Origin of the sequence: Thiocystis violacea (assembly GCF_016583575.1) — a bacterium.
Taxonomy (GTDB): Bacteria; Pseudomonadota; Gammaproteobacteria; order Chromatiales; family Chromatiaceae; genus Thiocystis; species Thiocystis violacea.
The window spans coordinates 56675-114345 of sequence record NZ_NRRG01000001.1; the positions used below are offsets into that span (position 1 = coordinate 56675).

A 57671-nucleotide genomic window follows, 5' to 3' on the forward strand; every position below is an offset into this window, starting at 1 on the left:
CACGGAAGCAGTCCTTGTTTCTGGCCCAACTGAAAGAACAGGACGGGAGTCGATATCAGGGGTCGGTCGATTTTGGCGCTTATGCCTTATCGCTGACGGAAGGCGATCGCGTCTATGGCGTCCTGTCGATCCTGGTGACACCGGGTCACCAGCCAGTCACGGGCGAAGCCGAATTCATGGCCGATGTCGCGCAAACCTTCACCAGCCTCATCCGCCGTCGCATGGCGGAAGAAATCCTGCGGATCAGCCAGTTGGAAATCCAGATGGCGCGCAACGAGGTCATCCGCCGACTTGGTGTTGCCGCCGAATTCCGCGACACCGAAACCGGCCTGCATATCCTGCGCATGAGTCAATATGCCGGGGCGATTGCCCGCGCCATGAACTGCGACGAGGCGCTGTGCGAATTGATCGAGCTGGCCGCGCCCATGCATGACGTCGGCAAGATCGGGATCCATGACAGCATCCTCCGTAAGCCCGGCAAGCTGACCGCCGAGGAATTCACCGTCATGCAAAACCATACCAGCATCGGCGGCAGGATCCTGGAAGGGGAGGATCCCTTGATTCGCCTGGCCCGTGAAATCGCCCTGACCCATCACGAAAAATGGGACGGCAGCGGCTATCCCAACGGCCTGCGCCGCGAGGCCATCCCCTTGTCCGGACGGGTATGCGCGGTCGCCGATGTGTTCGACGCCTTGACCATGAAACGCCCCTACAAGGAGGCTTGGCCCGTGGAGCAGGCCATGGCCTTGATCGAGGAGCAGCGCGGCCGTGCCTTTGACCCGCGCGTCGTCGCGGCGCTGCGGCAAACCCTGCCGGAGATCCTGGCGATCAAGGCCCGCTACCAGGACGACTCCATTGACCCCCGCGAGGTGAGCCTGATCCCGCGCCCCGGCGCGGCGGACGCTGCTTGGATCCCCTGGCGGGACGAGTATTCCATCGGGATCGCGATCATCGACGAGCATCACCGCTATCTGTTCGAGTGGACCAACCGCGTCTACCAGGCCGTCCATGAGCGGGCGGGGACAGTCGAGATCGCTAAGGCTCTGTTTGCCTTGGAGCAATACACCCGGATTCACTTCAAGGCCGAGGAGCGTCTGATGGCGGAGTGTGGCTACCTGGAATTGGCGCAGCACCAGCAAGCGCATCGCTCGTTCGAGACGGAGCTTGGCGAATTGCGCGAGGAGATCCGCCACAACCCTTTTCTGGCCGGGATGGAGATGCTGGACTATCTGCGCGACTGGCTCCTCGAACACATCCTAAAAACCGACAAACAGATCCTCGAAAAATCGCCCGGACTGGGATGATGCCTGGTTCCGAACCCTGCGCTCAGGGGTTGCTGTCGACCACGTTCACCGTCATCCCTGGCTGGGGCCGCCGACGTTGCGCTTCCACTAACCCCAACAGATGCACGGCCTGTTGGTGAAGATTCGCGATCACGGGGGGCGCGTTCGGGGCGGCGGCGAGGAACGAGAGGCTGGCGACGTGCCCGCGCAGATCGTGACTGATCAGACTGGCCGTGCGGTCGCGGTGCTGGCTCACGCGCGCCAACTCTTGCGTGCGTTCCGCGACCTGTTGCTCCAGACGCTCCAGGTCCATCCGGCGCCGCGCCTTCACCCGTTGGCGCGCCGCGTCGCGCTCGCGCCGAGCGAGAACGATCCGGTCGGCTAGTGCCAGATTGAGTAAGGCCATCGCCAGGAAGAGGCTAAGTGGATCGGCCAGCGTCAGGATGATGGGCGGAATTCCCGGCACGCCCAATGAGTACAAAATCATTGGCGAACGGCCGATGAGGCCCATCAGATAGGCGGACGCGAACAGACGGGTTGGCGGATAACGTCGCCAGACCCTGACGAGGGTCAGGATCACCGCCGCGGAGACGATCAGGCCGCTGACCTGGATCAGGGGGCTTAACCAATGCGGATTGGGCGCGAGGAGGCCGAGAAGGAATAACAGCCCACAGCCGCGCTCCAAGACGCGGTACAGGGGCAAGACGCGCGGCCAGTGGCTGGCAAGATCGAGGCACTGGCGGGTCGCGCGCAACAGGAACCAGAGCATGAGGCTGGAGGCGCCGAAGAGCAGGGTCGCGACCAGCCGCGTCGAGGGCGCATCGAAGAGGAACGTCCAATTCCCCCAAAGGATCAGCCTCTGGGCAAGGACGCTGGCGACCACCCCCGCCACCTCGCGGTAGACCGGGTCGCGCCGGATGCGCCAGAAAAACAGGTTCGAGACCAGGGCCAGCAGCATGACGCCCAGCCAGGTGCCGCGAAACCAACCTTCACCATAGACCGCGCTGGTGAAGGCCCTGTCGCCGTAGGCCATCAGCGGCAGGCGCCGCGAAAAATCCGTCTCGACACCGACCCACAGGATCTGTTCGCGGCGCGCGGGCGTTTCCAGGCGGAACACCGGACGCCCGAGGGCAATGGCGCGCTCGGCGCGCGGCGTGCTCAGGGTGATGCGTTCGGGCGGCGCGGCACCCGGTCTGTCGGACCGATAAAGCACCGCCGCGGCCAAGAGCGCTTCGCCCAGATCCAAAGACCAGATCGTCGGATGGTCGCTGTCGTTGCGCACCCTCAGCCGCAGCCAGACGCGATCGCGGGTCGGGCCGAACGCGAGGAAACCGCCGCCGGTCCAATCGACGAAGGTCGGGGTTTCCGCCGCCGGATCCGTCGGCGTCCAGCGATGGGTCGGGTCGCGGGCGACCTGCACAAAGGGGCCAAGCGCCACCTGTTCTAGGGTATCGACGCGCAGCACCGGCGCCGCCCGCGCCAGGGCCGTCCATCCCCAAAGCGCAACGATCAGTAGGGCCAGCGGGACACCGACGGCGAACCATGACGGCCAGCGCCCGTGCTGAAGCGGTTGGCGCTTGACGGGAGGCGAGACGGATCCGGGTCGGCCACGCGGAACATGGGGTACTATTTCATGCAACTGTGGCACCGACATGACAAACCCTCGCGATGATGGCGAATCTCCTCCGTCCACGGATTTTGCTGGTCGATGATGACCTGACGTTCCGGAATCTGGTCGAAACCTATCTGATCGACAACGGCTATCGCATCCGGACCGCGGGTAACGCGCATGAGATGCTCAGGCAAACCGACGCCTGCGATCTGATTCTGCTCGATCTGTCCTTGCCGGATGAAGACGGTATCGTGCTGTTGCGACGCTTTCGTCGTCAATGGCAGGTGCCGGTCCTGGTGGTGAGTGGGCGTGGTCACGAGGAGAACCGACTCGGCGCCTTGGAATTGGGCGCCGACGACTTTCTGACCAAGCCATTCAGTCCCCGTGAATTGCTGTTACGCATCGAGCATTGTCTGAATCGGGTCGCGCCCAAGGATCAGCCGGTGGAATGGACGTTCGGCGGCTGGCGGCTGAACGTGTCGAAGCGACAACTGCACAATCCCGCTGGCGAATCGGTCAAGCTGACGCGCGGCGAATTCGAAGTGCTGCTGGCCCTCTTGATGGCCAACGGCGCCGTGATGCCCCGCCAGCATCTGACGGATCGGCTGCCGACCCGTGCCGACCCGCATCCGAACACCCTGACGGTCCTGCTGTCGCGGCTGCGCCGCAAGCTGGACAGGGGCGAGACCGGCGAGTCCATTCTGGAAACTGTTCCTGGGATCGGCTACCGTCTGCGCATCCCCGCAAGCGCCTCCCCGAGCCATTCCGAGCGATGACCCGCCGGAGGCGTCTTCCTGTCTCAGTCCGATGATGAGGCACGGCGCCCACCGACGTGGAGTCCAACGCCGCCCATGCTTCGTTTATAACGTGTTTATGGACCGTTAATACCGCATCGGCCGCGCCCGGTTATTCTCCCCCGTCTGGCCGAAACGCTTCGATGACACCCGCGCGATCAACTCCACTCTGTCTGAGTTGGCCCGGAGCGGGCCGACGGGGTGAGGGATGGTGGGACCAACCTTCTCATTCTCCACGCGACATCAAACGACCATCATGACCAGGAAACTCATCCAGACATCGGTCGCCGTGAAGCTGACCGCAACGATTTTTGTCCTGATGGTACTCTTGCTGTCGGCCTTTGCCGTGGGGCTGAGCACCTACGCACGCACGATCCTGGAAGCGAAGAGTACCGAGCCGTCACAGGAGCAGACACGACTGGTCCTGGCCATGATCGAAAGCTACGCTTGAATCACCCAACTACCGAGGTTACGTCCAATGCAGACAAACTGGTTACGTCATGCGCTTGTGTTCTTCCTCTCCGCCGGTCTGGCCCTGTCGTTCTCCGCGAGGGCCGATGATGGACCTGACGCCGCCCAGGCGCTGGTGGCAAAGGTCGCGGCCTTCTATCAGGCGCAGGGCAAACCGGCAACCATCGAGGCGCTCAACCAGGCCGATGGCCCGTTCGTTCAGGGATCGCTCTATGCGTTTGCCTACGACCTGACCGGCACCATGATCGCCCATCCGAAAAATCCTAAACTGATCGGTAAGAACCTGATCGAGGTGCCCGACGCCGAAGGCAAATTCTTCCGCAAGGAGATCGTGGAGACCGCCAAGACAAAGGGTGAAGGCTGGGTCGACTACCTGTACAAGAATCCGACGACCAGTCAGCTCGAACCCAAGACCACCTACCTGAAACGGCTGGGCGACCTCGTCGTGTGCGCCGGCACCTATCGGAAGTAACCACATGCGATCCGCCACCTTCCGGCAACAACTCTGGTCCATGATCCTAGTGGTCTTGGTGCTGTTGCTCACCCTGGCCGTTTCCGGATGGTGGGGGATCCATCGCGTCAGTCAGAATCTGGATCACCTCTACGCCCAAAGCGTGAGGCCCGCCGAAGGTTTGCTCCGCACCTTGGATGGGATGCACCGCATCCGCGCCCAGGCTCTGCTAGCCGTCACCGAGGAGACGGAGGCCGCGGCGAGCGCGGCACTGGCCGAACTCCCCGCCCTGGATCAGGCCCTCGCCGCGCACTGGCAGCCCGTCAACACCCGCTTCGACGATCCCGATCTGCGCGCGGCGGGGAATCGCTTCGATCAGCATTGGGCCGCTTATCTCAAGGCGCGCGATCAGTCGGTCCTGATGATCGAGGTCGGCGACTTGAGTTCCGCCTTGCATAACATGAAATTCAACGCGGGAAAGCCATTCCAGCAGGCCGATGAGAGCCTCCAGGCCATCATTCGCCGCCAGGGGGATTTGGCCAAGTCCTACCAGCAAGCCGCGAATCGTATTCAACAGTGGTCCGAGCGCGGGCAGATCGCGCTTGGTTTCCTCGGTTTGACCCTCTTCGCCGTGATCGCCGTCGCATTGTTCCGAGGAACCATGCGTCAACTCGGCGGCGAGCCCGCGTTGGCCGCCCGCCTCGCCCGCCTGATCGCCGAGGGCAAGCTGGACAACGAGATCCCGTTGAAGACGGGCGACACGAGCAGCCTACTGGCCTCGATGAGGGACATGCAGCACCAGTTGCACGACCGTATCCATGCCGAACGGCGAAGCGCGGCCGAGAGCCTGCGGATTCAAAGCGCCCTCGACAAGGCGTCCACCAACATGATGGTGGCCGACGCGGCAGGTACCCTGATCTATCTGAACGAAGCCTTCGATCGGATGATGCGGGAGGCCGAGGCGGATATCCGCCAAGCCGTGCCAGGGTTCAGCGCCACGGGGCTGCTCGGGCGCGGCTTCGCCGACTTCCACCAGAATCCCGCGCACCAACAGGGTCTGCTGGAGGGACTGAAAGGCACCTACATCTCCCAGATGCGCGTTGGCGGTCGTACCTTCAAACTGATCGCCAATCCGGTCCTGGACGCGCAAGGCATCCGCCTGGGAACGGTCGTGGAGTGGATCGACCGCACCGCCGAGGTCGCCGCCGAAGCCGAACTGGATACCCTGCTGGAGGCCGTCGCCCATGGTGACTTCAGCCAGCGTCTGGGCATCGACGGCAAGGCCGGCTTCTTCCGCGACCTGGCCGAGGGCATGAACAACCTCACCGAGATCGTCTCCAAGGCACTCGATGATCTGGCCATCGTCCTGAAGGCGGTCGCCCAGGCGGATCTGACCAAGAAGATCGAGTCGCGCTACAAGGGGCGCTTCGCCGACCTGAAGAACGACACCAATGCCACCGTGGAGCAATTGGAGCGTCTGGTCGGGCGGATCACCGAGGCCACGGACGCCATCAACACCGCCGCCGCCGAGATCGCCGCCGGCAACACCGACCTCTCCGAGCGCACCGAGGAACAGGCCAGCAGTCTCGAGGAAACCGCGAGCTCCATGGAAGAGTTCAACGCCTCCATTCAGCAGAACGCCCAGAACGCCGGGAGCGCGCAACAGCTCGCCCGTCTCGCCAACGATCGAGCGGCCGCCGGTGGCGTGCTCGTCAGGCGTCTGGTCGAAACCATGGGCGGCATCCAGGAATCGAGCCAGCGGATCGCCGACATCATCGGCGTGATCGACAGCATCGCCTTTCAGACCAACATCCTCGCCCTCAACGCCGCGGTGGAAGCCGCTAGGGCGGGTGAACAGGGCCGCGGCTTCGCGGTGGTCGCCGCCGAGGTCCGCACCCTGGCCCAACGCAGCGCCCAAGCGGCCAAGGAGATCAAGGGCCTGATCGACGCCTCGGTCAGCACCGTGAACGAGGGCGCCGGGTTGGCCTCCGAGACTGGGGCCACCATGGAGGCGATCGTCAGCTCCTTCCAGCAGGTCGTGACCCTGGTGAGCGAGATCGCCGAGGCGAGCCGCGAACAAGGCGCGGGCATCGGGCAGGTCACCCAGGCGATCGCCCAGATGGACGACACCACGCAGCGCAATGCGGCCTTGGTGGAAGAGGCCGCGGCCGCGGCCGAGAGTCTGGAGGATCAGGCCCAAGCCTTGATTCAGACCGTTGCCGTCTTCAAGACGCATGGCCTCCATCAGGGGCACGACGCGCACGGGGGAGGGGCTGCCGACGACATCGATTTTGATGAATTCGTCTACGTCCACAAGCAATGGTCGAAGAAGCTACGTCGGGTCGTCGAGGGTCGCAGCGAGCCGCAGGATCCAACGGTCGTCTCCTGCGACGACAAATGCGGCTTAGGTGAATGGATCCATGGCGCGGGCCGCCGCTTCAAGACGGTCCCCGTCTATGAGGCACTGCGTACCAGACATGCGCAGTTCCACCAGTGTGCCGGCGATGTCCTGCGCCATGCGATCGTTGGCGAGCGCGAGCTGGCCGATCGAGCCTTGTCGGGGCGCTTTGTCCCGCTCTCCAACGAGACGATCGAACAAATCCGTCGGCTGGAGCAGCACTGCCTGCAAGGCGATTCGATGCCGCGAGTTCCGTTGCCGATGGTGAAGTGATCCCCGGATCGGCGCTTGCCAGGCCGTCGTGAAGCGCACTCGATGACGCGGTTCGCGTATCCAGATCATGGGGCTGTCCGCCAGTCGGCTCGAAAAGGTCCATTGAGGATCTGTTCCGTCGATCCTCAAACCTCACAATCACATTGAATGCGAGAAGGCGCCCGGCGACGGTGCGAGTACGCCACCTTCGCGGGCTCCAGGTCGTTTGTCTTTTCAGGGCCGGTAGGTTTTTTCCGCGTCCACGAAACCAGGCCAGGAATCGGTTTATGTCCCCTCTTTCCGCCAGTCGACTCTTTGGCGAACTCGCCAAGGATCCAGCCCTATTCGGTCGGGTTCTCGACGACGGAGAGCTCTCGATGGAGGCGTTCACCAAGATTCACGTCCACACCATTCGTGAGTATCAATTGCGCCAATATGGCGCCACCCTCGATTTTAGACGGGCCGTTGGGATGGCCGGGGAGCTTTGGCAATACATCCGACATCTGTACGCTGGAGAGGGACCGTTCATGTTTGGCGCTGATGAGAGAAACCGCGCACGGACGCCGAGCTCGATGGCGCTCGTCCATCTGATCTATGTCAGCACTGCGTCCAAGGCGCTGAGCAGGGAGGAACTGGAGCGGATTCTGGACTCATCCATCCGCCACAACGCCCTGCGGAACGTCACGGGGATGCTGCTCTATGCCAATGGCACCTTCATGCAGGCGCTGGAAGGCGAGGAAGCCGCCGTGGATGAAACCTACGCGCGCATCCTCCAGGATCCCCGCCATACCGCCATCGTTATGCTACACGACGGACCACTCGCCGCGCGTCGCTTTGACGACTGGAGCATGGGTTTTCGACAACTCGCGGCAGAGGACGCGCAAGCGCATCCGGAGTATGCCCCGTTCTTCCATGGTGGCTTTGATGCGCCGCTCATTCGCGCGCGGCCCGGACTGGCGCTCGCGATGCTGGTGAACCTGGGGTCGAGCACTCACCGCCAGGCGGCAGGATTGCGGTAAGCGGCTCGTCACGCAAGGGAAAGGGAGCATACCGCGCCCTCGGGGGTGACCTCTTGGGGGAATTAGCCCAAACGGGCGCCCATTCTCATGGGCGTCCGGGCCTGGCCGTGCCGTGACTCGGAAGCCATGCGCATGGCCGAGACGGGGTCATCCCTCATTGGACGGCTTCCGCCCGCGCATCATGGGGCGCGCGCCGAGCTTAGAAGACGTAGGAAGTCGGCGTGGGTTGCCGGCTCGATTCAGGCCATGAAAGGGTTGGCCCGGTCCTTCGGGTTCCTGCCGGATCAAGACCATCCCGGCCCCGTCGTGATCGCCACGAAGTCGGACAATCCAGGCGGCGGCGCGCCAGGAGACGCGACTCAGGTTCTCTGGGAGCTGATCACATCCTCCTCGGCTGGAAGCTGCCGGTCAGTCGCGGCTGACCGGACGGCGCGGACCTCGGTCGCGATGGTTGCTCGGCTGTCAAGAAGATCAGTTATGGACGCATCCGTCAGCCGAATCCTGAAGCAGAGACGCACCCGGCACCGTACCAATACCGATAGCCTCCAGCACGAAGGCTGGAGTCGTTGCGCTCCAGACCACGGTCGACCCAGCGGTCGATCGCCGCCGGTCTCAGGAGGCCGTATCCTCATCCGTTGGCGCCACATCAGTTGCCGGCGTTGGCACGGCCGGATCCGGGCTGTCCGTGTTTTCCGCGTGGTCTGGCGAGCCTGTCTTGCTCTGTCGCTTGGCCTCTTTCTTGGCCTTCTTGGCCAGATCGCGCTGGCGTTTCTCGAATGCGTAATTGGGTTTTGCCATCGGGTGCCTCTATCGGGGTGTTCTGGAATGCCCCGATTCTACGCCACTCCTCTCGGCATGCATCAGGCGCTGTCGCCGAACCGATCCAGTCCTGGCTCGGTCGATCGAAAATGACGCGGCAATTTGGCCCATCGTCGATGCGAGGCTCCGACACGCCTCATCTGGTCGACCCTCTCCGCGCAAGTTTCACCATCAGCAGCACCCAGGGCAGCCCATGCAGCAGGAGGTCGAAGATTTCGATCGGCCTGACCAGATCACCAGCCGACAGGAGCTTGAGCTTTTCCGAAATGTGCGGCTCGGGCAGGAAGGGCGCGAGGCCGAGGGTCAGGGCGATGATGACGAACATGGAGAGCGGCAGGCGATCGATCCAGGTGAGCATGAGGTCAGTCCAGTTGGCGGTGGGTGTCCAGGAGATCGGCGACCTCGATCAGGTCTTCGGGGAGATCGAGGTCGCGCAGGGTCGGCAGTTCGGTCCAGGTGAGACCGATCCGCCGCAGCGCGGCGCGCGTTTCGGTGAGGACGGCGGGGCTGCTCCAATGGATGCCGGCGAACGCTTCGGGCGCCGGACTGCGCAGCCCGATGAGGACGTAGCCGCCGTCCGCCGCCGGGCCGAGCACGGCGTCGCGGTCGTCCATAGCGGCGAAGGCGGCGCTCAGATAAGCCGCGTCATAGTCCGGGCAGTCGCTGCCGATCAGCACCGCCCGGTCGCCGAAGGCCAGCGCCTCGGCCAGGGCCGCCGCCATCCGCGTCCCGAGATCCCCCTCGGATTGACGATGCCAGGTGAAGCCATGGGCCTCGGCCAGTCGCGCGCACTCGCCGCCCTCGGCCGGCGCCCCGGCGCACCAGAGCTGGCGGTGGGCGCCGTGCGTCGCGGCGCCCGCCCGCAGGGCGATCCCGAGCAGCCGGCGATAGAGCCGCGCCGCGCCCTCCGCGCCCAGAGCCGGGATGAGGCGGGTCTTGACCTGACCCGCGACGGGCTCGCGGGCGAAGAGGATCAGGGTGCCGCCGGGCGTGGCCTCAGCCGTCATAGCGCCTTGCCAGTTGGGCCGGATCGGCGCCCAGGGCGTAGGCCAGACGCAGTCGCCACATGAGCAGGATGGTGCGCACCACGCCGCGCGACTCCCAGCGCCGGCTGGACGTCAGCAGCGGCGGACGGAGACAGGCCGGTCGGGCGAGGCGGCGCAGGCGCTTCGAGAGGGCGATGTCTTCCATCAGCGGGAGGTCCGGAAAGCCGCCGATCTGGGCAAAGATGTCGCGGGTGACGAAGATCCCCTGATCGCCGGTGGCGATGCCGGTGAGGCGCGAGCGCGCGTCCATGGCCCGCTCCACCAGCCGCAGCAACGGGTGACGCCCGGAGAGGCGCACGTCGAAGCGTCCCCAGCGGGCGCCGGCCTGGCAGGCGGCGAGCAGGGCTTCTGGCGCGCCGGGCGGGACGCGGCTGTCGGCGTGCAGGAACCAGAGGATCCCGCCGCTGGCGAACTGGGCGCCGGCGTTCATCTGGGCGGCACGCCCGCGTTGGGACTCCAGCATCCGGTCGACCCCGGACGCGGCCAGCGACCGGGTCGCGTCCGTGCTGCCGCCGTCGACCAGGATCACCTCATGCCCGGTCGAACGCAGCGGGGCGAGGTCGGTCAGAAGGGGGCCGATGTGTTCGGCCTCGTTCAGGGTCGGGATGACGATGGAGAGCCGCATGGGGCGCTTCAGGTTGTGCCAGTCAGCGCACCGCCGCAGCTCGACCCCTGGCCTGCGGTGCAGCCGTAGCAGTGATCGGCGACCGCGATGGGCGCGCCATCAAGGAGCAGATCCGGCAGGTCGCGCAGATGGGCGCGGCCGGCGTGGGCCGCCAGCGGCAGCCCGAGTTGCTGATTGAAGTCGCAGTCGTACAGCCAGCCCTGCCAGTCGACGCTGATCAGCTCCCGGCACATGACGGCGGTCAGGTTCTCCACGCGGTGCGCGGCGCGCAGCCGATCCAGATAGCCATGGAATTCGCCCGTCGACAACAGCGCGCTGCCGAAGCGCCCGATGGGGAGATTGGCCAGGGTCAGCAGCCGGTTGAAGCGGATACCGTAGTCGCTGAGCAGGATGCGCCGATAGTCCTCTTCCAGCGTCGCCTGCGGTGGCGGCAGTTCGGGGCCTTGGGGGTTGTAGACAAGATCGAGCAGGAGCCCGCTGTCCGGCACGCCATAGCCGAGCGCGTTCAGCCGCCGCAGTCCAGCCAGGCTGGCCTCGAAGACACCCTGGCCGCGCTGGGCGTCGACGTTGTCCGCCAGATAGCAGGGGAGCGAGGCGATCAGCGCGCAGCCCTGCGCGGCGAGGAAGTCGGCCAGATCCTCCTGTCCGGGCTCGGCCAGCACCGTGAGGTTGCAGCGGTCCAGCACCCGCAGCCCGAGATCACGGGCGTGACGCACTAGGTCGCGGAAGCCGGGGTTAAGCTCAGGGGCGCCGCCGGTCAGGTCCAGGGTCTGAAACACCAGGCGCTCCAGCGTGGTCATCACCAGCTCCAGCGTGGGACGGTCCATGATTTCCGTACGATTCGGCCCGGCGGCGACGTGGCAGTGCCGGCATTGCTGATTGCACAGCCGCCCGAAATTGACCTGCAAGGTCAGCGCTCGGCGCCGGGAGAGCGGTGGAAAGTCGCCCGGTCGCAGATGGGGCAAGGTGTCGAGCATGGCGGCGGGCCTCGTCGGCAACAGGGATGATCAAAGGGAATCGGGCGGGTCGTGGCGCGCCTACCCCTGGGCCGACGCCTTCCCTATACTGGTGACGCACCGCCAGACGCTCAACCCCCGGGTTGAATCACCGCCCGATGCGACCGACACCATGACCCATCCCGCCGGATCCGCGCCTGAACCCAAACAGGCCCTCTTCGAGCAACTCGCCATCGTCGCCCGCGCCCTGGGCAGCGGCGCGCGACTGGAGCTGCTGGATTTCCTCGCCCAGGGCGAGCGCAGCGTCGAGGACCTGGCGCGGGTGACCGGGCTGAGCGTCGCCAACACCTCAAAGCATCTGCAACAGCTCAAGGCCGCCGGTCTGGCGCAGGCGCGCCGCGACGGCAAGCATGTGCGCTATGGCCTGGCCGACGATTGCGTGCTGGACGCGGTCGCCGCGTTGCGGGTGCTCGCCGAAAGCCGCAGCGACGCGGTCGAGGCACTGCTCGCCAGTTATCTCAAGGAGCGCGACGCCCTGGAGCCGGTGCCGGCCGCGGAGCTGCTGGAGCGGGTGCGCGACGGACTGGCGACGGTGATCGACGTGCGTCCCGCCGAGGAATTCGCCCAGGGTCATGTCGCCGGGGCGCTCAGTGTCCCGCTCGATCGGCTTGAAGAGCGGCTGAGCGACCTCCCGCGCGAGCGCGAGATCGTCGCCTATTGTCGCGGCCCCTGGTGCGTTCTCTCCTTTGAAGCCGTCGCCCGCCTGCGCGCGGCCGGATTCAGCGCGCGGCGTCTGGAGGACGGGATGCCGGAGTGGCGTCAGGCCGGGCGGCCGATGTCCGAAGGAGACGCCGGCGGAACAATCGTATCGGACGAGCGGGATGCCGACTGAGGCTGGCTCCGGGCGTGGCTCGATCATCGGCGAGCATCCGCCGTCGGCCGCAGGCGCTCACTCGGTGACAAGGCTCGGCCGGGGAACAGCCAGCCGGCTGACCATCGGAGCGTATCCGGTATGATCTGGGCGCGAAAATACGAAATGAAGTGCGCGTTGTCATGACAATGTCCGGCGGATATCATCAAGGCTTCTCAACCGGAGACGCACATGCCGAACCCTCAAGCCCGAAGCACAAAGCTCGATCTGCGGCTCACGCCCGAGGCGAAGGCGCGGCTCAGTGCCGCAGCCCAGGAGCGCCACCAGTCGGTGAGCCAGTTTGTATTGAGCAGCGCACTGGAGCGTGCCGACGAGACCCTGGCCGATCGGCAGCACTTTGGGCTCGATGCCGAGCGCTGGAGCGCCTTCATGGCCGCGCTTGATCTGCCGCCGCGCGCGCTGCCGCGCCTTGAACGTCTCTTAAGTGAGCCGACGCCTTTCGATCCGCCCGACTCGGCATGACGGCCGGCTTCCGGATCGAGAAGCTCCGGCGCGACCATCCGCTCGACGGGTTCGCGAGCGGCCGTGAGACGCTTGATCGCTTCCTCCTGCGCTATGCCTTCACCAATCAGCAGGCCAACGCCTCGCAGACCTATCTCGGTCTGCATGACGAGGAGGTGATTGGCTTCTACACCCTGGTAGTGGGTGAGGTGGCGTATGACGATGCTCCGGAGCGACTGACCAAGGGGCTCGCCCGCCACCCCGTACCCATCATGCTGCTCGCCCGCCTGGCGGTCGCTACGACCTGGCAGCGTCGTGGAATCGGCGCGGGCCTGCTCAAAGACGCCATGCGCCGCACGCTCCAGGCCGCCGAGATTGGCGGTATCCGCGCCTTCGCGGTCCACGCCAAGGACGACGACGCCCGACGCTTCTACGCTCACTTCGGTTTTGTGCCCTCGCCGACCGATCCGCTTCACTTGTTCCTCCTAATCAAAGACCTGCGTCCGCTACTCCCTATCGCGCCTATCTGATTGGGTCCACGCTCGCGGGGAGCACGGGAGAAATAGGTGACTTACCAGGATATTTCCCTCAACGGCGATCTCCTCATCGCGCTGGAGTGCAAAGGCGGGCCTCGGAACGCTGAATCATCCCCGGCCACGTCAAGAAATGGCACCCCCCAGCGCCTTAAATGGCGGGACATGTGTCCGCTGAGCGTCGAATTCCCGCTGCCCCTCAGCGGGGAGTGAGCGGCCGGAATTGGCAGAGTCCTTCCGGATTGCCGCCAGAGCGGGGCGACAGCTCCTGGGACTCAAGAGACCCCATGACGTCTGTCCCGCCGGTCGGATCAGCGTCAGATTCCTTTGCGTCCGGCGCTGTTCGCCCGCGCGGCGCGCTGGCCGTTGTCGCCGCGGGAGGCTGTGACAACTTCAGCGCCGCGCCGATCAGCCCCTCGATGGCGGCCAGATTCTTGGTGTAGCCGGCCTCCAGTCCGTGCCGCTCGATCAAATAGGCTGGGCTATTCCAGACGACGTGAACCTTCCCGGCGTCATCCTCCCAGGCCAGCACCTTCAGGGGCAGATCCAGGCCGATGGTCGGGGCCGCCTGCATCAGCGACGTTCCAGCCTTGGGGTTGCCGAAGATCAACAGTCGGGTGGGGCGCAGCGTCAGCCCGGCGTCCTTGGCCCCGGCGCTGTGATCGATGCGGGCGAAGACGGTGACGCCTTTCTCGCGCAGGACGGCTTCCAGCCGGTCGAGCGTCTCGCCGACCGAGTAGGATTTCAATGAGTTGCCAGCCAAGTTGGTGCCTATGGGTATTCGCCCCGTCCCGCCTGTTTGTTTATCCGCCGCCGACTGGTTCCACCGCACCCGTTGGAAAACGTTCCAGACGAAGCGCGGGCCTAGTACGGCTCGGAACGCCATGATTCGGTAGGGACGGTCCGCGCGCGTCGGGTCGACCCCTGGTCGCGGGGTTCGGCTATCGCGCGATCCATGATCTTCGGTCTAGACTGCGAGCCTTTACTCAATCGGATCCGACCTTGAGCGCGAGTTCACCATCTCCCTTTCCCGATTTCTCCCGCGCCCGTGTCCTGGTCGCGGGGGATCTGATGCTCGATCGCTACTGGACCGGCGCGACGCGGCGCATCTCGCCGGAGGCTCCGGTGCCTGTCGTGCATGTGGAGTCGGTCGAGGATCGGCCCGGCGGGGCGGCGAACGTGGCGCTCAATCTGGCCGCGCTCGGCGCACGCACGATCCTGGTCGGCGTGACGGGGGCGGACGAGGCGGCGGATATCCTGGCCGCGCGCCTGGCCGAGCGGGGCATCGAGACGCGCCTGCACCGTCGCGCCGATCGCCCAACCATCACCAAGCTGCGGGTGATGAGCCATCATCAGCAACTCATCCGGCTCGATTTCGAGCAATCGCTCGCGCCGCTCGACGCCGATCCCCTGCCGGCCCTGGTCGAGGCTGGCCTCGCCGAGACGGATCTCTTGCTGCTCTCGGACTACGCCAAGGGCACCCTGGCCGATCCCCGACCTCTGATCGCGGCGGCGCGGGCGCTCGGCAAGCCGGTCCTGGTCGATCCCAAGGGGCGCGACTTCGCCCGCTATCGTGGCGCGACCATCCTGACCCCGAACCGTGCCGAGCTGGAGGAGATCGTCGGGGTTTGCGGGAACGAGGCCGTGCTGGTGGAGAAGGCCCAGCGGTTGCGCGCCGATCTCGGTCTGGAGGCCCTGCTGGTGACGCTCGGCGAGCGCGGCATGCTGTTGCTGCGCGCGGACGCGGCGGCCTTGCATCTGCCGACCCAGGCGCGCGAGGTGTTCGACGTGACCGGCGCGGGCGATACGGTCATCGCCACGCTGGCGGCGGCGCTGGGCGCGGGGACGCCGATCGACGAGTCCTGCGCCCTAGCCAATCGCGCCGCCGGTCTCGCGGTCGGCAAACTGGGCGCGGCGAGCGTGAGCGCGGCGGAATTGGCGCGCGCCCATCGAGGTGTCGAATGGCATGGCGTCCTGGACCGGGAGGGGCTGATCGCGGCGGCCGCCGCCGCCCGCGCGGCGGGCGAGCGGCTGGTCATGACCAATGGCTGCTTCGATATCCTTCACGAGGGCCATGTGAGCTATCTCCAGCAGGCTAGGCGCCTGGGCGATCGACTCATCGTGGCGGTCAACGACGACGATTCGGTGCGGCGGCTCAAGGGCGAGGGTCGGCCGATCAATGGGGTCGAACAGCGGATGGCGGTGCTGGCCGGGCTGGCCTCGGTCGATTGGGTCTGTCCCTTTGGAGAGGACACGCCGGAGTCGCTGATCTCTCGCGTGAAACCGGATGTGCTGGTCAAGGGCGGCGATTATCGGCCGGATGACATCGCCGGGGCCGATGGCGTGCGCGCCAACGGCGGCGAGGTGCGCGTGATCGATTTCCTGCCGGGACGCTCGACCAGTCGGATCATTGGGGCGATCCGCGATGTCTAGGCCGCGCGTTCGGCGGACTCGGGCGCGCGCGTGAACCTGGCGCTCTACAGCCTGCTGCTGCGACTTATCCTGCCGCTGGCGCTGGCGCGGCTATTCTGGCGCGGTCTCAAGACGCCGGCCTACCGTCGGCGCGTCGCCGAGCGGCTGGCCTGGGGCGCGCCCGCGCCGGTCGCCGACATCTGGCTCCATGCCGTCTCGGTCGGCGAGGCCCAGGCCGCCGAGCCGCTGATCCGGCGCTGGCTCAAGCGCGATCCCGCGCGGCGCATCCTGGTCACCACCACGACACCCACGGGGGCCGCCCGCGTGCGCGAACTCTTCGGCGCGAGCGTCGAGCATCGCTATACCCCCTTCGATCTGCCGGGCCTCCTGGAGCGCTTTCTCGACCAGATCCGACCCGCGCTGGTCGTCGTCATGGAGACCGAGATCTGGCCCAATACGCTGGCCGCCTGCGAACGGCGCGCGATCCCGGTGGTGCTGGCGAACGCGCGACTCTCGGAACGCTCGGCACGGGGCTATGCCCGGCTTCCCGGACTGACCCGCGAGACCCTGCGGCGCTTCGCCCTGATCGCCGCGCAGGCGGACGCCGACGCGCGGCGGTTCGTCGATCTCGGCGCGGATCCTGGGCGCGTGCGGGTCACCGGCAGTATCAAATTCGATCTGCGTCAGCCCGCCAGCCAGCTCGAAAAGGCCGAGGCGATCCGTCGGATCTGGGGGCCACAACGCCCGGTGTGGGTGGCCGCCAGCACGCACGAGGGTGAGGAGGTCCGGCTCCTCAAGGCCCATCGGCGCCTGCTGGAGCGAATGCCAGAAGCCCTGTTGGTGCTGGTGCCGCGCCATCCGGAGCGCTTCGACCGGGTCGCCTCGCTGGTCGTTCGCGAAGGCTTTTCGCTGACGCGCCGCACCGGGGAGACCGACGGCGATTCTGGGGCGTCGGTGTTTCTTGGCGACACCATGGGTGAGCTGCCGGCCTTTCTCGCGGCCGGCGACGCGGCCTTCATCGGCGGCAGCCTGGTGCCGACCGGTGGTCATAATCCGCTGGAGGCGGCCGCAGCGGGCGTGCCCGTGGCGGTGGGACCCTACACCTTCAACTTCGCGGCGATGACCGCGATGCTTCTGGACGAGGGCGCGGCGGCGCGGGTCGCCGACGCGGAGCAACTGGCGGAGCGGATGCTGACTTGGCTGGAAGACGCGACCCTGCGCGCCCGGATGGGCGCGCGGGGCCTGGCGGTCGTCGAACGGAATCGGGGAGCGCTGGATCGGCTGGTCGTCTTGATCGACGGGGTTCTCGATCCGGGGGGGCGGTTGGAACGGCTTATTTGAACAGCGACCAGACCGCGCGGAACTGTTCGTCGCTCGAGTCGCCGATCCACTCGAATCCGACCGACTCGGTGCAGACCACCTGGATGCCGCCGGTGCGCATGCGCTCCAGGACGCTCTCCTTGTAGGCGGTCTTGCGCGAGATGATGCCGTCGGCCGGCACGAACACCTGATAGCCCCAGCGTTGCAGCCCGGAGACGGTTTGGGCGATGCAGATATGCGCCTCCATGCCGACGACGATCAGTTGGCGCCGCTCCGGGTGGGAGGAAATGTTGCGCTCGAACCCAGGCGCGGTGCAGCAGGAAAAGGCGGTCTTTTCCGTCGGCTCATGCACCATCGGCATATTGGTGCGAATCGTCTCCAGGATGGGGCCGAGCCCCTTGGAGTTGTGCTGGGTGGCGATGACCGGGATATCGAGGATCTTGGCGGCCGCGATCAGACGATTGATGTTCTCGACGACCAGATCCAACTCGTCCGCGGGCATGGCGGCCGCGAGTCGTTCCTGGGCGTCGATGATGAGAAGTTGGGATAAGGCCCGCTGACATAGCGGCATCTGTGGCTGATTGGTGCTCATGAGTGCTTGTCCTCTGAATGTATTCGTTATTCGTCCCCGAGCGGGGTCGGAGGAGTGTGCACTATTAGCCCTGCGAAGAGCAAGGATTGAACAACTCAATGGTGCCTGACGGTCGGCGTCAATCGATCGCCCCTGGCCTGGCCGGCCTCAGAACTCGAATCCCGCCGGTTCGGGCGCGTTGCGCAATGGCGGCACATGGGTCTCGAACAGGGATTCGCGGCGATAGTCGTTCTGGCCGACCCGGGTGATCCGCACGCACTCCATGGCCGGCGCCGCGCCGAGGATGCAGAAGAGACGCCCGCCGATCGCCAGTTGTCCGCGCAGCATTGGCAGGGCGTCCTCGGTCGGCATGGAGCCCTTGATCGCGATGGCGTCGAAGGGGCCGTCGGCGATCGGCCCGGCCAGTCCATCGCCCTCGCGGACCTCGATGCGCTCGAGCTTGAGCGCCGCGAGGCGTTCGCGCGCCGCCGTCGCCTGAGCGGCATCGATCTCAAGGCTGATGACACGCCCGCCGAGTCGGCTCAGACAGGCCGTCACATAACCCGCGCCGGTCCCGATCTCCAGCACCCGGTCGCCGGGTTGGACGGCGAGCGCCTGCAACAGATGACCCACCACCTTGGGCGCGAGCATGAGGCCGCCGATGTCGTTCGGCGTCTCGATGTCGGCATAGGCCAGGCCGCGATAGGCGTCGGGCACGAAGGACTCGCGCGGGATCTCGCCCATCACCTCCAGGACGCGCTCGTCGAGCACACCCCATGGCCGGATCTGCTGCTGGATCATGTTGAAACGGGCCAACTCGGTGCTGTTGTCCATGAAGCGGGTGTCCCCCGGAGATTGTTGTTTGAAATGAAGCGGCTCGTGAGCCTACTCAGTTTGGGCGGTCAGGGCAACCGGACCTCGGCGCTCGGTCGACGCGACAAAGGTTGGGGTCCGCCGTCGGGATCGAGCCGGGGCGGGCGCCCTGCCTCAGGCTGACGCCTGGCTCCCGACGCCGGCTCACTCCACCACCTGGGCATAATTCTGGCCGCGCACGCCCTGGAGCAGCGAATCCACGTCATCGGTCGGGATGCCGAGCATTTCGAGCGCCTCCGCCCCCAGCCGCAGACTGCTTTCGATCGCCTCGGGATAGGCGCGGGTCGCGCCGGCGCGGATCAGACTGCCGCAGGCGTCCAGATCGCGGGCGCGGGCGATGACCGGGACGTGCGGATAGGCGTGGCGAATGTGCGAGACGGCACGCAGAGCGGTCGGTCCGTGGTCGATGGTCAGGATGACCAGCGAGGCGCTGCCGACCTGGGCCGCGGCCAGCAGTTCCATGTCGCCGATATCCCCGTAGTAGACGGCCCGGCCATCGCGCACCCCATGCTCGACATTGGTCGGATTGGTGTCGAAGGCGATGAAGGGGATCTGGTTGACCTCCAGCAAGGTGGCGATGGTATGACCCACGCGCCCGTAACCGGCGATCACGACCCGTTCCTTGGGCGCGATGCCCGTGGTCTCGAAGCCGAACGACTCGGGCGTGGTGACGCGCCGCTCGGCGCGGCGGGCCAGGTTGTCGCCGAGGCGTACCAACAGCGGGGTCAGCAGCATGCTGACCGAGATCACGCTCACGGCCAGCACGAAGGTGGCTCCGTCGATGACGCCCAACGCCTTGGCGAAGCCGAACAGCACGAACCCGAATTCGCCGTTCTGGGCGAGCAGGAAGGCGACCCGCGTCGCGACCCCACGCGGCAGCCCGAACATGAGCGCGATCAGAAAGAGCACGAGCAGCTTGATGCCGAGGATCACCACCACATGCTGGGCGAGCCGCAGTGGCTGTTCCACGATCGCCGGCAGATCGATCGACATGCCCACGGCGACGAAGAAGACGCTCATCAGCAGCCCCTTGAAGGGCTCGACGTGGGCCTGGATCTGGAAGCTGAAACGCGAGGTGGAGAGCAGCATCCCCATCATGAAGGCCCCCAGCGCCATGGACAGTCCGACCTTGTGCATGGCCCAGGCCGCCAGGAAGACCGACAGCATCACCACCAGCGCGAAGGCTTCGCGATTGTTCTGACGCAGCAGCCGCTCCAGCGCGAAAGGGACGACAAAGCGTCCGCAGAGGATCACCAGCCCCACCATGCCGATCAGGGTCAGGATCTGCTCGCCGATCGATATCTCCGGCGAGATGCCCCCTGGATCGGACAGTAGCGGGACCATCGCCAGCATGGGCACCACGGCCAGATCCTGCATCAGCAGGATGGCGAAGGCGGTGGTGCCGTGGCGGGTCGCCAGATCACCGCGTTCGTGCAGCAGTTGCATGACCAGCGCGGTGGACGAGAGGGCCATGGTGAAGCCAATCAGCAGCGCGGCCTGCCAAGACGGCTGATAGAAGGCGATATAGCCGCCGATGAGGACGCCGGAGAGCAGGATCTGCACCGTGCCCAGGCCGAAGACCTCGCGGCGCAGCGCCCACAGCCGCTTGGGTTGCATCTCCAGCCCGATCATGAACAGCAGCAGCACCACGCCCAGCTCGGTGAAGTTGCGCACGTCCTCGACATGCGCGGTCACGTAGGGTCCGGGCGAGTGCGGACCGACGATGATCCCCGCCACCAGGAGGCCGAGGATCGAGCCCAGGCCCAGATGCTTGAACAGGGCCACCGACAGGGCCGCCGCGGTCAGCAGGACGATGGCGGAGAGGATGAAGCTATGCAGTTCCATCCCGGAACTCTACCAAGATCCAGGCGGCCGTGGGCTCGATCGTCTCGGCCTGCTCAGCGACCGCTCGCTCGCTTCAGATACAGGCGCGGGCGATTTCCGATAATTCCACGCGCGCCCTCAACCGCCGCGAAAGCATGAAGGAGCCCATGAACTTGCGATGCAGGAACATGGTCTCGGGGGCGGGCGCGGTGCTGAACACGCCCGAGTGGAACATGTCGCGTCCCTGGTGGTAGACCCGCTCGAAGAGGTCGGACAGGCCGAAATCATAATGACCGGCCTGTCGCAGCGGCTCGGACGCCATCTGGAGCAGGTCCATCATGGCGTCGATGTGCTCGCCCGGATCGTTTTCGCCGACATAGCCGAGCGCGACCGAGGCGGCCCGCATCCCGGCGCGATCATTGGCGATCGCGCTACGGGCGAGCTGGCGGTATGACTCCACCAGGGCGGGGGCGACCGATTTGGTGGCGCCGAAATCCAGGAGCGCGATCCGACCGCTCGCGGCGTTGTAGAGATAGTTGCCGAAGTTCGGATCGGTCTGCACCAGACCGAACTCGAACAGCTCGCGCAGCGACAGACGCATCAGCAGCGTGGCCGCACGGTCACGCTCGGCGCGGCGGTATTCGGGTCCGGCCAGACGATCCAGCGGCACGCCGTCGGCGAAATCCATCGCCAGGATGTTGTGGGTGGTCAGATCCCGGTGGACGCCGGGGATGAGGAAGTCCGGATCCTCGCCGACCCAGGCGCGATAGGCGTCCAGCGCCTCGGCCTCGGCGGCGTAGTCGGCCTCACGATGGAGCTGACGCCGGGCCTCGTCCAGGAAGGGTCCGATGTCCAGGCCCTTCGGCGCCATGCCGAGCGAGCGCCCCAGGAAGGCCAGGTTGTCGATATCGCTGTCGATGCTTTCGCGTACGCCGGGGAACTGGATCTTGAGGGCGAGCCGGCGTCCGTCCCTGGTCTCGGCGCGATGGACCTGTCCGATGGAGGCCGAGGCGATGGGGGTGAACTCGAAGCGTTTGAACCGCTTATCCCAGTGCGCGCCGTACTCGGCCTCAAGGACGCGGGCGAGCTGGCTCATGGGCATGGATTGGGCGCGGTCGCGCAGCGCCCCCATGATCTCGGCGGCCTCGGGTGTGAAGATATCCGAGCCGTCCATGGACATGAGCTGACCCATCTTCATCACCGCGCCGCGCATGTGGGCGAGCCGGTCGGTGAAGCGGCGGGTATGTTCGGGTGACAACTGGATGCGCGCGGACTGGCCGGTCCCGCGCGCGCGGGCCAGATCGATCAAACCCTTCACGCCGATACCCGCGGCCAGGTCGCCGGTGGCGCGGCCGAGATGCCAAAGGCGGCTCAGGCGCTTGCTGGGGACGGCGCCGCCGAACGACGGGGGAGACTGAGGCATGGGGATTCCTTCCTAAAGATGAATGCGCGGAGTCCTGGCGGACGTGGCACGGAACTGGTGGCGGTAGACCGGGAGTGCGAGCCGGGAGTTCCGCGCGAGCCGAAGCCCTGAGTGGCTGGAACGTCTTCGCGGATAGGGAGCGGCCACTCATCGGTTAATAAAGAGATGGAGTATTTTAGTTGTGTCTGGGCATGCCTTCATTGATAATAACCGGTTATTCCGCGACTCCCTCTAGGCTGGCCGGTCGGCCTTCTCCACGGGCGCGACTCTTTCCTCTCCGAGAGGCCCCCATCATGGAAACCCCCGAAACGAGCGTCGGCTTCGACGCCCTCGGCCTTGCTCCCGTTATCGAGCAGGCCGTTCTTGAACTCGGCTACGAAACGCCGACGGCGATCCAGCTCCAGTGCATTCCTCACCTGCTCGCGGGTCGCGATCTGCTCGGCCAAGCCCAGACCGGAACCGGCAAGACCGCCGCCTTCGCCTTGCCGCTGCTCAGCCGCATCGACCCGGATCTGCGGCGCCCCCAGATCCTGGTGCTGACGCCGACCCGCGAACTGGCGCTCCAGGTCGCGGAGGCGTTTCAGGGCTATGCGAAGCATCTCAAGGGTTTCAACGTGCTGCCTATCTATGGTGGCCAGGCCTATGGGCTCCAGCTCGGCCAGCTCAAGCGCAATCCGCAGGTGATCGTGGGCACCCCGGGCCGGGTCATGGACCACATCCGCCGCGGTACCCTGTCGCTTGAGGGGATTCGCACCCTGGTCCTGGACGAGGCCGACGAGATGCTCAACATGGGCTTCGCGGAGGACATCGACTGGATCTTCGATCAGGCCCCGGCCGAGCGCCAGGTCGCGCTCTTCTCGGCCACCATGCCGAGCGGGATCCGACGCGTCGCCCAGGATCGGCTGGTCGATCCGGTCGAGGTCAAGATCGTCGGCGACTCGGAGACGGTCAATACCATCGATCAGCATCACTGCATCGTCACCCGTTTCCACAAGCTCGATGCGCTTACCCGCATCATGGAGCTGGAGCCGTTCGACGCCATGCTGATTTTCGTGCGTACCAAGAACGCGACCAGCGAACTGGCGGACAAGCTCAAGGCACATGGCTTCGCGGCCGAGCCCCTGAACGGCGACATGAATCAGGAGATGCGCGAGCGCACGATCGAGCGGCTCAAGAACGGTCAGCTCGACGTGCTGGTCGCGACCGACGTGGCGGCCCGCGGGCTCGACGTCGAGCGGATCAGCCATGTGGTCAACTATGACATTCCGACCGATCCCTCCGCCTACGTGCACCGCATCGGCCGCACCGGACGGGCGGGGCGCGCGGGCCGGGCGGTGTTGCTGGTCGAGCCGCGCGAGCGGGGGCTGCTCAAGGCCATCGAGCGGACCATCCGGCGGAACATCCCGGCGATGGAGCCGCCCTCCGCCGCCGCGCTGAGCGAGTCGCGCATCGACCGCTTCACCGAGGTGCTGCTCAAGACCCGGGCGGACGAGGATCTGGATTTCTTCTATCGCCTGCTGTCGCGCATCGCGCAGGAGCAGGAGCTGGAGATCATGGACATCGCCGCCGCGCTGGCCTATCTCAATCAGCGTGATCGGCCGCTGAACCTCAAGGATGATCCGCTGCGTCCGCCCCGGCGCGAACGCTTCGAGGAGCGGGGGGAGCGTCCCCAGCGCTCGCCGGACCGCGGGCCCGATCGGCGGCAGGAGGCGGGCCGCGACGATCGGCCGCGCCGCGAGGAGGCTCGGGATGGGCAACGGCCGCGTCGCGACGACGCCGATCTGGTCAGTTACCGGATCGAGGTCGGGCATCAGCACGGCGTGAGTCCGCGTGAGATCGTCGGCGCCATCGCCAATGAATCCGGTCTTGAGGGCCGCTATATCGGCCGCATCGATATCCAGAACGAGTACTCGCTCGTCGATCTTCCCAAGGGCATGCCGCGCGAGGTCTTCGAGCATCTCAAGCGGGTCTTCGTGTGCGGTCAGGCCCTGCGGATCTCGCCGGCCGAGGGCAAGGCCCCCACGCCCGCCTGGGAGGGTCGCGGCGATGCCGGGGGGGATCGCTCCGCTGCGTCGCGGGCTCCCGCGTCGGCTCCACGCGCGCCGGGTGCCTTCCGTCCCAAGGATCGCGATGGGGCCGGTCCGCGTCGTCCGAGCACCGGGAAGGGTCCGGGATCGGGCCGGAAGTCTCGCGACTAAGGTCTCGCGCCGCGCACCTCGGGGTGTTTGGCGCCATTCCTTTGTTGGATTCGCGACAAGCCGTCCCCTGGGGCGGCTTTTTTTCGCAGGCGACATCCCTTGGAGCACGCTCGCGCGTCGTCCGTTTGGCCGAGCTCATCGCTCGCCTGGGGTGTCTCCGCCTCTGGTCGCGCCGATGGCCGTCAGGGGAAAGCGGCGGGGGCGAGCCTGATCCGGTAAGTTGGCGGGTTTATTGCTTGAATGCATGACCGCCTGTTTGTTACTGGGAGTCACCCGAAGGTGTCAACACAACTCGAATCGCTTGCCGCGGACCTGGCCTCTGGCGTCCTAGTTCCCTATCTCGGACCCGGCGCCCTGACCGGCGCCGTCGATCCGCTGACCCAAGCCCCCATCCCGGCCGATAGCGACAGCCTCATCCTGGCCATGAACAACGGCAAGCCCATGTCGGCGCGTCTCATGTGGGAGTTCCCGAGGGCGGCCATGGACGTGGAGCTCAAGCGCGGACGTGGCGCGGTGCACCGTTTCCTGAACACGACCTACGCGGAGCGAACCTGGACCCGCTCGCCCCTGCACGCTTGGCTGGGCCGCGTTCGACCGCCCTATGTGATCGATATCAATCGCGATCTCCAGCTTCAGGATTCCTACGCGGATATTCCGCATACCCTGATTCGCGGCATCGCCCGCACGGGCGGCACCGATTACCGCTTCCGCCTCCATGCCTATGATGGCTCGGCCTATCGCGAGGTGGATCAGGCCGAGGTGGACACCAGCCTGCCCATCCTCTTCAAGCCGATGGGAAGCCCCCGGCCGGACGCGACCTATATCGCCTCGGACGCGGATTACGTCGATTATCTCACCGAACTCATGGGAGGGTTCGGCGTCCCCGCGTTCGTCAAGTCGTACCGGGTCGGCCGGCAATATGTCTTCATCGGCCTGAGGTTTCTGCGCGATACCGAGCGGATGGTGATGTCCGATATGATTTACGCCGCCGGAACCCCGGCCGGCTGGGCCTTGATCCCGGATCCCACCGACAAGGAACGACGGTTCTGCGACAGCAAGGGCGTCGAGATCATCGAGGCGGATATTCCGGACCTGTTGCGCGCCGCCGGTGCCAGCGACGGTTTGAGCGGGCTGCTTCCCCTGTATCATGAGGCAGGCTGTTAAACCGATGTCGAGGCCCGAGGAGGAGACGCATGGCGCTGATCGAGGATTTCGAGAGCCGTTTTCTCCTGGGCGTTGCGGCCATGGACCGCAATCACCGTGAATTCGTCGATCTGATCAATCGCATGGGGGAGGCCAGCCAGGCTACCTTCGTCTATCTCTATCCCGAAATGGTCCGGCACACCCATGCCCATTTCGCGGCCGAGGAGGTCATGATGGACCAGTCCAGGTTTTCCGCGACCTCCGAGCATCGCGGCGAGCACCAGCGTGTGCTGGGCGAGATGGACTGGTTCGGGCGTCATCTCCAGCGGGGTCGGATCCCGCTGGCGAGGGCCTATGTGGCCGAGCAGCTTCCCGGATGGTTCGCGCGACATGCGGTGACCATGGATAGCGCCCTGGCCGGGCATCTCAACCGGCCCGCGCCCAAACCCGCGCAAGCGACCCTGGATCCGTGCGAACCCGGAGGGGAGTGAGCGCCGATCGGCGCGCTCCACTCGCGTTCAGGATCGCCGTTGGAACCTGCCCATCACCGAGCGTACGCGGTGTCGCAGGCTCAGGCGCTCGTCGTTGGTGACGGTCTGCTGTCGTTGCACCGACCGCAGCGTTTCCTGGATCCGCTGGAGTTCCAGCTTGATGTCGAAGGCGTCGAGCCGCGACAGCTCCGCCGGACTGGGAACCGCGCGTCCGACGCTGTCCGGGGCTCGCTTGCGACGGGCGATTTGACGCGCCACCTGCGCGACCGGACCCATGTCGGGATCCTGGACCGCGATCCAGGCCGCGTGATGGGGGAGAAATTTGTTAAACCCCAGCGCCGCCAGATCCTGTTCGCTCCACTGACTGCGATGCGAGGCATAGGGGTTTTCCGCTACCTCCCTCGGCTCGACCCTCTTGGGCGTGGAGAGGATCGTGCGATGTCCGACCCGCTTGAGCTGCTGGACCAGCTCGATCGCGTCGTCGCGCTCCAGGTACTCGACCAGATCGATGGCCAGCACCAGCTCATAGGCGCCGTCGGGCAGTTCCGGCAAGATGGTCAGCGCCTCTCCGGGATGCATGGTGTCGTAGGCCCATTCGGGTACGTAGGGCGCGAGCCGGGGATTGGCCTCGATGCCATCAATGCGTGTTTGCCGGCCTGGCCGGGCGTGCGGATTCGGCTTGGCCATGTGGGAAGGATCCCCGTGGAGATCCAGGTAGATACGGCATAGGAGGCCGTATAGCCCCATTCCGCACCCCACATCCAATATGGATTGCGGTTGGAGATCCTTGATTTCGCCAAGGATCGATGAAATCTGCTCACTGTTGCTGAAGGGCATGTCGGTACGCGGGAGTGCCTTGGCGGGTTGGTTGCTGTCGCGGGGATGGACGGTTCGGCGCGAGGCCGCTCTGGGTCGATCACCCGTTCGCGCCGGTTCGGATGGCCCGGCGCGACCAGGGAAGACTCGTAGGATAATGGGCAAGGCGATGCGATGCGTACCTACGAGGTTTTTTCACAAGCTCTGAGTCGATTACCCATTCGCGCCGGTTCGAACGACGGCCCGGCGCGACCAGGGGAGCATGCGCTCCAGGGTATGGTCGCGGAGGTAGTACTGGTGCCAGAGGGCGGCGGCCACATGCAGAGCGATGAGTCCGTAGAGGAACAGTTCCATGGGCTCGCCGTGCAGGATATGCATGAGGTCGTTCAGCGCCGGGGCGTTCCCGAACGGAGACGGGATCTGAATGAGGCCGAAGAAATCCGCGGCCCGATCCTTGGAGGCGAGACGCAGAAAACCGAAGATCGGGATCAACAGGGTGGCGAGGTTGAGCAGGAGGTGAGCGCCCTTGCTGGCGAGCTGGATCAAGCGGGATCCGGCCACCGGATCCGGCGCGCCGACCAGGCGCGACCAGCCGATCCGCGCGATCGTGACCAGGAAGATCAGGATGCCGAGCGACACATGCAGATTGAGATACCCGGTGCGCAAATCCGAGGGCTTGGGCGCCCCGTCGCGCAGCCAGTCCGTGACCAGGAGCCCGATGATCAAGACCACGACGGTCCAGTGGAAGACCTGGGTGATCAGGTCGTAACGTTGCATGGATGGTGTCTGATTCATGGTATTGGCGGCCTGTCTTGGTTGGTTGGTGGAATCCGCATCTTCCCACGGGACGCGACAGAAATGATGCACGCGATCCTCCCTCTTCGACATGACCGCCATGGCGTGGGTCTGGCCCCTCTAGATTGAACCGATCGAGAGTCCGCTGATGCGCTCGACCCGCTGATCCAGTGCCTCGCGCACGACCTCTTCCCGACTGAAAAGCAGGCTGAAGACCTCCTTGGATCTGGTGATGCCGGTGTAGATCAGCTCGCGGGTCAGCACCGGATTGCGCGCGTCCGGCAGGATCAGGGCGGTGTGGGTGAACTCCGAGCCTTGCGATTTGTGCACCGTCATGGCGAAGACGGTCTCCACCGCTGGCAGACGGCTGGGCAGGATCCAGCGAATCGAGTCCGCGCCGTCTCCGGCCGGAAAAGCGACCCGTAGCAGACGCTCGACACACCCATCGGCGCGTCTTACCGGCAGCGCCAGGGTAATGCCGATGTCGCCGTTCATCAACTTCAGGGCCTGGTCGTTGCGGGTGACCAGGACCGGGCGGCCGGGGAACCAATGGCGCTCGCCAACCGCTCCAAGCGGTGCCGATGGGCCACGACTCAGAACCTCAAGGATCCGCCGGTTCAGCCCCTCGACGCCCCAAGCCCCCCGACGCAGCGGGGTCAATAACTGGAAGCCGCCCTGGGCCTGGATCACCGCGCGCGCCCAGGCGTCGAGCGCGGCGGGCTCGGCCAGGTCTCCGGGGTAGTCGTCACGCATCCGTTCCAGATAGCCGGAATAGCCCTCCAGCACCAGGCGATCGAGCGCCGGATCCCGCTCGCCACGCAACTGGATCTTGCGGATGACCCCGAGCGAGCGATCCGCCTTGCGGGTCTTGCGCTCGAACAGCTTCAGCATGGCCCCGAACCGATCCATCTCCCCTTGCCCGTCCAGCACCCCCTCGTTGACCAGCTCGGCGAGCGCCCCGATGCCGCCCTCGGCCTTGAAGCGATAGCTGTGACGCAGCATGGCGATGGCCTGATCGAGCGGGCGGCCGTGCGGATCCAGATAGTCCGCGTCGATGCGCGCGCCGGTCACCCGTCGCAGCCAGTCGCCGGTCTCGGCGCTGTAGTGGGCCGCGCGCGCGCGCTGACAGAGATCGCCCAGCACCGCGCCGGCCTCGACCGAGGCCAACTGGTCCTTGTCGCCGAGCAGGATCAGCCGCGCGTCCGGCCGCAGGGCATCGAGCAGGGCGGCCATCATCTCCACGTCCACCATCGACGCCTCGTCCACCACCAGGATATCGGCCGGCAGCGGGTTGCCGGCGTGGTGACGGAAATGGCGGCTGTCCGGGATGGGGCCGAGCAGACGGTGCAGGGTGCTGGCCTCGGTCGGGATCTCCGGGCGCATCCGCTCGCCTTCCGGGAGCCGCTCGAAGGGCAGACTGGCGACCCGGCCGGCGATGGATTCGTTCAGACGCGCCGCCGCCTTGCCGGTCGGCGCGGCCAGCCGGATGCGCAGGGCCGGTCCGCCCTGCCCCATCGACAAGCCTTGCAGCAGGGCGAGCAGACGCACCACGGTGGTGGTCTTGCCGGTGCCCGGTCCGCCGGTGATGATGGCGAAGGCGCTGCGCGCCGCCAGCGCGCAGGCGATCTTCTGCCAGGGATCCGCGCCGGCGGTCTCCTCGTCGAAGAGCAGGCGCAGCAGGTCGCGCATCGCCGCCTCGGGCAGCGCGACCGGCTGGCGCAGACGCACCTGGATGCCCTCGCGGATGCGTGTCTCATAGCGCCAGTAACGGCGAAGATAGAGCAGGGGGCGTTCGGACGTGCCTCCCAGAACCAGCGGCGCCGCATCGCCCGTCGACGCCTCCCGATGAAGAGTGACCGCCGCGAGATCGCCGCGCCGGTCGCTCACCGCCGGGCTGCGCGCCAAGCGCCCGACCCAATCGGCCAGGCTCAATCCGGACAACGCCTCCATCAACTCGGAGCCGGCGCCGGACGCGGTCTCCTCGCTCCAGCGCGTCAGCAGCCGGTCCGGATGCGCCAGTGCGCCCTGAAGATCGAGACAGACATGGCCGTGCCCGTTGCGCTCGCTGGTCAGGGCGACGGCGAGCAGTACCGCCGGGTCGTTTTCCGGTCCCTGGTCGCGTATGAAGCGGGCGAGGGCCAGATCCAGGGCGCGCAGGGCGCCGGCTTCGACCCAGCGATTCAGCCGCTCGAAAAGCTTGGTGACCTCGCTGTCCATCAGGCCCCTGCCTCCCCGACGGTCGGGGCGTCGCCCGCGAAGAGCCGATCCAGCGTCTCGATCAGGATCCGTGGCGGTTTGTCCATGAAGAGCCCCTGGCTGTCGGCGTAACCGCCGCGCAGAAAGACATAGATGGCCCCACCGACATGCGCCTCATAGTCGTAGCCGGGCAGGCGCGCCTTGAGCTGACGGTGCAGGGCGAGGAGATAGAGCACGTATTGCAGGTCGTAGCGCGCGTGCAGCACCGCCTCGCGCATCGCCTCCGGACCGTAGGCCGCGTCGTCCGCCCCGAGCCAGTTGGATTTCCAGTCCACCACGTAATAGCGCCCGGCGTGCTCGAACACCAGGTCGATGAAGCCCTTGAGCATGCCGTCGATCCGGCGTCCTCCGAGAGCCGGGCGCGCATGGCCCGCGAGGGCATGATGACGCACCAGCCGGTCCAGGGTCTCCAGGTCGACGCCGCGACCCTCCAGCCAGAATTCCATCTCGACCTGGAATCGGCGCGGCTCCAGATCGGTCAGCTTGAGGCTTGGGATGCCGCCGTCCGATTCCGGCAATCCGCCGAGCCGCCAGTCGCGCGTCAGCAGATCCGCCAGCCAGTCGTCGAGCGGATCGATCCACTCGGTCAGGCGGCGCAGATTGCAGCGCTGGCCCAGCATCTCGCGCCTGAGCCCGCGCGACTGCGCCGTGGCGGCGAAGCCCTGGCGCGTCTGACCGCGCGGATCCGTCGCGCGCTGGACCGCCGCCCATTCCAGGATCCCATGCAGAAAGGTGCCGTAACGGCTGCCCCTGGGAAAGCCATGCAGACGCCGGTCACGGATCGTGCGCGTGGACTCGGGGGCCGTCGCTCCGGCCGGCGTGAGCGCGGTTTCCTCCTGGGCCGTTTCCTGGCTGGCGGTCTCCGCCGAGTCCGAAGGCATCGGTGGCGGCTCCCCGACCTCCTCGTCCAGCGCGGTCAGGGGCATCGCGGCCTTGCTGAGGGCCGAGTAGCTGGTGATCCACCAGGGCGGGAAGCGGAGCGCGGGGGCAGTCCGCGCGGAATCCAGGGCCGCGGTCCGCTGGGCTGGCAAGGGGCGATCGTCCGGGGTCGGCGCGGCCTCGACGCGGATCGCCGGGGCCTGCGCCTGGAGACGCACAAGCGCCTCCCGGACAGCGGCCGGCCCGTCGAATGGCTCGCCGCCATTGAGCAGATGGCCGATGGCGGACTTCTCCAACTGAACCTTCTTGGCGTTGCCCTGCTTGAGCGGCGCGATGCCGAGCCAGAGTCCGTGGCGCGCCCGGGTCAGGGCGACATAGAGCAGCCGCATGTCCTCGCCGAGCCGCGCGTCGTCGGCGGCGTGCCAGGCGGTGTCGAATCCCTTCTTGCCGGCGATCTCCAGGAACCGGCCCTGCTCGCAGCGATAGGGCACCTGCCGGGTGTGTCCATCCACCTCGCGCCAGCCGCTGATGAAGGGCAACAGCACCAGCGGGTACTCAAGCCCCTTGGATTTGTGGATGGTGATGACCTGCACCAGCTCGGCGTCGCTCTCCAGCCGCAGGATGAACTCGTCGCCGGACTCGCCGATGTGTTCGGACAGGTGACGAATCAGGGCCTGCTCGCCATCGATGGCGGTCGCGGACTGTTGGAGCCACTCGGCCAGATGCAGCAGGTTGGTGAGGATCCGCTCGCCATGGTCGCGGCCCAGGAGACGCACCGGCAGGTCGGCGTCGCGCATCAGCCGCCGCAGCATCGCCAGCACGCCCTGGCGTTGCCAGATGAGCCGGTAATCGCGAAAACGCTCCACCTGGATCTCCCAGGCCAGTTCGTCGTTCAGCAGGGTCGCGAGTCCTTCCAGCGGGATGGCCAGGGTGTTGGTGCCGAGCGCCGCGCGCGCCAGCGACTCGTCGGTGGGCGCGGCGCAGGCGCGCAGCCAGTGCAGCAGGTCGCCGGCCTCCTGGGTCTTGAAGACGGACTCGCGGTCGGAGAGATAGACGCTGGGAACCCGTCGCGCGGTCAGGGCGTCGCGGATCGCGGTCGCCTCGGTGCCGCTGCGTACCAGGACGGCGATGTCCTTGGGTCGCAGTGGTCGCCAGGTTCCGGCCTCCCGGAATCCCGCGCGGTCCTCGCCCGCCTGCTCCAGCCAGCGCGCGATCTGGGTGGCGGCGGACTCCGCCATGCGCGCGCGATAGGCCGTGGCCGCGACCGGCTCCTCACCCTGATCCAGCGTCCAGAGGGTAACGGCGCTCGCCTCGCGTCCGTCCAGGATGAGTTGCTCCGGGCGTCCCTTGGCCTTGACCGGCAGAAAGGGGATGGGATTGTCGTCGCCGTTCTTGAAACGAAAGGCGCCGCGCGGGTACTGCTCGGCCTGCTCGAAGAGCTGGTTGCAGATGGTCACGACGGCCTCGGTCGAGCGGTAATTCCGACCGAGGCTGTAATGGCGTCCGAGGGTGGCCGCGCGGGCGTCGAGATAGGCGTGGATGTCCGCGCCGCGAAAGCTGTAGATGGCCTGCTTGGGGTCGCCGATCATCACCAGCCCGCAGTCCTCGCGCGAGGCCCGAACCTCGTAGATGCGATCGAAGATACGGTACTGGATGGGATCCGTGTCCTGGAACTCGTCGATCATGGCGACCGGAAACTGACGCCGGATGGTCGCGGCGAGACGGGCCGCCGGGTCGCCCGCCTCTGGCGCGAGCGCGGCCTCCAGTTGGCGCAGCAGATCGTCGAAGCCCATCTCGGCGCGTTGTGCCAGACGGCGTTCGATCTCGGCCCCGATCCAGTTCGCCGCGTGGGCCAGAAGCACGGCGGCGAACGCCGGCTCGGGGGCCTCGGGCGCGGATGGCCGCTCGCCGCTCGCCGCCTGCCAGACCGCGAGCGCCTGGAAGGCGGGATGCGCCATCTCGGTCTGGACCGGCGCGGCCTTCTTGAATTTGAAGGCGCCCTGGGCGAAGTTCCTCAGCTTGGACGGGGCCGGTTCGCCCTCGGACCAGCGCGCCAGCGACTCCAGCAGCCGATCGAATGTCTCCTCGCGGGTACTCTCGTAGGAGCCGCCCATGAGGTGCGGACGCAAGCCCCGCAGATAGGTCTCCAGCGCCGCCCGGTCCGCCCGCCAGCAATCACGGGCCAGGGACTCCAGCCGCGCCGACTCCCGGTCGATCGCGCTCGCCGCGTCCTCGGCGGCCTCTTTCGCCGCCAGCCAGGCGCAATGTCGCCGCAACGGCGCGTCCAGCGCGTCCTGGAGCAGCGGCTCGCCCTTGTAGGACAGCCCCAGATCGCGCCGCTTGAGCCAGTCGCCGAGCTTCGCTTGCAGGTCGGCCGGCGAGGCGACGACATCCAGCACCCCCGCCGCCAGCTCCGGCCCGAGCGGATAGAAGTGCAGACGCCAGTAGTCGCGCGTCACCTCGGCGACCAGATCCGACTGGTCCGCCGCCAGCGCGCGGTCGAAGAGCCCCCTGGTATCGAAGGCGTGCTCCTGGAGCATGCGGTTGCACCAGCCATGGATGGTCGCGATGACCGCCTCGTCCATCCAGTCGGCGGCCAGACGCAGCCGATGCGCGCAGCCGGGCCATTGATCGGCCGGATAGTCCGCGCGCAGGTCATGCAGCGGATCCTGGCCCGGCGCGCGGTCAGCGACGCTGGCGGGATCGGCCTGGAAATAGCCGGCGGCCTCGACCAGACGCTGGCGGATGCGGTCGCGCAGCTCCTGGGTAGCCGCGTCGGTGAAGGTCACCACCAGGATCTGGGGCGGCATCAGCGGGCGCGCGAAGGCGACCCCCGCGCCGCCATGACCCAGCACCAGCCGGACATAGAGCAGGGCCAGGGTGAAGGTCTTGCCGGTGCCGGCGCTGGCCTCGATGAGCCGGCTGCCCGAGAGGGGGAAGCGCAGCGGATCCAGTGTCTGACTCATGCCGCCCCCTCCATCTGGTCGCGGACCTGTCGGAACAGGGGTCGATAAAGCCGGTCGAGCAGGGACGCGAATCGCGGATCCGCGCTCAGTGCCTCATGGCTCGGCCAGAAACGCGGATAGCCGGGATGCTCGTCGCGTTCGCCCGCGCGCTCGAAACCGCCCTCGTAGGCACCCGTCGGGTTGCCCTTCCCGCCCGCCTCCAGCCGCAGCGTCGCGAAGGCGGTCTTGCAGGCCAGCGGCGAGAGCGCGCTCAAACCCTCGCGATACCCCGCCATGAGCTGGAGCAGGAGATCCCGCGCGACCCCGGCCTCCAGCGGCGCCAGCTCGAAGTCCGTATCCGGACCCAGGAGATGGGTGACGATCGGCCCGCCGAGCTGCGCGGCCAGATGGCCCGGCCAGTGGCGGACCAGATTGTGCCACTTGAGATCCTCGCCCTCGGACAGGCGGCTGGCCTGCAAGCGCAGGCGGATGCGCTGGCCCTCGGCGTCTTCTCGCAGATCGCTGAGCCCATCCTCCAGCAGCAGTCCCTCGATCTCCATCTGAACCTTGAACGGCGGGCAGGGGATGGGATGGGCCAGCAAGACCGCCCGATAGCGCTCCAGCGGTTCCTTGAGATTGGCGACCAGCGACCCCCGCCAGGTCAGATCGAAGGGCGGCATGGGCAGATCGCCGGCGCGCCCCAGCCGATCGCTCCCGTCCAGGAGCAGAGGTTCCGGCTCGATCCCCGCCGGGTCGAGCCGCAGGGCGGTTTCGACCCCGCGAATCAGCGCATTCTGCATCGCCCAGGTCTGAAGACCGTCGAAGCCGAAGGTCTCCTCGTCCTCCTCGGTCTCCTCGTCCGGCGTGAGGAAGAGCCCCAGTCGCCGGGTATAGAAGGTCCGGACCGGATGACGCAGAAAGCCGCCGAGATCATCCAGGCGGATCGGCCCATCCGGCGCGAAGCTCTCCAGCACCGGCGGCGACTCCGTCCTGACCGCCTCGCCATCGTGGACCGCCCGCCACTCGGCCGCGTAGGTGAACAGCCGCGCCCGGCGGCCAGGCTCGAAATAGGCACGGCCGAAGGGCTGGAGCGGGTGCTCCGTGGTCAGTGCATCGAGCAGCTTCGCATCCGACGCCCCCGCCAACCCCCACCCCGCCGCGATGTGATCGCGCAACTGCCCCACCAGCACCGAGGGCGGGCGCGGGCTGTTGTCGCGGATGCCGCGTCCGACCCAGGAGATCGCCAGCTTCTCGCGCGCCGAGAGCAGCGCCTCCAGGAAGAGATAGCGGTCATCCTCGCGGCGCGAGCGGTCGCCGGGTCGGTAGTCGCCGGCCATGAGGTCGAAGTCGGCCGGCACGCGGCGGCGCGGATAGTCGCCGTCGTTCATCCCCAGCAGCCAGATCTGGCGGAAGGGGATGGCCCGCATCGGCATCAGGGTGGCGAAGTTGACCGAGCCGGCCAGGAATCGTTGGGTCAGACTCGGTTGATCGAGCCGTGACAGGAGCGATTCGCGCAGGATATCGAGCGGCAGCGCCTCCGCGCCAAGCCCGCCCTGACGGCAATCGGCCTCCCATTGCTCCAGCGCCTGGAGCACCTGGGCGAGTGCCTGCCCGTCCGACTCGGTGACCTCGACGAAGGCATCGTCGAGCAGTTCCGCGATCAGGCTGGACCAGTCGGCGGGTGTGCGTGGTTCCCGCAGGGCCAGCCAGTAGCGCTCCAGGGTGTCGAGCAGCCGCGCCAGCGGACCGACCAGGGCAGCCTCCAGCCCGCCGATCTCGTCGTAAGGTTCGACGCCCCGCCAGGCCCCCTCGCCGCCGCTGGCGAAGCCGAGCAGCATGCGTCGCAGCCCAAAGCGCCAGGTGTTTTGCTCCAGCCCGGCCGGCAGCCCCAGGCTCTCGCGCTGCGCGGCGTCCAGCCCCCAGCGCACGTTCGCTCCGGCGATCCAGAGCCGCAGCCGGGGCAGGTCGGACTCCTCGATGTCGAAGCGCGCGCGCAGGGCCGGGATATCGAGCAGATCCAGCAGCTCGCTGACCGCGAAGCGCGAGCCGGGCAGGCCGAGCAGGGTCTCCAGTCCGATCAGGAGCGGGTTTCGGTGCCGCTGACCCTGGTCGGAGATATTGAAGGGGATGTGTCGCGGGTCGCGCGGATCCAGCCGGCCGAATACCGCCTGGATGTGCGGGGCGTAGACATCGATGTCCGGCACCATCACCAGCACCTCGCGCGGCTGGAGCGGTGTACCGGCCTCGGCCGATTGCGCGAAGGCGTCGAGCAACTGGTCGTGCAGGATCTCGATCTCGCGCTGCGGACCGTGGGCGACGATGAACTCCAGACTGCGGTCGCGGCTGGGGTCGATGAGCGACTGGAGCGCCTGGCGCTCGGGCAGCGGGCGCAGCTCCAGGATGTCGTCCTGCAACTGTTGCAGCAGGGTCGTGTCGCCGGGGGAATCGAAGAGGTCGATCGCGAGGCTCTGCGACTGGAAATGCCCCTCGTAGCGCTCGCGCTCATCGTGCTCGTCGAGCAGCCGGATGTAGTCCCGGCCCTGTTTGCCCCAGGCCGCCAGCAGCGGATGACCGTGCAGATGCAGCGCGGTCTCGTCCAGATCCTCCGGCACCTTGCGGTCCGGATTACGGCGATACGCGCTGCGGAACAGCTCGCGTCCCTCGACGATATCGCCCCAATAGTGCTGGCTGGGATTGAGCACGAAGAGCATCACCTGCGCGCGCCCGGCGATGGCCTCCAGCACCTCCAGCATCTGGCGCGGCAGGGAGGAGATGCCGAAGACGATGACGCGCCGGGGAAACTCGGCGTCCGCGTCGAGTCCGCCGATCTGGCTCAGGAAGGCGCGGTGGATGTCGGCGCGACTGGCGCGGGCGAGCGGCGCCTCCTCGGGACCGGCCTCGGCCGCGACGTCCTCCATGAGCGCGCGCCAGAGCAGCGGTTGCCAGGCTTGGGCGGCGGGCAGCGGCTCGCGCTGGTCGTTCGGACGGATGAGGACGTCCTCGCCCAGCCGCCAGGCGTCCAGCCAATCGGCCCGGTAGACCTGATACTGATCGAAGAGATCGGCCAGCCGCTCGGCCAGTTGAAAGCGACGGCGCTGCGCGTCCTCGCCCGCGAGGAAGCCCCGCAGGGGGTCCAGGGCCTCGCGCCAGGCCAGGCCCTCGTCGCTTTCAGCCGCCGGGGCGGGATCCATGGCCCGACCGAGCAGGCGATAAAGCCGCCAGGTCAAGGGAGCCTTGTCGAAGGGCGAGCTGTCCGGCAGATCCCCGAGAACATCGCGATAAACCCGCCAGATGAAGCGCCCCGGCAGACTGACCCGCAGCGCGGCGGCGATTCCGCAACCGCCGCCCGGATCCGCCTCCGGATTGGCCGCCAGGGCCAGCTTCAGCCACTGGGCGATCCCGTTGCTCTGCACCAGGATCTCCTCGTCCTCCAGCGGCGCCAGGGGATAACGGCGCATCCAGGCGACCATGAGTCCGCGCAGATCCTCCAGCCGATTGCCCTGGATCAGCATGAATCCGCTCGGCCAGTCGGCCCCTTTCTCGATCTCGGAATGGTCCATGACGATCTCCCGTTGCCTGCTTCGCCGTGATGTCCCTGGCCGAGGTGGCAGGGTCTTCAGTTCCCGGTTTTCAGAGCCTCGGGAGCCACCGTCTACCGAAGATCAGGGCCTTGGCGGCGACATAAACCGCGATGCCCGCCGCGTCGGCCATGACATCCAGCCAGGAGAACTGCCGAAACGGCAGCTCCCGTTGCACCAGCTCGATCAGCAGTCCATAGCCCAGGAGCATCCCCCACCGCGCCCATGCCTGTCGTGGCCCCGGCCAGCCCCCGTCCGCCAGCCAGGCCATGACCGCGAAGGCGAACAGGTGATTGAATTTGTCGTAGGAAAAGCCGACCGGCTCCGTGAGCGGGGCGAAGGCGAGATAGGCGACGGCCAGCACGCAGAACGCGAGCGCGATCCTGTAACTGAGTCGAACGGTGGCACTGGGCATGGGGCAGGGTCGTCCTGACGAGAAAAAGAGGGGCCGGGCATCGATTGCAATGCCGCGCCGGTGCCACGATTTTGGCCGATCAGCCATCCGAACGCCAATCCAGTGGAGAACGCCCAATGCAGGCCGACAGGAGATCCGGCATCGCCCAAACAGCGCCGCTACAGGTGCTCTACGACGGCGGCTGCCCACTGTGCCGACGCGAGATCGGACTCTATCGGCGATCGCGCCCGCGACGCCCCATCGACTGGATCGACATCGACGCGGACCGCCAGGCGCCCGAGCGTTTCGGACTCAGCCGCGAGGCGGCCATGGCGCGCTTTCACGTCATCGATGGGGATGAGATACGGACGGGCGCGGCGGCCTTCGTCCGGCTCTGGACGGCCCTGCCGGGATGGCGGCACCTGGCCCGGACGGTCCGGCTCACGGGCGTCGAGCCACTGATGGAGCGCGGCTACGTCTGGTTCGCGCGCAAACGCCTCGCCGAGCGTTGCGCGGATGGAGCCTGCCGTGTCCGCTAGTCGGGGCGCTTGCGTAGCCGCTGGTCGGAGCCTGAACTCGTGATAATGCCGGGGCGCTGGCATGGCCGAAGACGAGCCCCATGGCGGGCAGGATCGGCGGCCCCAGCCTGGCCGGGAGGTCGGATCCGCTCGGGCCTTTCGCGCCTCGTCCGACATCCCGAATGGCGTGGGCACGCTTTAGAGACCGTCCGTCCGAAGTCCTGTCGAGTGACCAGCCAAATCCTTCGAAAATGCGGGCTGGTTAACGCTTTTCTTGGTTTTGCATCCCTAATATGCCATGGACAAGTGCCTATGGTTCGTAACCGGGCTCGATTACTCCCCCAAATCGTGTTCCTCGTGCATGGTTTCGCGGACTAAAAAATCAGATCAGCAAGTGAGGGGAGTGCTTATGAACAGGCCCGCCAGGCTCGCCGCGACAAGATCCGTCGCCTTCTCCATGACGTTGGCCTCGGTGGTGGTCATCGCCGTCATGCTCGGTGCCTTCGCGATCGGACTCTCGCAGTTCAACAAGGAACTGATGGAACGCAAGGTCATTACCCAGATCCATCAGCAAATCGCCTTGGTCAAATCCATGCTGAAGAGTTTCGACGCGAGCCTGGGCGAGGAGTCGGGTCGTTTGATGGCGAATCTGGTCTCGCAATTCGACCCGCGCTTTTCACGGCGGGCCGAGGAGATGGTGCGGGCGCGCGATCAATCCACGCCGGCACTCTACAGCGGGGATAGACGGCTCAACCTCGACACCTCGGTCCTGGAGCGATTCACCGCCACGACGAGCGCGGCGGCCACCGTCTTCGTGCGCCAGGGAGAAGGATTCACGCGGATCGCCACCACGCTCAAGAACGAGCGTGGGGAAACGGCGCTCGGAACACCGCTGGCGCTTGATCATCCCGCGCTACCCAGGCTGTTGGCCGGCGAGGGTTATGCCGGGCTGGCCGTTCTGTTTGGTCGGGATTTCATGACCTCCTACCGTCCACTGCTGGATGCCGGCGGACAAGTCATCGGCGCCTTGTTCGTCGGGCTGGATGTCAGCGCGAACATCGTGCGCATCAAGGGCGAGATCACCTCTCTCAAGGTTGGGGATACGGGCTACTTCTATGCCTTGGACGCCAAGCCCGGCAAGAATTTCGGCCGACTCATGGCGCATCCCCTCCAGGAGGGCGGCAACGTCCTGGAGTCGATGGACGCGGATGGCAACGCCTTCATCAGGGAGATACTGGAGAAGCGACAGGGCGACATCCATTATCCCTGGGTCAACCGGGAGAGCGGAGAGACCCGGCCGCGCATGAAAATAGTCGCCTTCGACTACTTCCCAGAATGGGACTGGGTCATCGCCGGCGGTGCCTACGATGACGAGTTGAGCCGCGACAGCGTCCTGATGCGCGACCTCACCTTCGCCGTCACGCTGGTCATGATCCTGGTTCTGGGGCTGGTCCTCTTCCTGCTCACCCGCCGGCTGGTCGGCCGGCCGCTGACCGAGGCCACGCGGATCTTCGAGCGCATCGGCTCGGGCCGGTACGACAACCGGATCGCCGCGGATCGCGCCGACGAGATCGGTGTCCTCTTTCGCTCGCTCGACCAGATGCAGCGCAACCTCGACGAGCGTACCCAGGCCGAGGCGCGGGTCGCGGCCGAAACGCTGCGCATCAAGCGGGCGCTCGACAAGGCGTCGACCAACATGGTCGTGTCCGACAAGGACGGCATCGTCATCTATCTGAACGAGGCGATGAGCCAGATGATGCGCGCGGTCGAGGCCGACTTGCGCCGGGATCTGCCCAACTTCCGCGCGGAGGCGTTGCTGGGAAGCCGCGTCGAGGACTTGCACAGGAATCCGGCCGAGCAGAGGGCCATGCTGTCGACGCTTGGGAGCAGCCACGCCTCCGAGGTCAAGCTCGGCGGGCGCGTCTTCCGGTTGGTGACCAACCCGGTCATCGATGACCGGGGCGAGCGTCTCGGCTCGGTGGTGGAATGGACCGACCGCACCAGCGAGGTCGAGACCGAGCAGGAACTGGCCTCCTTGCTGGAGGCCGCGGTCAGGGGCGATTTCACGCACCGTCTGAGCCTGGATGGCAAGGCGGGCTTCTTCCGCGATCTGGCCGACGGCATGAATCGGCTGGTCGACATCCTGGCCGCCGGGCTGGCGGACGTCGGCCGCGTGCTGGAGGCCATCGCCAAGGGCGATCTGACCCAGCGCATCGAGGCCGACTACGCGGGCACCTTCGGCCAGTTGAAGGACGATACCAACCGGACGGTGGACAGACTCCAGGAGGTGGTCCTGAGCATCAAGGAATCCACCGACGCCATCAATACGGCCGCCGCCGAGATCGCGGTGGGCAACGGCGATCTGTCAAGCCGTACCGAGACCCAGGCGAGCAGTCTGGAAGAAACCTCCAGCGCCATGGAGGAGCTGAGTTCGACGGTCAAGCAAAATGCCCATAACGCCCAGGAGGCCCAGCGACTGACGCAGGGCTCGAACCAACTGGCCAGCCACGGCGGCGAGATCGTTCAGGGCGCGGTTGACGCCATGGGCGCGATCCAGGAGTCCAGCCGCAAGATCGCCGACATCATCAGCGTCATCGACGGCATCGCCTTCCAGACCAACATCCTGGCCCTCAATGCCGCGGTCGAGGCGGCTCGCGCCGGCGAGCAGGGCAAGGGCTTCGCGGTGGTCGCCGCCGAGGTGCGCCATCTCGCCCAGCGCAGCGCCCAGGCCGCCAAGGAGATCAAGTCGCTGATCGTCGACTCGGTGCGACAGGTCGACGGCGGGGTCAAGCTGGTGCAAGAGGCTGGTGGGACCATGACCGAGATCGTCGCCTCCTTCCAGAAGGTCACTACGCTGGTGACCGAGATCGCCGAGGCCAGCCGGGAACAGAGCACCGGCATCGAGCAGGTGTCGCAGGCGGTGGTGCAGATGGACGAGGTCACGCAGCAGAACGCCGCGCTGGTCGAGGAGGCCGCGGCCGCGGCCGAGAGCCTGGAGGATCAGGCGCGCACGCTGACCAAGGCGGTATCCATGTTCAAGCTGGATGGACAGGTGGCGCCCAGATTGGCCGGCCCGGTCGCCACCCGGTCCTCGGGACTGGCTAAGGTGACCCGCCTGCCCGTCGCGTCCCAATCAGTCCGCGCCAAGACGGCGCGCCCCAAGCTGGGATCGGTTTCCTCGCGCTCCCATGCGGAGGATGAGTGGGATGAGTTCTGAGCGTCGGGACCGCGCCTCGGGGTGAAAGGCGAGCAGAGAAAGACCTGAGAGTCCGTCCAAGAAATTCGGGTTTCTGAACGGTGCACTCCTTGTGCGCTGGTCAGAAACCGCCGTTGCGCCTTTTGACGGACTCTACGCAAATTGCGTCGATACCGCCCCCATCTCCCCGTCCCGCGTCCCGCGTCCACCAATCGATGATGCACGCATCACTTTTGGTCGCACCCGGGACAGCGATTCGCGGTGACCTTGAGCGGTGCTATCGAGCCGGAAGACGGCCATGAGCGGGCTCCGAGCGCGTCCGCAGCCAGACCAGCAGTTCGTCGATCGGCATCGCCCGCGCGATCAGCCAGCCTTGGACCAGATCGCAGCCGAGCCCACGAACCAGATCCAGATCGGCCTGGGTCTCCACGCCCTCCGCGACGGTGGTCAACCGCAGCTTGCGCGCCATGTCGATACTGGAGGCCAGGATGGCGCGCATGGTTGGCCGCTCGGCGGCGCCTTGCACGAAGCTCCGGTCGATCTTCAGCTCGCTGACGGGCAGACGCTGGAGCTGCTCCATGGAGGCGTAACCGGTCCCGAAGTCGTCGATGGACAGCTTGAGTCCCTTGAGCCGCAGGCGAGTGAGGACGTCCAGCGTGGTATCCAGGTCCGCGAGCAGACTGGTCTCGGTGATCTCGAGGATCAGACGATCCAGCGGGAAGCCATGGCTCTGAGCGAGTTCGAGGATGCGCTCTGGCAAGTTGATGTCGGACAGCCATTGGGGCGAGAGGTTGAAGGCGACGCTGATGGGAAAGCCGGCCGTGACCAAACGGGCGCTGTCTCGCAGCGTCTTGGCGAGCAGCAGGCTGGACAAAGGCGCGATCAGGCAATGACGCTCGGCGGTCCCGATGAAGACATCGGGCCGCACTGGTACGCTGTCACGCCACCAGCGCGCGAGCGCCTCCACGCCGCACACCCGCAAGGTGCGCGTGTCTACCTTGGGCTGGAAATAGACGCTGAAGGCGTCCTCGCGGATCCCTTCGAGGATGTCACTGGGTGACAGCTCCTGCGTGGCGACGGGGATCCTCTGGACTGGCGGCTCGCGCGAGCGGGTCAGCAGTCTTGCGAGGGATTCGCGGGTCATCGGTTTTTCGATCACGCCCCGCAGCGGCAATCCCTTGGCGCGCACCAGTTCGGCCACGGTCTCCAGAACCTGCTGGTCAACTCCGCTGGAAATGATGAGATCGCCGCTGAAATCGCGCTCGGCCAATCCCCGTAGCAGCTCGATGCCGTCCATCCCGGGCATATTGAGATCGGTGATCAGCAGATCGACGGTTTCGCCGCCGGAGCGGCCGATCTCCGCCAGGGCCTCCTCGCCGTTGGCGATCATCAGAACGTCCCGGATGCCCATTGAATCGAGCAGCATGCTGGTCTGACGGCGCGCCAACTCGTCATCATCGAGCACGAGCACGCGCCCCGGCAGGGCCTCGGCGGGAAGCCCTGTCGAATGGGCTGGCCCCGGTCGCGGCGGCGCTGTCATTTCCAGACGACACGCGGCCGCCTCGACGTCGTCGACGGCATACTCGAGCTCGCTGATCAGCGCGGCGATGTCATCCGGCAGGCCCGTTTCGACGCCCCCCTCAAGACGCTCGGCCAGCGCGGCGAAATGCAGCGCGCCCACCATGCGTGCCGAGGACTTCAGCGTGTGCATCGTCAGCGCCAAATGGCCGGCATCCATCGCCCGGCGCTTGTTGCGACAACCGCGCAGTTCAGCACGCGCGCTCGCCGTGAAGAGGTCGAGGAGATGACGCAGCTGAGGCTGGCCAATGTCGCCGAGGATGCGCATGACATAGTCACGGTCCAAGACCGCTTCCGCGCTGAGCGCTTTGCGGGTTGGCGCCGGACCGGGGGCGTTGGCCTCCTCGGCATGGGACAGCCAATGATCGAGTCGGCGGCGTAGCTCGTCGAGCTCGATTGGCTTGGGCAAGATGTCGTCCATGCCGGCGGCGCGGCAGGCGTCGAAGATCTCGGGCTCTTCCGTGCTGGTGATCGCAATGATCGGAAGATGCCCCCCCTGCTCCTGCTCGGCGGCGCGGATCGAGCGGGTGAGCGCCTGTCCATCCATGTCGGGCATATTGAGGTCCGCCAGCAGCAGATCATGCGTTCCGGCCTTCCACTTGGCCAGGGCGATCGCGCCGTCGGCGGCGATATCGACGCTGTGCCCCAGCGCTTCGATCTGCATCCGCAGCAGGACTTGGTTTGGCAGGTGGTCTTCGGCTACCAAAATCCGCCGACGCCCTGGAGGCGTGGGCTCCGCCCCGACCGACGCGGGGAGCGGCGTCGCCGGCTCGACGGCCCCTTCGCCCGGTGCCGCGCGGATTTGGGCGGTCTGGTTCGCTTCGGTGTGCCCATGCTCGAATGCGTCGATGGCGGATCGCTCGGCGTCTTTCTTGGCCGCAGCCTCGATCAGGGTCAAGTAGGTGGTGCTCAGGGTCTGGAGGAAATCGGCGTCGGACTGGCCGTAGCCCTCGGACCGATTAGCCAGGCCGAGGATCGCGACAACCGCTTCCCCGTCCCGGATAGGCATGCCCAGGAAGGCCTGCCGCGGAGGCTGTCCTTCGGCCAAGTCCACCGGCCCGGTTCCCTCAGCCAGATCGACGACAATGGCCGCTTCGCCCGTGCGAAGGATAGAGCCCAGCACACGGTCGAGATGACCAAGCTCCATGCCCGCCGGCGCGCCGTCCTCGCGCCACCGGCGCGACTGGGTTTCCCAGGTCATTCCGCTGATCGCCCGGGGCTCGAGCGAGCACAGGCCCTCGGTGTCGACGCGGACCTCCATGATGAACCCGCAGGTGCTCTCGGTTAGGCTCAGCAGCCCCTCGAGAAGGTTCGCGAAAACCGCGGCGAGATCCTGCGACCTGATGAATTGCTGGAACGTCTGGCGTTGCAGGTTGAGCAAGCGGGCGTGTCGCTGCTGCTCGGCCAGCCGCCGTTTCTGCTCCGTGATGTCGGTGCCGATCGAGAGATAACCGGCGACCCGACCCTGCTCGTCCAGGATCGGGGCAAGGGTCGCTTGCAGCCAGTAGTGCCGACCGTCCTTGCGGCGGTTCTCCAGCTCACCCCGCCAGGTACCGCCGCTGGAGATCGTTCGCCACAGATCCTCGGCCACGACCGGCAGCTGGCGGGCGGACTTGAGGAGGCGATGATTGCGCCCGATCAGTTCGTCGCGCGAATAACCGCTGAGTGCGCAGAATTTAGAATTGACCGCGATGATGGCCCCATCTGGCGAGGCCACCGAGACGCTGGCGTGCCGGTCGAGCACGGCGCCCAGGTTAGCTGGCGACAGGCCGGCCGGCTCGATTCGTACGTCGCGCGGTCCCAGCTCCAGAAGATCCGCCAAGACGCCGGCGGAGCCCAGGACAGGCGTCAGCCGCCGCGCCGGAGGCGCTTCCTGAATGAATTCCTCCAGGATCCCGATCAAGGCTTCGAGGCGGCCGACGACCTCCAGCCGATCGGATGCTCCATCCTCTGTCTGGATCCGCCGCAGGATAGGGATCAGTTGCATGCCGATCACGCGATTCCAGCCGGCGGTCTCCAGCCTGCTCACCAAGGAGCGCAGCTCGGATATGAGGGTCATGCTTTCATGGCTCCAGGCGTGTGCCTTGGGGCGAGCGCCGATAGCGCTCGATGGCGGCAAGGAATTGGGCGAGCTCGGTCTCGACCTGACCGAGCAGAGCCTCGGCCTCCTGGAGTCGCTCATCACGTCCCAGGATCTCGAGCTCGCGGCACAGGGCGACGAATCGTCGCCCGCCGAGATTGGCACTGCTGGATTTCAGCGTGTGGGCCGCCAGCCGAAGCGCATCCGCGGCGCCCTGGTCGAGGGCTTGACGGATCTGCTCGATCAGGTCGGCGGCACCCTCGCGATAGAGTTCGAGCATCAGCGCCAGCGGCTCCGGCTGTCCCGGCCGGTGGAGCGCCTCAATCGCTCGCAGCGCCCGCGGATCGAGGATGTCCGGGCCATCGCCATTCTCCTTCCGTGCGGAATTCGTCTCGGTCGAGGCGCCGGTCGTCCCGCTTGCGTCGAGCCAGGGCAGGATCGCCGCCCGCAACTGACGCTGACTGAACGGCTTGCTCAGATAGCCGTTCATCCCCGCCTTGGCGCATGCCTCCTGGACACCCTTCTCCACGTTAGCCGTCAAGGCGATGATCGGCAGCCGCCGCTCGCCCTCTTGTGCTTGCTCCCAGTCACGGATCAGCCGGGTGGCGTCGAATCCGTCCATCACCGGCATGTGACAGTCCATGAGCACCAGCTCGACAGGCCCCTGTCGAACCGCGGAAATCGCCTCTTCGCCATTGACGGCGGTCGTGACCCGCAGCCCCAGGTCTTCCAGCATCAAGGTGCCCATCTCGCGATTGACCGCGTTGTCCTCGACCAGCAGAACATGACCGTAGAGTGCCGCCGCGGGCTTGGCGGGGTGCATGCCGGCGCGGTGGCGGTGATAGCGCTCGATGGGAATCACGTCGGGCGCGCTCCGGCCCAGGGCCGGATCGAGCGGGATGCGCAGGGTAAAGCACGATCCCTGTCCCTGGGCGCTCACGACCTGGAGGTCGCCCCCCATCAAGCGGGCCAGTTGCCGGGAGATGGAGAGCCCGAGCCCGGTTCCGCCGTGGTGGCGCGTCGTCGAGCCGTCGCCTTGTGAAAAGGACTCAAAAATGACGCCCTGCATCTCGGGCGCGATGCCGGGACCGGTGTCACGAACCTCGATCGCGACCAGTCGTCGGTCATCGGGCTGGATGGTGACGCTGGTACTCACCTGGATCTCGCCCCGCTCGGTGAACTTCAGGGCGTTGCCGAGCAGGTTGATCAGGATCTGGCGCAGACGGGCGGCGTCGCCATGCACCGCGCTCGGAAGCTCGCGGGGGATGCGCGCGCTCAGGGGCAGCCCCTTGGCACTGGCCGGCTCGATGAAGATCTGCACGGTATCTTCGATCACTTCACGCAGATCGAAGTCATGCGGGTCGAGCGTGAGTTTGCCGGCCTCGATCTTGGAGAAATCGAGGATGTCGTTGATGATGTCCAGCAAGGCGCCGCCGGAGCGGTGGATCGTGTGCGCGAAGCGCAGTTGCTGGGCATCGAGCTGGGTCTTGAGAAGCAACTCCGCCATGCCCAGCACCGCGTTCATCGGGGTGCGAATCTCGTGACTCATGGTGGCCAGGAACTCGCTCTTGGCCCGGCTGGCGGCCTCGGCGTGGTCACGGGCCTCGGCGAGCGCGGCGACGGTCCGCTCCAGCTCACGGGTCCGCTCGGCGACCTGCCGCTCCAGGTTTTCGTTGTAATTGGCCAGGGTCCGATCACGTTGCTGGATCTCCTCCAGCATGTCGTCGAAGCCGCGCATGAGCAGCCCGATCTCGTCGCCTCGTGCGTCGTCGACCCGCACCCGGTAATCCTGCTCACGCGAGACGGTGGCCATCGCCTCGGTGAGTGCGAGCAGTGGTCGGGTGATCGGCCGCTGCAGCCAGTTGGCCAATAGGATGGCTACCACTACAGCCACGGCGAAGATGGCGGCGCTGATCCACAGCGAATGGCGCATCGCGGCCCGTACCCGTCCGAGACCATCGACGAGTAGCACCTGGCCGATGGTTTCGCCATCGAGCTCGATGTCCTGAATGACATGCATCTCATCCTGACCGAAGGTCTCCGCGAGGTCGTGGCGGGCGGCGGGCGGATTGTGCTTCACCGCCGGCGCGCCCTCGGGATAGGCGGCAAAGAGACGGCCCTCCTGGTCGTAGACATAGGCGCCGATGAGCTGATGCCGCTCCTCCAATGCCGCCAATGTCTTGCGGGCGGCCTCGACGTCATCGAAGGTGATGGCTGACGCCAGGTTGTAGGCCAGCATCCCGGTCAGAGCGTGCAGTTCGTCGAGGGCGTTACGCTGCAGCCCCTGACGCTCGTTGAGGGCATGGCTCAGGCCCGAGAGCACAAGCACCAGGGCGGCAACCGCCAGTATCAGCAGCATCGACTTGTAACGGATGGGCAGGTTGTTGAGCCACTTCATGGGGTCAATCCCGGAGTACATGGATAGCGAGCCTCAGAAGCTGCGAGCTGATGGTCAGCCCGGCCGCCTCGGCACTCGTCGTATTGATTTCGAACCTCAGCCGATTGTCCGCTCGGACGAAGCCGATCATCCCGCCCGCCGCGACGAATCCCGGGATCTCGCTGACCGTCAAGACTGGCCGCCGGTCGACGGCGCGCAACAATGGGGTTAGATAGGCCTGCTCGGACTCGCTCGCGTAGACGATGTGACAGCCGTGCAGGGTGTCGCCGCGCGAGCGCGGCTCGACCCGGACCGGATGGCCTTGCGCGGACTTGGCGTCCAATGTCTTGAAGGCGTCCGCCGAGGAGGTCCGTCCATAGACACAGAGGTTCAGGGACGTGTCGGCGCTCGGAAAGGTGGTCGTCGGCCAGGTGACGAACTTGCTGAAGTTGTAGAGATAGGCGATCACGACCTCTGCCTCGCGCACATCGCGCACATCGGCGCGTGGCGCGGGCGCCGTGCACATCAGTGCCAAGGCCGTCACGAGGATACGGCGGATCCCGTGCCTGCCAGACTCGAAGCGATCCCTCATCGAGATGCGATCAAAGTCAGAAGGCGATTCGAATCAGGCCGTACACGCCACGCTGAACCGCGAACTGGGTCAATCCATAGATGTCCTGGTAGCCTTCCTGATGGGAGTCGTGCAGGAGATTCTGACCCACGATGGATAGCTCGAGCTTGGGCCGCGGCCGCCAGGCGAGACGCAGATCCAGCTCCCAGTAGGAGGGGATGACGGAATCTCCGGGGGCGCCGAAGACGAAGCTGGAGTCGCTTTGGTCCACGTAGCGCAGCCAGGCATCGATGTCCAGGTCCGGGCGCGGACTCAGCTGCGAGCGCAGTGAGAGCTGTTGCCGCGGGTCGGTGCGCGCCAGGATGTCGTTCTCCGGATCCTGGCCGTTCTTGGGCACCTGAATGTCCAGCTCCAGGTAACTGTAGGCCAACGCCAGTGTCCAGTCGTCGCGAACCCGGTAATCGAGGGCGAACTCCAGGCCGTAGCTCTGCCCCCGTCCCTGGTTGCTGATTGGCAGGGCCGAGACCAGGTAGCCATTGGACAGCGTCTCCCACACCAGTTCGGCGTCACTTGTATCGACCGTGCGCAGGGAGTCGTAATCGTTGACGAAAAGTGCCAAGTCCGCGCTCAAGCGCGGTGAGGGGGTCGTCCGGAATCCCAGCTCGTAGGCGGTGAGGGCCTCGGCATCGAAGTCCTCCGCTCCGGTGACCTCGGGTACCAGAAGCAGGGTCGAGAGCGGTGTCGAGATGGATTGGACGCTGGTCAGCGTGGAGGTTCCGCTGCGTTCCACCCGAGAGGGTGTGCGCACGGCCCGCGAGACCGCCCCCCAGAGACTGGCCTGCTCGGAGACCTTCCACAACAGACGGATATTGGGTTGGATCTCGAAGCCGGTGTAGTCGTTGTGTTCGACCTTGGTGCCCAGGGTCAGACGTAGACGATCGCGCAGCAGCTCGATGTCGTCCTGGACGAAGGCATTCCAGAGGCTGCGATTCTCAGCGATCGGGTCGACCGTGATGAGCCGACTGATCTCGAAACGGTCGTCGATGCCGCGGTAGCCGAGCCCCCACACGAGATCGTGACTGTCGCCGAGTCTTGTCCGTTGTTGAAATTCGAGATCGACGATGTCATTGCGCTGACCCGCATAGTATTCGTGACGCTCGGAGTGATCGTAGAAAAGCTTGAGCGAGATATCGGATGTCAGCGACAGGGCGCGATCCCAGCGTCCCAGCAGGTTCCAGCCCGACGCGCTCAAATCGTCATCGACCGCCGCGACGAAGCTCGGCGGCGCGAAGGGATCGGGCACCAGGAGCTGTTGGCCTAGGCTGCTGCGGTAGAGATCGCCTTGAAAGGTTAGCCGATCGCCCCCTGCCAGCCGGGAATCAAGACGGAATCCGCCCTGCATGATGTCCCAGGAATCTCGGCCATCCAGACCGCTCGGGGTGACCAGGGAGTCCCGATCGTTATACTTGACATAGGCTCGGGCAAAGGTCTCCGGCGACAACTGGACACCCTGGCGCGCGGCGCCAATCACACGCTCCTCGGTGCCACCACCGGCGACGACCAGCGTGCCCTGGGTCGCCGCCGCCGGCTTGCTGATGATGTTGATCACCCCATTGACGGCGTTGGCGCCCCAGAGCGTCGCCCCGGGTCCGCGAATCACCTCGATGCGGTCGATGTCCTCGAGCATGACGTCCTGCTGCTCCCAGTAAACGCCCGAGAAGGTTGGGGAATAGACGGTCCGCCCATCGATGAGCACCAATAGCTTGTTGGACAGACGCCCGCCGAACCCCCGCGCGGATACCGACCATTTGTTGGCGTCGAGGCGCTTGACCGTGATACCCGGAACCATTCGCAACGCCTCCGGCACGGAGGTGGCTCCGCTGCGACGGATCTCGTCGTTACCGATCACATAGACCGCGGCCGCGGCATCGGCGAGTGCCTGCGCCTTCTTGCCGACGGAGGTGACCTTGACATCGAGCAGATCCTCAAGGCTGAGATCGGTGAGGTCCGTTGCCGCTCGCGAGGTACAAGGCCATGTTGCCGCCAGTACCAGGAGCGCGGTCCAGTGCTTGTGAATTCGTCGGTCTGATTGCATACCCATCATCAGTGTCCGCTTCGATTTGCTGGTAAGGGCGCGAGCCGTTGCCCCCGGTTCGATCGACAGGGGTGTCGCGTACGCGGATCACCTCCGTGATCCACTCTCTCCCAAGGATGCCGGGGGTGTCGGACGTGCCCGCGACCAAGCACCCGAAGCGGCGATACGCCACGTCGATCGTGGGTCGTGCCATGCATCGCCACGAAACGACGACCGCTCATCGTCGAGGAGGCGTGACACTCGAAGTCCGAGGGTTGCGCGCCATTGCCAGCCGCTCCGTCACGGGCGATCGCGTGATGCGCCATCGGGCGAGTTTTATAGCACGGGGCGGGCAACGGATCCGAGGCATGCTTCGCATCCACGCTCGGTCAAGGCGGGACATGACAATGCGTGGCCGGATCGGCGGAGGCTCGCCGTCGAGTGCCGACTTCGCTCAACGCAAATCCTTGAAACGCCCCCGTGCGATGTCTGCGGCCGCGCGCCGCCGCGCCTGGGTTTCGGGACGAGACGTATTGCCGCCGCCGATCGAGATCAGACAATCCTCCGCGAGCAGATAGAGTCCGCCCGTGGCGATGAAGGCCACGTCGCCCAAGTCGTCCAGGCCGGGCTGGGCGATGCCGACCTCTAGGAATCGCCGCGAATCCTCATCGACCGGGTTGTAGAAGCAGAGCGTCATTCCAAAGAGTGAACAAGCGACGGAACATGGCTCGGACTCCTCGGGGTGTCGCGCTGGATTGGATTCAGGCATGGCTCCGACCATCGATACGCCGATGAGTGTAATCCATGCGTGTTCAAATGGACTCGGTCGTGAATGGGGCCGGCTGTCGAGCCCGCGACCAGGGCGCGCGAAAGAGAAAGAGCGCCGCGCGAATCCGATCGTCAGGGCTTCCCAATTCCGTGAATAGCGCGGATCATTCCGCCATGGACGTATTTCCCCTACCTGTCGCTCGTATCGGCATCATCGGAGGCGGTCAACTCGGCCGCATGTTGGCCAAGGCCGCCAAACGGCTCGGTTGTACCTGCGTGGTGCTCGACCCCACGCCCGGCTCGCCGGCCGGCCAGGTCGCCGGTCATCAGATCGTCGGCGCCTATCATGATCCCGCCAAATTGCGTGAGCTGGCCGAGTCCTGTGATGTCACCACCTTCGATATCGAGGATATCGATACCGCCACGCTGCTCCAGCTCGAACGCGAGGGCCATCGGGTGCTGCCCTCCCCGAGGGTTCTGGCGCTGATCCAGGACAAGCTGACCCAAAAACAGGCCCTGGCGGAGGCGGGCATTCCGACGGCGCCCTTCATTCCCATGCCCGAACCCAGTCCGGAAGCCTTCGCGGCCCATGGCTATCCATTGGTGCAGAAGGCGCGCCGGGGTGGCTATGACGGTCGCGGCGTCTCCATCATGAAGACGCCCGAGGATTACGGGCGGCATCTGCCGCTGCCGTCGCTGCTGGAGCGTTTCATTCCGGCCGAGAAGGAACTGGCCGTGGTGGTCGCGCGCGGGCTGGACGGTGATTGCCGCTGCTATCCGGTCGTCGAGATGCGCTTTCGGCCCGGCGAGAACGTGCTCGATCTGCTGCTCGCCCCGGCCAGGATCACACCAGAGACGGCCGAGGCCGCCGCGCGTCTGGCGGTGCGGACCGTCGAGGTGTTGGGCGGCATTGGCATCTTCGGCGTCGAGATGTTCCTGACCGAGGACGGCGGGCTGCTGGTCAACGAAGTGGCTCCGCGCACCCACAACTCCGGCCATCACACCATCGAGGCCAATGTCACGGATCAGTTCGAGCAGCATCTGCGCGCCGTGGTCGGTCTGCCGCTCGGCGCCACCGATCAGCTATCGCCGGCGGCCATGATCAACCTGCTTGGCGCGCCTGGTCATCGCGGGCGCCCGGTCATCAAGGGCATGGCGGAGGCGCTGGCGATTCCGGGTGTTTGTCTGCACCTCTACGGCAAGGCGGCGACCGCGCCCTTTCGCAAGATGGGCCATGTGACCGTGCTCGATCCCGACATCGAGATGGCCGAACGCAAAGCCATGCGGGTGCGCGATTTGATCGAGATCTCAGGGGAGGACCATCCATGACCCATGTCGAGAGTACCCTGATGCCCGCCGTCGGCGGGATCCCCGGCCCGCCCGATACGCGCGAGATCGTCCCTCTGGTGGGGATCATCATGGGCAGCGATTCGGACCTGCCGGTCATGCGCGAGGCGGCGGCCATCCTGGATGATTTCGGCGTGCCCTACGAGATGACCATCGTCTCCGCGCATCGCACGCCGAAACGGCTCTACGACTACGCGGAATCCGCCGTGGCGCGCGGGCTGAGGGTCATCATCGCCGGGGCCGGCGGGGCGGCGCATCTGCCGGGCATGGCCGCGGCCATCACCCCCCTGCCGGTGATCGGCGTCCCGGTCAAGACTTCCAGCCTGTCGGGACAGGACTCGCTGCTCTCCATCGTGCAGATGCCCGCCGGAGTTCCGGTGGCGACCGTCGCCATCAACGGCGCCAAGAATGCGGGCATCCTGGCGGCCCAGATCCTGGGCGCCTCGGACGCCGCGATCCGGCACCGGATCGAGGTGTTCAAGCGGGATCTGGAGGCCATGGTGATGGAAAAGGTCTCGCTTCTGGAGCAAGACCTACGCTCTTGACCGAGGAGCGCCTCGGCCGAATGTCGGAATTCGTCGACTCCGTGCCATTCTTGACGAGCTAATCGCGCCAGAATCCAGGTTCCCGAGTTCCCGGCTCGGGACAACCAGCGTTTCCCGTGGAAGGATCGCCGGGCCAAGACCCCTCCGGACCGCTTCTGATGGAGTGACTCGTGGACATCGCCGAACTGCTCGCCTTCAGTGTCAAGAACAACGCCTCGGACCTGCACCTCTCGGCCGGGCTGCCCCCGATGATTCGCGTCGACGGCGACATGCGACGGATCAATGTCCCGGCCCTGGAACATCGCTCCGTCCACTCGCTTGTCTACGACATCATGAACGACAAGCAGCGCAAGGATTACGAGGAGTTCCTGGAGACCGACTTTTCCTTCGAGATTCCCGGCGTGGCGCGGTTTCGCGTCAATGCCTTCAATCAGAAACGCGGCGCGGGCGCGGTCTTTCGCACCATTCCATCCAAGGTGCTCTCGCTCGATGAGCTCAAGGCGCCGAGTAGCTTCAAGGACATCATCGATATCCCGCGCGGCCTGATCCTGGTGACCGGTCCGACCGGCTCGGGCAAGTCGACCACCCTGGCGGCGATGGTCGATCACCTCAACGATAACGAATACGCCCATATCCTCACCATCGAGGATCCGATCGAGTTCGTTCACATCAGCAAGAAGTGTCTGGTCAACCAGCGCGAGGTCCACCGCGACACCCTGGGATTCAGCGAGGCCCTGCGCTCCGCGCTGCGTCAGGATCCGGACATCATCCTGGTCGGCGAGATGCGCGACCTGGAGACCATTCGTCTCGCCCTCACCGCGGCCGAGACCGGTCATCTGGTGTTCGGAACCCTGCATACCACCTCGGCGGCCAAGACCATCGACCGCATCATCGACGTCTTTCCGGCGGCGGAGAAGGACATGGTCCGGGCCATGCTGTCGGAATCGCTGCGCGCGGTCGTCTCGCAGACGCTGATGAAAAAGACCGGCGGCGGTCGGCTCGCGGCCCACGAGATCATGATCGGCACCCCCGCCATCCGCAACCTGATCCGCGAGGCCAAGATCGCGCAGATGTATTCCGCGATCCAGACCGGCCAGGCCCACGGGATGCAAACCCTGGATCAGAACCTCAAGGAGCTGCTGCTGAAGGGTTTGATCTCGCGCAAGGACGCTCGCGCCAAGGCGCAGAACAAGGATGACTTCATGTAGGGACGGAGGATCCACTTCCAGCCATGGTGGCTGGCTGTTCCGGTCGCCAATGGGCCGGGTCGTCCGCGTATCATTCGAGCGAGGTGAGCGATGGATCTGAGACGCGCGCTGGAGCAACTGCTGGGCGCCCTGGTCGAGAAGAAGGGATCGGACCTCTTCATCACGTCCGGTTGGCCCCCGAGCATCAAGATCGACGGCACCATCTATCCCGCCGCCAAGCAGCCGCTCTCGGCCGATCAGGCGCAGGGAATGGCTTACGAAATCATGAACGAGCGCCAGCGCGCGGAGTTCGAGGACACCAAGGAGTGTCAGTTCGCGCTCGACCGCGCGCCGCTGGGCCGCTTCCGCGTCAGTGCCTTCGTCCAGCGCGAGGCGTGCGGCATGGTGCTGCGCCGGATCGAGACCCGGATCCCGACCATGGAGGAACTCAAGCTACCCTCGGTCCTGCGCGATCTCGCCATGACCAAGCGTGGGCTGGTGATCTTCGTGGGCGCCACGGGAACCGGTAAATCCACCTCGCTGGCGGCCCTGGTCGGCTATCGCAACCATCATAGCTCCGGGCACATCATCACTATCGAGGATCCGATCGAATACGTGCACGAGCACGACGGTTGCATCATCACCCAGCGCGAGGTCGGCGTGGACACGGAGTCCTTCGAGGTCGCGCTGCGCAACACCCTGCGTCAGGCCCCGGACGTCATCCTGATCGGCGAGGTTCGCACCCGCCAGACCATGGAATACGCCATGACCTTCGCCGAGACGGGGCATCTGGTACTGGCGACACTGCACGCCAATAACGCCAACCAGGCCATGGATCGCATCATCAACTTCTTCCCGGAAGAGTCCCGCCACCAGATGTTGATGGACCTGTCCCTGAACCTCAAGGGCATCGTCGCGCAGCAACTCGCCCCCCGCAAGAACGGGCAGGGGCGGCGCGCGGTGATCGAGGTGCTGCTCAACACGCCGCTGGCCGCCGACCTGATCCGCATGGGCGAGGTCCACAAACTCAAGGAACTGATGAAACGCTCCGGCGAGCAGGGAATGATCACCTTCGATCAGGCGCTGTTCAATCTCTATCAGGAGGGCGAGATCAGCTACGAGGACGCGCTCCGCCATGCCGACTCGGCCAACGAGGTACGTCTCATGATCAAGTTGCAGAGCGGCAGCGCGCAACGCGCCGCGACCGAGCGCTCGATCGACGGCATCACACTGGTCGAGGATCAGGAGCCCAACGGGGCGCGTTGGTAGTTGGATCCCGCCGAGTGCCTGGGCGATTTCCGGGAACGTCCGTACCCGATCGGAAGCTTCTGACTGTCCTCGGTCAACGCGCCCCGCGCTGGTTCGGGTCGCCTCGGGATCATCCCGTCCGATCAGCGGGCGCGGGACTCTCTGGAAAGCCCCCAACCCTGTCCCTCCTTGAGCTGGCGCGGAGACGGCCGCTCTTCCACTCCGCGCTAACGTTCGAACACGATCCGCCCGCCGAGGAGCGTCCAGGTCACCCGGCCGCGCATTTCCCGACCCATGAACGGTGTGTTGTGGCCCTGACTGATCAGGGTCTCGGCACTCGGGATCCAGACCGCCTCGGGGTCGAAGACACAAAGATCCGCGCGCTGACCGGGGGCGATCCGTCCCAGATTCCGTCCCAGGATCCTCGCCGGTCCGATCGTGAGCCGCTCGACGACGCCCGCGAGATCGAGCACGCCCTCGGCGACCAGTCTCAGCGCCAGGGGCAGCAGGGTCTCCAGGGCCGAGATCCCGGGCGCGGTTTCCGGGAAGGGGGCGAGCTTGGCGTCCGGGTCGTGCGGCTGATGGTCCGAGCAGATGGCCCCGAGGACACCCTCGGCGATCGCCGCGCGTAGGGCGTCGCGGTCCGCCTGGGTGCGCAAGGGTGGGATCAGATGGAAATTCGCGTCGAAGCCATTCAGTTGCTCCTCGGTGAAAAAGAGCTGGTGCATGCTCGCGTCGCCGCTCGCCCGCACACCCCGGCGCCGGGCCTCCGCCAGCATGGCGACCCCGCGCGCGGTGGAAAGGCCATGAAAGTGGATGCGCGCGCCCGTCTGCTCGGCGAGGGCCAGATCGCGCGCCACGGCGACGGTCTCGGCCGCCTCGGGGATGCCCGGTAGCCCGAGACGGGTGCCGACCGTCCCTTCATGGGCGCAGCCACCCTGGCTCAGGCCGGGATCGAGCGGCATCAGAAAGACGCTGAGCCCGAAGGTCTCCGCGTACTCCATCGCCCGTCGCTGGACCTGGGTGTCGCGGATCGGCCGGTCGGCCTGGCTCAGGGCCGGACAGCCGGCCTGTTTGAGCGCGGCCATCTCGGTGATGGTGCGGCCTTCTAGTCCCTGGGTCATGGCCCCGATCGGCAGGACGCGGGCGAAGCCATGGCGTTCGGCGATCTGATGCACGAGCCGGGCGACGGCCGGGGTGTCGATGACGGGCAGGGTATCGGGCGGGCAGCAGAGCGTCGTGATGCCGGACGCGGAGGCGGCGCGGGTCTCGCTGCCGATGGTCGCCTTCTGCTCGTGCCCCGGCTCGCGCAGCCGCGCGCGTAGATCCACGAAACCCGGACAGACCACCTGGCCTCGGGCATCGAGCGTGCGATCGGGCTGGAAACCCTCGGGAGCCGCGCCGATGGCGAGCACCCGGCCATCGGCGATGTGGATGTCGGCCGCGCCGTCCCAGCCGCTGGCTGGATCGATGAAATGGCCGTGGCGGATACTGAGGCGGGTGGCGTTAGCCATGAAACAGCTCTCCTTGGCCCTGGCTGTTCAGATTCTGGTTGCCGAGGCACATGGACATGACCGCCATGCGGACCGCGATGCCGTTGCTGACCTGTTCGAGGATGACCGAGCGGGGGCCGTCGGCGACCTGTGAATCCATCTCGACGCCCCGGTTGATGGGACCGGGATGCATCACGATGGCCTCCGGCTGGGCGGTGGACAGGCGCGCCTCGGTGAGTCCGAACAACTGAAAATACTCGTGCTCGCTGGGCAGCAGGGCGCTGTTCATACGCTCGCGCTGGATCCTGAGCATGATGACCACGTCCGCGTCGCGCACACCTTCGCGCAGATCGTGATGGGCCGTGACCCCGAACGCCTCTTCCACCCGAGTCGGCAGAAGCGTGCGCGGGGCGATCACGCGCACGTCCGGCACGCCGAGCGTCTTGAGCGCCAGGATCTGCGAGCGCGCCACGCGCGAGTGCAGGATGTCCCCGACGATGGCCACGCGCAGCCGGGTGAAATCCGGTTTGTGACGGCGGATGGTGAACATGTCCAGCATCGCCTGGGTCGGATGGGCATGCCGTCCGTCACCGGCATTGACGATGCACACATGTGGATCGGCATGGGCGGCCATGAAATGAGCCGTGCCGCTGGAGGCGTGGCGCACCACGAACATGTCGACATGCATCGCCTCCAGGTTGCGCAGGGTGTCGAGTAGGGTCTCGCCCTTGGCGGTGGCGGAGGTCGAGATGTTGAGGTTCAGGACGTCCGCCGAGAGCCGCTTGGCGGCCAGCTCGAAGGTGGTGCGGGTGCGGGTGCTGTTCTCGAAGAAGAGATTGGCGACGACCTTGCCGCGACAGAGCGGAACCTTCTTCACGGCCTGCTGGGCGACCGCCAGGAAGCCTTCCGCCTTGTCCAGGATCTCGCTCAGGAATTCACGGCTCAGACCCTCGATGGTCAGGAAGTGCTTGAGATTGCCCTGGGCGTCGAGTTGGGGATTGGGTGTCGTCATCTCGGATTTCGTCTTGGTCCTGGATCCGCGGGGGAGGTGAGGCGCATGGCGGCGATATTGAAGCCTGGCGACAGGCTGGCTGGCAACGGACGGAATGCGCGGTATTTATCGATCGCCACCCGTGTTCC

The 57671-nt window shown here is 66.3% G+C and carries 44 protein-coding genes (1 of these 44 cut by a window edge); 20 read left to right on the plus strand and 24 right to left on the minus strand.

The window, feature by feature from the left end:
• A protein-coding gene (locus tag CKO27_RS00270) for a bacteriohemerythrin (protein ID WP_200372628.1) crosses the window boundary here: on the plus strand, positions 1-1304 show its 3' portion. 730 nt of this gene lie to the left of the window's left edge; 1304 of the gene's 2034 nt are visible here — the last part of the coding sequence; the start codon falls outside the window, past its left edge; the stop codon is at positions 1302-1304.
• A 22-nt stretch (positions 1305-1326) separates the two neighbouring features.
• On the opposite strand, the gene CKO27_RS00275 is transcribed toward CKO27_RS00270, so the two are convergent.
• Positions 1327-2937 carry a 7TMR-DISM family protein gene (locus CKO27_RS00275; RefSeq protein WP_200372629.1) on the minus strand — a complete coding sequence of 537 codons (1611 nt, stop codon included), beginning with the start codon at positions 2935-2937 and terminating at the stop codon, positions 1327-1329.
• 14 nt (positions 2938-2951) lie between these two features.
• Between CKO27_RS00275 and CKO27_RS00280 the strand changes: the two genes are divergently transcribed.
• The 5 genes from CKO27_RS00280 to CKO27_RS00300 all read left to right on the plus strand — a co-directional run bounded on the left by CKO27_RS00280 (position 2952) and on the right by CKO27_RS00300 (position 8280).
• Complete coding sequence (locus tag CKO27_RS00280; protein ID WP_200372630.1) at positions 2952-3671, plus strand: response regulator transcription factor; 720 nt, start codon at positions 2952-2954, stop codon at positions 3669-3671.
• Between the two features lie 274 nt (positions 3672-3945).
• Positions 3946-4140 (plus strand): hypothetical protein, encoded by a 195-nt coding sequence (locus tag CKO27_RS00285; RefSeq protein ID WP_200372631.1) that lies wholly within the window; start codon positions 3946-3948, stop codon positions 4138-4140.
• A 27-nt stretch (positions 4141-4167) separates the two neighbouring features.
• Positions 4168-4632: a cache domain-containing protein gene (locus tag CKO27_RS00290; RefSeq protein ID WP_200372632.1), complete on the plus strand. Its 465-nt coding sequence runs from the start codon at positions 4168-4170 to the stop codon at positions 4630-4632.
• Positions 4633-4636: 4 nt separating this feature from the next.
• Positions 4637-7282 (plus strand): methyl-accepting chemotaxis protein, encoded by a 2646-nt coding sequence (locus CKO27_RS00295; protein ID WP_200372633.1) that lies wholly within the window; start codon positions 4637-4639, stop codon positions 7280-7282.
• A gap of 356 nt (positions 7283-7638) precedes the next feature.
• Positions 7639-8280, plus strand: coding sequence for a BLUF domain-containing protein (locus CKO27_RS00300; protein ID WP_200372634.1), 642 nt, complete (start codon positions 7639-7641; stop codon positions 8278-8280).
• Between the two features lie 612 nt (positions 8281-8892).
• Here CKO27_RS00300 and CKO27_RS00305 read toward each other — a convergent pair.
• The 5 genes from CKO27_RS00305 to arsS all read right to left on the minus strand — a co-directional run bounded on the left by CKO27_RS00305 (position 8893) and on the right by arsS (position 11747).
• Positions 8893-9078, minus strand: a complete 186-nt coding sequence (locus CKO27_RS00305; protein WP_200372965.1) for a hypothetical protein — start codon at positions 9076-9078, stop codon at positions 8893-8895.
• Positions 9079-9235: 157 nt separating this feature from the next.
• Positions 9236-9457 carry an RND transporter gene (locus CKO27_RS00310; protein ID WP_200372636.1) on the minus strand — a complete coding sequence of 74 codons (222 nt, stop codon included), beginning with the start codon at positions 9455-9457 and terminating at the stop codon, positions 9236-9238.
• A 4-nt stretch (positions 9458-9461) separates the two neighbouring features.
• A complete protein-coding gene (locus CKO27_RS00315) occupies positions 9462-10106 on the minus strand; it encodes a TIGR04282 family arsenosugar biosynthesis glycosyltransferase (protein WP_200372638.1) in 645 nt (214 codons plus the stop codon).
• Positions 10096-10770, minus strand: coding sequence for a TIGR04283 family arsenosugar biosynthesis glycosyltransferase (locus CKO27_RS00320; RefSeq protein WP_200372640.1), 675 nt, complete (start codon positions 10768-10770; stop codon positions 10096-10098). The genes CKO27_RS00315 and CKO27_RS00320 overlap by 11 nt, the downstream gene beginning before the upstream one ends.
• Positions 10771-10778: 8 nt before the next feature.
• On the minus strand, positions 10779-11747 hold the full coding sequence (gene arsS / locus CKO27_RS00325; protein ID WP_200372642.1) for an arsenosugar biosynthesis radical SAM (seleno)protein ArsS: 969 nt from the start codon (positions 11745-11747) through the stop codon (positions 10779-10781).
• A gap of 151 nt (positions 11748-11898) precedes the next feature.
• On the opposite strand from arsS, the gene CKO27_RS00330 reads away from it, so the two are divergent.
• The 3 genes from CKO27_RS00330 to CKO27_RS00340 all read left to right on the plus strand — a co-directional run bounded on the left by CKO27_RS00330 (position 11899) and on the right by CKO27_RS00340 (position 13628).
• Positions 11899-12618 carry an ArsR/SmtB family transcription factor gene (locus CKO27_RS00330; protein WP_200372644.1) on the plus strand — a complete coding sequence of 240 codons (720 nt, stop codon included), beginning with the start codon at positions 11899-11901 and terminating at the stop codon, positions 12616-12618.
• A gap of 210 nt (positions 12619-12828) precedes the next feature.
• Positions 12829-13119 (plus strand): type II toxin-antitoxin system TacA family antitoxin, encoded by a 291-nt coding sequence (locus CKO27_RS00335; RefSeq protein ID WP_200372646.1) that lies wholly within the window; start codon positions 12829-12831, stop codon positions 13117-13119.
• Positions 13116-13628 carry a GNAT family N-acetyltransferase gene (locus CKO27_RS00340; RefSeq protein WP_200372648.1) on the plus strand — a complete coding sequence of 171 codons (513 nt, stop codon included), beginning with the start codon at positions 13116-13118 and terminating at the stop codon, positions 13626-13628. The genes CKO27_RS00335 and CKO27_RS00340 overlap by 4 nt, the downstream gene beginning before the upstream one ends.
• 202 nt (positions 13629-13830) lie before the next feature.
• On the opposite strand, the gene CKO27_RS00345 is transcribed toward CKO27_RS00340, so the two are convergent.
• Complete coding sequence (locus CKO27_RS00345; protein WP_200372650.1) at positions 13831-14379, minus strand: DUF302 domain-containing protein; 549 nt, start codon at positions 14377-14379, stop codon at positions 13831-13833.
• A gap of 254 nt (positions 14380-14633) precedes the next feature.
• Here CKO27_RS00345 and hldE point away from each other — a divergent pair, with 254 nt between their 5' ends.
• A complete protein-coding gene (hldE, locus tag CKO27_RS00350) occupies positions 14634-16064 on the plus strand; it encodes a bifunctional D-glycero-beta-D-manno-heptose-7-phosphate kinase/D-glycero-beta-D-manno-heptose 1-phosphate adenylyltransferase HldE (protein WP_276570107.1) in 1431 nt (476 codons plus the stop codon).
• A 30-nt stretch (positions 16065-16094) separates the two neighbouring features.
• The gene (gene waaA / locus CKO27_RS00355; protein ID WP_200372652.1) at positions 16095-17384 is read left to right on the plus strand and encodes a lipid IV(A) 3-deoxy-D-manno-octulosonic acid transferase; all 1290 of its coding nucleotides are present in this window, start codon (positions 16095-16097) and stop codon (positions 17382-17384) included.
• Here the strand turns inward: waaA and CKO27_RS00360 are convergent.
• From CKO27_RS00360 to CKO27_RS00375, 4 genes are all read right to left on the minus strand, one after another.
• Positions 17377-17955 carry an isochorismatase family protein gene (locus tag CKO27_RS00360; RefSeq protein ID WP_200372654.1) on the minus strand — a complete coding sequence of 193 codons (579 nt, stop codon included), beginning with the start codon at positions 17953-17955 and terminating at the stop codon, positions 17377-17379. The two genes, waaA and CKO27_RS00360, sit on opposite strands and share 8 nt — an antisense overlap.
• 147 nt (positions 17956-18102) lie before the next feature.
• The gene (locus CKO27_RS00365) at positions 18103-18768 is read right to left on the minus strand and encodes a protein-L-isoaspartate O-methyltransferase family protein (protein WP_200372656.1); all 666 of its coding nucleotides are present in this window, start codon (positions 18766-18768) and stop codon (positions 18103-18105) included.
• Between the two features lie 183 nt (positions 18769-18951).
• Entirely contained in the window at positions 18952-20652 is a 1701-nt protein-coding gene (locus CKO27_RS00370) for a cation:proton antiporter domain-containing protein (RefSeq protein WP_200372658.1), read from the minus strand.
• Positions 20653-20725: 73 nt separating this feature from the next.
• Entirely contained in the window at positions 20726-22054 is a 1329-nt protein-coding gene (locus tag CKO27_RS00375; protein WP_200372659.1) for an ABC1 kinase family protein, read from the minus strand.
• A 293-nt stretch (positions 22055-22347) separates the two neighbouring features.
• On the opposite strand from CKO27_RS00375, the gene CKO27_RS00380 reads away from it, so the two are divergent.
• From CKO27_RS00380 to CKO27_RS00390, 3 genes are all read left to right on the plus strand, one after another.
• Positions 22348-24252: a DEAD/DEAH box helicase gene (locus CKO27_RS00380; RefSeq protein WP_200372660.1), complete on the plus strand. Its 1905-nt coding sequence runs from the start codon at positions 22348-22350 to the stop codon at positions 24250-24252.
• A 279-nt stretch (positions 24253-24531) separates the two neighbouring features.
• Entirely contained in the window at positions 24532-25416 is an 885-nt protein-coding gene (locus CKO27_RS00385; protein WP_200372661.1) for an SIR2 family protein, read from the plus strand.
• Positions 25417-25445: 29 nt separating this feature from the next.
• Positions 25446-25886: a bacteriohemerythrin gene (locus CKO27_RS00390; protein ID WP_200372662.1), complete on the plus strand. Its 441-nt coding sequence runs from the start codon at positions 25446-25448 to the stop codon at positions 25884-25886.
• A gap of 27 nt (positions 25887-25913) precedes the next feature.
• On the opposite strand, the gene CKO27_RS00395 is transcribed toward CKO27_RS00390, so the two are convergent.
• From CKO27_RS00395 to CKO27_RS00420, 6 genes are all read right to left on the minus strand, one after another.
• Complete coding sequence (locus CKO27_RS00395; protein ID WP_200372663.1) at positions 25914-26573, minus strand: hypothetical protein; 660 nt, start codon at positions 26571-26573, stop codon at positions 25914-25916.
• Positions 26574-26915: 342 nt separating this feature from the next.
• Positions 26916-27497: a cytochrome b gene (locus CKO27_RS00400; RefSeq protein WP_200372664.1), complete on the minus strand. Its 582-nt coding sequence runs from the start codon at positions 27495-27497 to the stop codon at positions 26916-26918.
• Between the two features lie 120 nt (positions 27498-27617).
• Complete coding sequence (gene recD, locus CKO27_RS00405) at positions 27618-29714, minus strand: exodeoxyribonuclease V subunit alpha (RefSeq protein WP_200372666.1); 2097 nt, start codon at positions 29712-29714, stop codon at positions 27618-27620.
• Positions 29714-33598: an exodeoxyribonuclease V subunit beta gene (gene recB / locus CKO27_RS00410; RefSeq protein WP_200372668.1), complete on the minus strand. Its 3885-nt coding sequence runs from the start codon at positions 33596-33598 to the stop codon at positions 29714-29716. The genes recD and recB overlap by 1 nt, the downstream gene beginning before the upstream one ends.
• Complete coding sequence (gene recC, locus CKO27_RS00415) at positions 33595-37137, minus strand: exodeoxyribonuclease V subunit gamma (protein ID WP_200372670.1); 3543 nt, start codon at positions 37135-37137, stop codon at positions 33595-33597. Before recC ends, recB begins: the two co-directional genes overlap by 4 nt.
• Before the next feature lie 70 nt (positions 37138-37207).
• A complete protein-coding gene (locus CKO27_RS00420) occupies positions 37208-37570 on the minus strand; it encodes a VanZ family protein (RefSeq protein ID WP_200372672.1) in 363 nt (120 codons plus the stop codon).
• Between the two features lie 116 nt (positions 37571-37686).
• On the opposite strand from CKO27_RS00420, the gene CKO27_RS00425 reads away from it, so the two are divergent.
• On the plus strand, positions 37687-38088 hold the full coding sequence (locus tag CKO27_RS00425; protein ID WP_200372674.1) for a thiol-disulfide oxidoreductase DCC family protein: 402 nt from the start codon (positions 37687-37689) through the stop codon (positions 38086-38088).
• Positions 38089-38476: 388 nt separating this feature from the next.
• Positions 38477-41284, plus strand: a complete 2808-nt coding sequence (locus tag CKO27_RS24860) for a Cache 3/Cache 2 fusion domain-containing protein (RefSeq protein WP_276570108.1) — start codon at positions 38477-38479, stop codon at positions 41282-41284.
• 256 nt (positions 41285-41540) lie between these two features.
• On the opposite strand, the gene CKO27_RS00435 is transcribed toward CKO27_RS24860, so the two are convergent.
• The 5 genes from CKO27_RS00435 to CKO27_RS00455 all read right to left on the minus strand — a co-directional run bounded on the left by CKO27_RS00435 (position 41541) and on the right by CKO27_RS00455 (position 50712).
• Entirely contained in the window at positions 41541-44900 is a 3360-nt protein-coding gene (locus tag CKO27_RS00435; protein ID WP_242470652.1) for an EAL domain-containing protein, read from the minus strand.
• A 4-nt stretch (positions 44901-44904) separates the two neighbouring features.
• Positions 44905-47319, minus strand: a complete 2415-nt coding sequence (locus tag CKO27_RS00440) for an ATP-binding protein (RefSeq protein ID WP_200372678.1) — start codon at positions 47317-47319, stop codon at positions 44905-44907.
• Between the two features lie 4 nt (positions 47320-47323).
• On the minus strand, positions 47324-47890 hold the full coding sequence (locus CKO27_RS00445) for a TOL_0243 family YfiR-like periplasmic protein (RefSeq protein ID WP_200372680.1): 567 nt from the start codon (positions 47888-47890) through the stop codon (positions 47324-47326).
• 16 nt (positions 47891-47906) lie between these two features.
• Positions 47907-49964 (minus strand): TOL_0244 family TonB-dependent receptor, encoded by a 2058-nt coding sequence (locus CKO27_RS00450; RefSeq protein ID WP_200372682.1) that lies wholly within the window; start codon positions 49962-49964, stop codon positions 47907-47909.
• Between the two features lie 433 nt (positions 49965-50397).
• On the minus strand, positions 50398-50712 hold the full coding sequence (locus CKO27_RS00455; protein ID WP_200372683.1) for a hypothetical protein: 315 nt from the start codon (positions 50710-50712) through the stop codon (positions 50398-50400).
• 173 nt (positions 50713-50885) lie between these two features.
• Between CKO27_RS00455 and CKO27_RS00460 the strand changes: the two genes are divergently transcribed.
• From CKO27_RS00460 to CKO27_RS00475, 4 genes are all read left to right on the plus strand, one after another.
• Positions 50886-52040, plus strand: coding sequence for a 5-(carboxyamino)imidazole ribonucleotide synthase (locus tag CKO27_RS00460; RefSeq protein WP_200372685.1), 1155 nt, complete (start codon positions 50886-50888; stop codon positions 52038-52040).
• A 20-nt stretch (positions 52041-52060) separates the two neighbouring features.
• Complete coding sequence (gene purE / locus CKO27_RS00465; protein WP_200372949.1) at positions 52061-52603, plus strand: 5-(carboxyamino)imidazole ribonucleotide mutase; 543 nt, start codon at positions 52061-52063, stop codon at positions 52601-52603.
• A gap of 170 nt (positions 52604-52773) precedes the next feature.
• Positions 52774-53811 (plus strand): PilT/PilU family type 4a pilus ATPase, encoded by a 1038-nt coding sequence (locus CKO27_RS00470; RefSeq protein WP_200372686.1) that lies wholly within the window; start codon positions 52774-52776, stop codon positions 53809-53811.
• Positions 53812-53901: 90 nt separating this feature from the next.
• Entirely contained in the window at positions 53902-55059 is a 1158-nt protein-coding gene (locus tag CKO27_RS00475) for a PilT/PilU family type 4a pilus ATPase (protein WP_200372687.1), read from the plus strand.
• A 206-nt stretch (positions 55060-55265) separates the two neighbouring features.
• Here CKO27_RS00475 and CKO27_RS00480 read toward each other — a convergent pair whose 3' ends face one another.
• On the minus strand, positions 55266-56552 hold the full coding sequence (locus tag CKO27_RS00480; RefSeq protein WP_200372688.1) for a dihydroorotase: 1287 nt from the start codon (positions 56550-56552) through the stop codon (positions 55266-55268).
• The gene (locus CKO27_RS00485; RefSeq protein WP_200372689.1) at positions 56545-57543 is read right to left on the minus strand and encodes an aspartate carbamoyltransferase catalytic subunit; all 999 of its coding nucleotides are present in this window, start codon (positions 57541-57543) and stop codon (positions 56545-56547) included. The genes CKO27_RS00480 and CKO27_RS00485 overlap by 8 nt, the downstream gene beginning before the upstream one ends.
• Positions 57544-57671: the final 128 nt, after the last annotated feature.

Coding starts and splice junctions, on each gene's coding strand:
- CKO27_RS00275 (WP_200372629.1), bottom strand. CDS start 2,937: ATGTCGGTGCCACAGTTGCATGAAATAGTACCCCATGTTCCGCGTGGC.
- CKO27_RS00280 (WP_200372630.1), top strand. CDS start 2,952: ATGATGGCGAATCTCCTCCGTCCACGGATTTTGCTGGTCGATGATGAC.
- CKO27_RS00285 (WP_200372631.1), top strand. CDS start 3,946: ATGACCAGGAAACTCATCCAGACATCGGTCGCCGTGAAGCTGACCGCA.
- CKO27_RS00290 (WP_200372632.1), top strand. CDS start 4,168: ATGCAGACAAACTGGTTACGTCATGCGCTTGTGTTCTTCCTCTCCGCC.
- CKO27_RS00295 (WP_200372633.1), top strand. CDS start 4,637: ATGCGATCCGCCACCTTCCGGCAACAACTCTGGTCCATGATCCTAGTG.
- CKO27_RS00300 (WP_200372634.1), top strand. CDS start 7,639: ATGGAGGCGTTCACCAAGATTCACGTCCACACCATTCGTGAGTATCAA.
- CKO27_RS00305 (WP_200372965.1), bottom strand. CDS start 9,078: ATGGCAAAACCCAATTACGCATTCGAGAAACGCCAGCGCGATCTGGCC.
- CKO27_RS00310 (WP_200372636.1), bottom strand. CDS start 9,457: ATGCTCACCTGGATCGATCGCCTGCCGCTCTCCATGTTCGTCATCATC.
- CKO27_RS00315 (WP_200372638.1), bottom strand. CDS start 10,106: ATGACGGCTGAGGCCACGCCCGGCGGCACCCTGATCCTCTTCGCCCGC.
- CKO27_RS00320 (WP_200372640.1), bottom strand. CDS start 10,770: ATGCGGCTCTCCATCGTCATCCCGACCCTGAACGAGGCCGAACACATC.
- arsS (WP_200372642.1), bottom strand. CDS start 11,747: ATGCTCGACACCTTGCCCCATCTGCGACCGGGCGACTTTCCACCGCTC.
- CKO27_RS00330 (WP_200372644.1), top strand. CDS start 11,899: ATGACCCATCCCGCCGGATCCGCGCCTGAACCCAAACAGGCCCTCTTC.
- CKO27_RS00335 (WP_200372646.1), top strand. CDS start 12,829: ATGCCGAACCCTCAAGCCCGAAGCACAAAGCTCGATCTGCGGCTCACG.
- CKO27_RS00340 (WP_200372648.1), top strand. CDS start 13,116: ATGACGGCCGGCTTCCGGATCGAGAAGCTCCGGCGCGACCATCCGCTC.
- CKO27_RS00360 (WP_200372654.1), bottom strand. CDS start 17,955: ATGAGCACCAATCAGCCACAGATGCCGCTATGTCAGCGGGCCTTATCC.
- CKO27_RS00365 (WP_200372656.1), bottom strand. CDS start 18,768: ATGGACAACAGCACCGAGTTGGCCCGTTTCAACATGATCCAGCAGCAG.
- CKO27_RS00370 (WP_200372658.1), bottom strand. CDS start 20,652: ATGGAACTGCATAGCTTCATCCTCTCCGCCATCGTCCTGCTGACCGCG.
- CKO27_RS00375 (WP_200372659.1), bottom strand. CDS start 22,054: ATGCCTCAGTCTCCCCCGTCGTTCGGCGGCGCCGTCCCCAGCAAGCGC.
- CKO27_RS00380 (WP_200372660.1), top strand. CDS start 22,348: ATGGAAACCCCCGAAACGAGCGTCGGCTTCGACGCCCTCGGCCTTGCT.
- CKO27_RS00390 (WP_200372662.1), top strand. CDS start 25,446: ATGGCGCTGATCGAGGATTTCGAGAGCCGTTTTCTCCTGGGCGTTGCG.
- CKO27_RS00395 (WP_200372663.1), bottom strand. CDS start 26,573: ATGGCCAAGCCGAATCCGCACGCCCGGCCAGGCCGGCAAACACGCATT.
- CKO27_RS00400 (WP_200372664.1), bottom strand. CDS start 27,497: ATGAATCAGACACCATCCATGCAACGTTACGACCTGATCACCCAGGTC.
- recD (WP_200372666.1), bottom strand. CDS start 29,714: ATGGACAGCGAGGTCACCAAGCTTTTCGAGCGGCTGAATCGCTGGGTC.
- recB (WP_200372668.1), bottom strand. CDS start 33,598: ATGAGTCAGACACTGGATCCGCTGCGCTTCCCCCTCTCGGGCAGCCGG.
- recC (WP_200372670.1), bottom strand. CDS start 37,137: ATGGACCATTCCGAGATCGAGAAAGGGGCCGACTGGCCGAGCGGATTC.
- CKO27_RS00420 (WP_200372672.1), bottom strand. CDS start 37,570: ATGCCCAGTGCCACCGTTCGACTCAGTTACAGGATCGCGCTCGCGTTC.
- CKO27_RS00425 (WP_200372674.1), top strand. CDS start 37,687: ATGCAGGCCGACAGGAGATCCGGCATCGCCCAAACAGCGCCGCTACAG.
- CKO27_RS24860 (WP_276570108.1), top strand. CDS start 38,477: ATGAACAGGCCCGCCAGGCTCGCCGCGACAAGATCCGTCGCCTTCTCC.
- CKO27_RS00435 (WP_242470652.1), bottom strand. CDS start 44,900: ATGACCCTCATATCCGAGCTGCGCTCCTTGGTGAGCAGGCTGGAGACC.
- CKO27_RS00440 (WP_200372678.1), bottom strand. CDS start 47,319: ATGAAGTGGCTCAACAACCTGCCCATCCGTTACAAGTCGATGCTGCTG.
- CKO27_RS00445 (WP_200372680.1), bottom strand. CDS start 47,890: ATGAGGGATCGCTTCGAGTCTGGCAGGCACGGGATCCGCCGTATCCTC.
- CKO27_RS00450 (WP_200372682.1), bottom strand. CDS start 49,964: ATGCAATCAGACCGACGAATTCACAAGCACTGGACCGCGCTCCTGGTA.
- CKO27_RS00455 (WP_200372683.1), bottom strand. CDS start 50,712: ATGCCTGAATCCAATCCAGCGCGACACCCCGAGGAGTCCGAGCCATGT.
- CKO27_RS00460 (WP_200372685.1), top strand. CDS start 50,886: ATGGACGTATTTCCCCTACCTGTCGCTCGTATCGGCATCATCGGAGGC.
- purE (WP_200372949.1), top strand. CDS start 52,061: ATGCCCGCCGTCGGCGGGATCCCCGGCCCGCCCGATACGCGCGAGATC.
- CKO27_RS00475 (WP_200372687.1), top strand. CDS start 53,902: ATGGATCTGAGACGCGCGCTGGAGCAACTGCTGGGCGCCCTGGTCGAG.
- CKO27_RS00480 (WP_200372688.1), bottom strand. CDS start 56,552: ATGGCTAACGCCACCCGCCTCAGTATCCGCCACGGCCATTTCATCGAT.
- CKO27_RS00485 (WP_200372689.1), bottom strand. CDS start 57,543: ATGACGACACCCAATCCCCAACTCGACGCCCAGGGCAATCTCAAGCAC.